The following is a 56698-nucleotide window of genomic DNA, read 5'->3' as shown; positions in this document are numbered from 1 at the left end:
TCACCGGAGACACCATTTACCAGGGCCAACTCCTTGACACAATCCACGGAGCTGAACAAGCCGATTACCGTCGCACCATGAACCTTTTAGCACGCCTCGAAGTAAGTGCGGTCTTCCCAGGACACGGACCCGGTCTGGGTCCCGGCTCGTTGAAAACCATCGCGGATAACTACCTCTCCCGCTCGTAGCAGTAAGGAAAACATGCTGCTGCTGACACTTCCCAATCCACACCCCCGGCCCTCACGTTTGACCTATGAAGTGTAGACGGACCTGAAGCCCGGAAACAGGGTCAGAGTACAACGGCCGCGAGAAGTGCCCCGCGAAGGCGCGATAGACCTCTGCACACAACGCGTCCTATTTCTGGGGCTGGCTGGACGAAGGCAGAGGCCGCGTGCTGATTTGGAACGCGGACAGCACGAACGTTTGATCACCCCCAGGCCGACCATCAGCCGACCCATACACACGCCTTCCGCATCTGAAGGTCAAACCTCTGTCTCCCGGTCAGGTGGAAAGGGGCGCAGGCGGGGCGAGGTGCTTGCGTACTTGACCTTCTTCACTGCCTCTATCCCAGGCCCATGCGCCTATCCGCATGTGGACTTCATTGATGTCTAGAAGCATAGTGACCACCCCGGCCACCTCCACTGCGCGCGCCGCAAAAGCTGAAGACGACCTGCGGATCCTCACTGGGGCAAGGGGAAGGCCAGACATAGGGTCTGAGTTACCCGTGAGATTCTAAGGAAAAATTCCGCAGGTGCCTCATGACTGGACCTCCAAATCGCCAACGATCATTTTTCTGCCGCTCGCATCTGGATGTACCAGCTCACACGTCGAGCGCACTGCCGCGCATTATCGGCCATAAGAGGAAAACCTGTATGCGAGGCTCTATGCGGAGACGTCGCTCGGCTTCCGCATGGGCCGGCCCTTGGCGAACCAGCGCGGGAAAGTGACATCGAACAGCTGCTCGCGCGCCAGCTCGGCACCCCCGCGGAGGGGTTCGCGTTCATCGTTTACGGACATGGTGATGATCAAATCCCGGGTAGCAAGCGGCAGCGACAGTTCGTAGACCCGCTGCCGCACTTCGGCCAGGAACACCTCGCCGGCGGACCCGATGGCGCCGCCGATGACGATGACTGCGGGATTGAACATGTTCACAAGGGCGGAAATTTTCTCACCCACAACGCGCGCTGACTTCTGGACCAGCATGATGGCCAGCGGGTCGCCGGACCGGACCCCGAGGGTGATCTCCTCGAGCGTCAGTTTCCCCTTCTCGGCAATCGGAGCCATGGAGGTGCTGGCGCCCTCCTTGACGGCCTGCTCAACATCCCGGACCAGCGCCCAGCCACTGGCCACGGCTTCCAGGCAGCCGATCTTTCCGCAGCGGCACACGGCCGTGGAATCCAGGACGCGGACATGGCCGATGTCACCGGCAGCACCATTGGCGCCGCGGTGGATCCGGCCCTGGGACAGCAGCCCCGCCCCGATTCCGGAACCGATCTTGCAGTAGATGAGGTCGGCAAGGGCATCGCGGCGGCGCGTGCGTTCGCCAAGGGCCAGCAGGTTGACGTCGTTATCCACCCAGACCGGCGCATTGAAGCGCTCCTCGAAGGGGGTTCGAACATCGAAGCCGTTCCAGCCGGGCATGATCGGCGGGGACACTGGCTGTCCGGAGTTGAAGTCCACCGGGCCGGGAAGGCCCACCACGACAGCCCAGACGGGAACTTTGGAGTCTTTTGCCAGTACTTCGTCCACCAGGGTCATCACGGCGGCGATGGTCTTCTCCGGCCCCTGTTCGATGTCCCAGGCCCGGTGCGTGTGTTCCAGGATGTCGCCGTCGAGGGCGGTGATGCCAACCCGGATGTGGGCGGCGCCAAGGGCACAGATAACGATTCGTCCCTGCTCTGCACGGAAGCGCAGGGTCCGCGGCGCCCGGCCGCCGGAGGAGGCGCCGAACTCGCCATCGCCGAGGAATCCGATCTGGATGGCCTGGTCCACGCGCTGGCTGACAACGCCCCGGCCCAGGCCGGTGACTTTGCCAATCTCCGGGCGGGTGGTGGCCTCACCCGTCCGCACCAGGTTGACGATCCGCAGGAGGCTCGTCACTTCATCGGTCTGGGCTCCGAAGCGGAGGGTGGACTCTGTCAACATGCTCACATTCTCACAGCTGTCGGACCGAAAGGGCCTGCGGTGTGGCTGTAGGAAAATCCTCCAACCTCGCAGGTGACAAAGATGTAAAGGCGTCCACGCGCTAAGCATCCGAAGCTGGAGGAAAACAAGTTCTTCTTATCTGAAGTATCGGGTACGCGGGACGCGGGGTTGATGTAAGCAAGCCGTCTGCGAGTCAAAACATCACCTTCACTGTGACTAGGAAACGGAGCAGGCGCAGGTTACCTCGTTTGCGGCTTGTTCCGGGCTGCCACCCGGGTCACGTCTTCGCGTCGGGCGCCAACAGTGTTCTCGATGGTTCCGATGCCTTCCACGGTCATCCGGACCACGTCGCCGGTCTTCAAGGGTGGGGGAGTCTGTGCGCCGTTGCGTCCCCAGAGCTCGGCGAGGCAGCCGCTCCCGCACGTGCCGGATCCCAGCACGTCGCCGGGCCGTACCATCGAATCCTGCGACGCGTAGGCCACCAGCTCCGCGAACGGCCAGCCCATGTTGGAGAGCAGGTCCTGGCCGATCGGCTCGTCGTTGACCTTCACCGCCATGGAGATGGGCAGGAAGCCCTCGGCGTCGTGCCGGTCCTCGAACTCGTCCGCCGTGACAATCCAGGGCCCCAGGGTGTTGGCGAAGTCCTTGCCCTTGCACGGGCCGAGGCTGACTTTCATCTCGCGGCGCTGCAGGTCCCGGGCGGACCAGTCGTTGAGGATGGTGTAGCCGAAGATGTGCCGGTGGGCCTCTTCCGCCGTCAGGTTGCTGCCGTCGCTGCCGGGGACGCGTCCGACGACGGCGGCCACCTCGGTCTCGAAGTCCAGGTCCGTGCAGCCTGCCGGAATGCCGATCACCTCGCCGGTCCCGGTCACCGTGTGCGGGTTGGTGAAGTAGAACGTGGGTGCCTCATACCATTCCGGCACCACGCCGGCTTCGCCGTCGATGCTCTTCCGGACGCCCTCCACGTGCTCCTCGAACGCCACGAAGTCCCGGATCGTGGCGGGCACCAGCGGGGCGAGCAGCTGCACGTCCGCGAGCCGGACCGCCGGACCGGACCCGATGACCCGCCGGGCGGTGGCCAGCGTCTCCTCAAGTCCGGCGTCCAGCAGTGTCTGCACGTCCTGGCCCTGGGGGAGGGCGAAACAAGCGCCGCCGTCCACAAAGCCGGACTGCGTCCCGCCGTCGTCATTCCAGCGTGCAATCTTGACCATTCGGAGCCTCCTTAAGCGGTAGGTCGGGTGGTGAGGGCGGCAGCTGCGGTGATTCCCAGCCTCCGGGCGTTGCCGCCCAGGACGCGGGCCTCGTCGCCGGCCGGAAGTCCGGCTGCCTGGACCTCGTCCACGGGAAGGTCGGAGCCCATGTCGAACGGGTAGTCCGAGCCGAGCAGCACCTGCTCCGGCCCGGCGGCCGCCACGAGCGCCCGCAGTTCTGCCGGGCTGTGCACCAGGGAGTCGAAGTACAGCTTTTGCAGGTAGGACGACGGCGGCTGGGCGCAGCCATGTGCCTCGGGCCGTACCTTCCAGGCGTGGTCCGAGCGGCCCAGCGTGGTGGGGAGGTAGCCACCGCCATGGGCAGCCACGACCTTCAGGGCCGGGTGGCGGTCCAGGACACCGCTGAAGATGAGGTGCGACAGGGCCACGGCGTTTTCGGCGGGCTGGGACACGGTGTTGGCCAGGTAGAAGCGGTCCAGCCGTTCATCCAGCGAGCAGCCGAAAGGATGCAGGAACACCACCGCCCCGAGCTCTTCGGCGCGGCCCCAGAACGGTTCCAGCCGGGGGTCCGAAAGCTCCACCGTGCTGCGGTCCGGGTCGCCGGGAGTGGCGGCGTAGGAACCGATTTCCACGCCCAGCAGTCCGCACTCCAGCACCGCGTGCTCCAAAGCCTGCACCATCAGGTGCGGGTGCTGGAGCGGAACCAGGCCCAGGCCGTTCAACCGTTCCGGCGCGCGGTCCACGAACTCCCGTACTGCCCGGTTCGCCTGCCGAGCCACTTCGAGGGCCAGTTCTTCGCCGGCAAAGTAGTAGAAATGCGACGGCGAAGGCGAGACCAGCTGCACATCCACGCCCTGCGCGTCCATATCCGCCAGCCGGCGGTGCAGGTCCGTCAGCTGCGGCCAGCGTTCCTTGATCATCTTCCCCGAGGCGGCCATGGACTCGGGCCCATTGCGGCGGGCTTCCAGGGCCTGCAGCGCGGCGAAGCCCTCGGGGTCCGCGTCGGCCACTAGCTGCTGCAGGGCCGGGAGCAGGATGTGGGCATGGACGTCCAGGACAGTATCCGCGGTGGTGTCAGACATGTGTGGTCCTCGTTCTTTACGGCAACAGGAATTCTGTGGCTACCTGACGGCGATGGGGTTGACCGGTGATCCGACGGCCCCGGTGATGGGGAGGGGCGCGGCCGTGAGCAGGAAGTCGTACCTGCCGTCCGAGGCGCATGCCTCCGCCAGTCCGTCCGGGTCCCACATTTCGCCCAGGAACAGGCCAAGGTTGGGGATGGCGATCTGGTGGAGGGGCTGGAAGGCGCCGTCGAACTCATTCGGCCGGACCTCGAAGCCCCAGGTGTCCGTGGCGATGCCGGCGATTTCGCTGCGGTGCAGCCACGGCGCCGCGCTGAACGACAGCCCCGGGGCCGCTCCGCCTGCGTAGTCGCCCCAGCCGTCGCGGAGGACCCGGCTGTACTGGCCGGTGCGGATCACCACGATGTCCCCGCGCCGCACTTCGGAACTGGGGCCCTGGAGTGCGATGGTCCGTTGCAGGTGTTCGGGGGTGATGGCGAATCCGTCGGGCAGTTCGCCGTCGTCCCGTCCCAGCTCCGGTCCGAGCGCACGTCCGACGTCGAGCAGGACGCCCCGGGTGACGATCTTGGCCGCAGCCGTTTCGATGCCGGTGACCAGATCACCCTCGGAGGTGACCACGTCCCCGGCAGCGCGGCCGTTCCAGGCCTTGCCCTGGTCGAAGATGTGTCCCAGCCCGTCCCACTGCGTGGAGCACTGCAGGGGCATGGCGATTACGTCGTCCGCCCCGCCGAAGCCATGCGGGAAGCCCTGGTTGCCGCGTTCGGCGTCCACGCCGGTGTCCGTCATGGTGTGGACCGGGTTGGTGCGCCGGCGCCACCCCTTTTGCGGACCGTTGGTGTCGAAGGGCTGGGACAGCGAGAACGCCTCGCCGGTTCTGACCAGGGCCGCCGCTTCGACGCGTTTCGTGTCGTCGATGAAGTTCAGCGTGCCCAGGACATCGTCCTGGCCCCAGCGTCCCCAGTTGTTGTGGGCCTGCGCCATGGCCCGGATGCTGCCGAGCGGGTCGTCGCGCCGGATCACCGGGGAACCAGTCGATTCCCCGGTTCCGGTGATGCGGGTTGTGTCCTGCGTGGTCACTGTTTGCTGCTTTCGGTTGCCACTTCGTCCTTGCAGTGGATCAGCTGGGTACCCAGGCCGGTGATGGTGCCTTCCATGACGTCGCCGTCCTGGAGCAGCCGTCCCCAGTGCTGGCCATTGCCGGCCGGGCTGCCGGTGAGCACCAGGTCGCCCGGGCGCAGCGGCATGATCTGCGAGGCTTCGCTGACCAGCTTGGCCACGCCGAAGATCATGTCCTGCGTGGACTCGTCCTGCATGGCCTTGCCGTTGAGCTTCAGGGTCACCTGCACGTCCTGTGGGTCGCCGAAAAACTTGGCGGGAACCAGGAGCGGGCCGGTGGGCAGGAAGCCGGGGGCGTTCTTGGCCCGGTACCAGTCGGAACCGATAGCGGGCATGTCCTTGAAAAACACGTATTCGCGGGTGGTGATGTCGTTAACCATCGTGTAGCCGAAGACGTGGTCCAGTGCCTCCTCGTGGGTGACCCGGAACGCGGTCTTGCCGATCACTGCCGCCAGTTCCAGTTCCCAGTCGTGGGATTTGGAGTAGGCCGGCAGGGTGAGGTCGTCCGTGGCGGACGCGATCGCCGTCGGGAGTCCGATGAAGAAGTACGGCGTGCCCTGGCCTGCGCGCTTGTCCATCATCGCGGCGGTTTTGGCGCGAACTTCCTCCTCGTCCTCGCCGGGTTCGCGGTGGGCGGCGGCCAGGTCGATGACGTGCTTGCGGTAGTTGGCCCCGGTCTGCAGGACCTGGGCAGGTTCCACGGGGGCGAGGATTTCGACGGCGGCCCGCGGCAGGCCGGTGTCCGCGCCTGCGGAGGCGGCGAGTGCGTCGAGCTGGCTTTCGGTGGTGTCCCAGTGCTCGATCAGGGAGTTAATGTCCCCGTCCAGCGGCAGGATCCGCTCGTTGACCAGCAGGCCTGCGCGGGCCTTGCTGTCGCCGGGCTCCTGGAACCGGACCAGTGCGTAGGTGGTTTCGGCCATGGTCTCTTAGCCCCGGCCCTGCTTGGCGTACGGGTTCAGGAGCGCTTCCTTCATTTCCGGGGACGCGCCTTCCTCTGTGGCGGTGAAGCCCTCGGCGGGCGGGAACGACTCGGTCATGGAGTGCGGCATGGCGCCGTTCTTGTAGAAGTTGTTGGAACCGAGCGAGGGCTTCCAGGTGTTGGCTTCCCAGTCCGGGACGTAGTTGCGGTAGCCGCCGGAGTTCAGCTCCACGCGCAGGCCGGACGGCTCGCGGAAGTACAGGAAGTTCTGTTCGCCCACGCCGTGGATGGACGGGCCGTATTCCATGGGGGTGCCGTTTTCCATCATCACGTCCGCCGTGCGGAGCAGGTCCTCGGTGGTGTCCACCCAGAAGGCGATGTGGTTGACGCGGCCGGGGCGGTTGGAGGTGTCCAGCACGACGCCGAGGTCATGGGACTTCTCGTTGGTGGTCAGGACGGAGAAGACCGTGATGGGGGCTTCGTCCAGGTCCACGAAGGCCATGACGCGGAAGCCCAGGGCTTCGCTGTACCACTTGGCGAAGCCGCGGACGTCCTGCGTGGCTACAGTGACGTGGTCCAGGAAGCGGGGTGCTGCCGCGTGGCTGCTGCGCCGCTCGGGCCGGTCCGGGTAGGTGGATTCGAAGCCGGGTTCGGCCACGAACTTGTCCACGTCGTAGAACAGGCGCATGTGGTGGCCGTAGGGGCCGGTGAACTCATAGGCCTTGCCGTAGCCGTGCCCGCCGGCGGTCCAGGTGCCCTGCACACCGGTCGCTTCGATACGCTGTGCGGCGGCTTCCAGGGCTGCCTGCGAGTTGGTGCGCCAGGCCATCCGGCCCAGGGACGCTTCCGGTCCTTCGGTGACCACCAGGCTGTAGCGGTAGTAGTCGCCCCAGCAGCGGAGGTAGACGTTGCCGTCCACGCGGTCGATGATGCGCATGCCGAACTTTTCCTCGTAGAACCTGGCCGAGGCTTCGACGTCCGGGCTGGTGATCTCGAGGTGGGCAAGATGGGAGAGGGGAGTTTCCACGGTGAAGTCCTTTTGGTTACTGGCTGCGGTCTGATTGGTGCAGGTCCTGTAACCACTTTCCAGCAGCCCAAATAGCTGCGGAAGATCACTTTGGCTATGCCGGGCATCGGCGTCACGAATACCCTGTCCCGACGTGCTAGTTCTGCCGCAACTTCAGGGAGAGGTCATTGCCGGCGGAGATAGTCGCCATCCGGGATAGCTATTTCCATGGATGCGGCGCCAATGGCTAGCGTCGCTGGCATGGACTTACGGGACGAGCTGAGGCGCCCAACGGGGATGCTGGAGATAACGGTCAGCCGGGAAACCGGGCTGGACGAGGCATTGGGCCAGGCTGTGGATGCTGTCTCGGAGTCCGCAGAGGAGCACCGCCTGGGCATCATGATTTCCCGTGTGGGCTTGGACCGCTATGTGGTGCGGGTTCACCCGGCTGTACCCTACGGGCTGGTCCGCCAGGCCTTTACCTGAGCGCGTGGCCATACGCCGCTGCACCCGGCGCGGTATCGCAGGGGCGCAGCGGCGCCGGGTGTTCAGATTGTCTCGACGTGTCCGCGCACGTGTGTTCCATCAGGGCTTAGCCAGCCTTTACCGGCGGCGTAGACCAGCATGTTGGCGAAGCGGTAATTCCAGCCCATCCCGATCCGTCCGGAGCATTCGCTCTTGATCCAGTCAACGGAGACCATGACGTCCTGGTCCTGCAGCATTCCCGCCGAGGCTGATTCGAGCAGGTCAGGAAGGGCGTCCCTGGCCTCCTCTGCCAGCAGGACTTTGAAGGTGCTGCAGTCATCAGGATCATCCAGTGCCACCGAACCGGGGCTGACTCGCACTTGCACAGGTACTCCATTTCAGTCAACAGTGGTAGTTGGTTTCCACTATGCCGAGGGGCCGGTGACTGCTGGAAGAGGAGCTTTTGGATAGGTGGTATGGCCCCCGGTTATGGCGGAAGTCAGGAGAGGGGCGGAGTGTCCACGCGTGCCAGGAGGTAAGAGGACACCATTCCCGCCAGTTTATCGATGGTTTCGTCCCAGTCGCCGCGGCCGCTGCCCTCGATGGTGCTTCCCAGTCCCAGCCGGCGGGCCACCACGCTGTAGACAACGTTGAAGCTCCAATCGATGTCTTCCTGCCGCAAAGAACCGCCCGGCCAGCCACTGAAAAGCTCCGAGAAATGCTGGGCCAGGGCCGCGTGGGATGCCGCTCCGCGGCGGGAAATGGCTTCGTCCTGGCTGGCACGAAGCATGAACGGGCGCAGGATCCCGGCATAGCGGCGCAGGATCCGGACAGCTGCGGCAACAGCAACCCGGGCGCGTTCCTCCAGCCCGGTGTCTTCCACAACGGGTAATTCTCCGAACAGGTGGGATGAGATGGCATCAATGTCGTCCATCTTGCGTCCGTGCGCCACCCGGATCAGGTCGTCCTTGCCTTCGAACCGTGCGTAGATCGAGCCGATGGAAACGCCGGAGCGGGCGCTGACTTCAGCTAGGGTGAAGTCGTCGCTGCCCCGCTCCTGCAGCAGGGACAGGGCCGCCTCAATCGTCTTTTCGAACGACTGGCGGCTCCTGGCCTGCTTGGGTTCCCGTGATTTCGTGTCCGGAATCGTCACAACGAGATCCTACAGAGGATTCCCGGGTCGGCAGCGTGGCGTCCAACCCGGAACTCCCAGTCGCCCGGTGGAACTGACCAGCAGGACGCCGCGCGGTCCCACCGCCGGAAGCCGGCCGGGTCGAGGGGGATGTCCACCTCTGCCGTTGATGCGGCTGCTACGTCCACCTGCGCATATCCCATGAGCCGGAGCGAGTCCTCACCGGGGGCCCTGCCGTAGATCTGGAGCACGTCCCTGCCGGCCAGTTCCCCGCAGTTGCGGATGCTGGCCCGGACGGATAAGCCGTGCACGCCGTCCCCAGATTCCCGGGCAGTGTCAGCCCGGGCGTGGGCTGTCGCTTCCAGCAGCTCGAAGCGGGTGTATCCAAGCCCGTAACCGAACGGGTACCGGGCCGGACGTCCTGAGGCTTCAAAATGCCGGTAGCCCGTGGGTTCGCTGGCAGAGTAGTCAAGGGTCAGCCCTGCATCGAGGCCGGTGCCGAAGCCCGGGATGTCCTCGTCCCGTGCCGGGAAGGACACGGGAAGGCGTCCGGAGGGAGCCTCCTGGCCGATGAGCACGGACGCGAGGGCGGGACCGAACTCCTGGCCGGGGAACCACGCCATCAGGACGGCCTTGACCTTGTCCGCCCACGGCAGCAGGACGGCGCGGGAGGCGTTGACCACCACAGCGGTATTGGGGTTCATCCCTGACACTGCATTCACCAGTTCGTCGCAGGCCGGATCGAGGGCAGCGGTGGCACGGTCGGCGCTCTCCCGTGATGAGCCCTGGTCATCTCCGAGGACCAGGACCACCGCATCGGTGCGTCCCGCGAGTTCCACGGCACGGGCCATCGGATTGCCTGTCCCTTCCGGGGCGGCGACTGCCGTTACGGACTGAACCCTGCCGGGTTCGAACACCATTTCCGCTACGATCTCCACGTTGCCGGCTGGCAGGTCGAGGGACACGCTGGTGGTTTCACCGCGTGCCACGACGCCCATCACGTCATCCGGTGCCGGAGGCGGCACGTCCAGGACAGGGTTGCCGTTGACTGTGAGGGCGGTAGTCCCGGTCCCGCCGGCTCCGAACGTCCAGCGTGCGGCATGGTCCAAGGTGAGGCGGGAACTGATGCGGACCCTGCCCGGAGCGCCGGCTCCCAGGCCGGGAACGGCACCGAACCAGACGAACGACGACGCTTTCCTGACTTCGGAGTACAGGACCCTGTCTTCACCGGTTCCGCCAGCTTCCAGCACTTCAAGCAGGATTCCCGGGGTGCCGTCCGGTGCTGTGCTGCCCAGCTCCGTGAGCTGCAGCGGCGAGGCCGGCGCAATACCGGGCTCGTGGGAAACCTCCACCCCTGGTCCCATTGCGCGGCGGATGGCGTCCAGTGGTGTTTCCAGCGCACCTTGCGGCCGCACTGTGGCGAACGTTCCTCCCTGGAAGCAGGGCTTCGTGGCGTTGGGCCCGATAACGGCAAGTGTTGTGATGCGTCGGGGGTCCAGGGGGAGCATGCGCTCCCGGTTCTCGAGCAGTACGAAGGAGCGGGCCGCTGCTGTGCGCAACACCTTCCTCTGCTCCGCATCGCTGCGGGACTGCGCCGTGACGGAGCCGGTGCCTCCGGCTCTCCGTCCTGTCCTGTCGGCAAGGCGGACCATGCGCTGCACAGCGTCCTGCAGCCGGGATTCGGGAAGGTCCCCTGCAGCCACTGACTCCGCGAACCGGTCCCCGAGGAACCTGGAAGGTCCCGGCATCTCCAGATCCAGGCCTGCTTCAGCGGTTTCGTTGGTGTTGTCCACCCCGAACCAGTCGGAGACAACAACGCCGTCGTAATGCCAGTCGCCTTTGAGAATGCTGATGAGTTCTCGGTGCTGGGAGCAGTGCACGCCGTTGACCCTGTTGTAGGCCATCATCAGCATCCACGGGTTGGCCCTGCGGACGGCCGTTTCAAATGGCCGAAGGTAGGTTTCTCGAAGCACTGCCGCGTCGATCTGGGAGTTCATCCGCCGGCGTTCTGTCTCGGTGTCGTTGGCCACAACGTGTTTCGCGCAGGAGCCAACGCCTTGGGACTGGACGCCTTGGACCCATGCGGCGCCCAGTTCGCCGGTCATGAAGGGGTCCTCGGAGAACATCTCGAAGGCCCGTCCCGAGAGGGGGGAGCGCGGCAGGTTGAGGTTCGGTCCAAGGATGACGTTGGCGCTGCGTTCGCGGGCCTGCTGGCCGAGGACCTGCCCCACCTGGGACACGAGTTCCGTGTCCCAGGTGGCCGCCAATGCCGTGCCGGAGGGCATCAGCAGGGCGCTGTCGCGTTCGTCCATGGTCCTGCTGACAACCCCCAGGGGGCCGTCCAGCAGCACCATCTCCTCGACCTCCAGCTCGGGGCAGGCGGTGGTGCTCCAGCCGTTAAGTCCGCCTGTCAGCGCGGCTCCGGTCAGGTCCATCCGGGCTTCCGCGCCGGAGGTGCTGCTGCGCAGGGGACTGGGGGTCACAGGGCCGTCACCTTTTCGGCTTCGACGGCACCCTTGGAGGCGCGAAGAAGCGGCAGTACCCGCTCGGAGAAGAGCCGCATCGACTGTTCGGTGAAACGTTTGCGCTCCTCGGTCAGCGGGCCTCCCATCAGGCCCAGGAGGACGTTGCCGATCCCCAGGTCTGCGTACTTCTGCAGCTCGGCGGCGACTGTCTCGGGGCTTCCGTACAGGCACCAGGTTCCCTTGTAGCCCTCCGTGCGGGCATCGGGGGCGGGGCGCAGGTCAACGCCGCTGATGGCTTCCGCCGCCTTGTTCGCCTCGTGCTCGCGTTCCACGGCTTCCTGGTACTGCTGGAGAATGACGTCCATTTCGGCTGCCGCCTGCTCGTCCGTTTCGGCAATGTGCACGTGCTGGTAGGAGTGGGTGGTCCACTCGAGTGCGGCACGTACCTTCTCTTCCGAATGGTCCGCTGCTTCGAGGGCAGTCCGGTAGGTGGCGAAGTTCTTGCGGACTTCTTCGTAGGCGTTGCCGCCGTCGATCACCGGGGGAGTGAAGGCGAGGATGAAGGCGGGCTGGGCGTTTTTTGCGGCGCGCTCGACGCTGGAGGGCCGGGCGGCGACGGACATGACGCGCGGTTCCGGCTTTGTGTAGGGGGCCGGAACGATCCGGGATACCACAGCGCCCCGGTAGTGGCCGTTATCGAAGGTGACAGGTTCGTCCTCAGGCTTTTTCGCCCACAGCTTTTCGGCGATCTCAAGGTTCTCGTTGGCCAGCCGCGAGCTGTCCTGGAAGTTGACGCCGAAACCGATCATTTCTTCCGGAGTGGTTCCGCTTCCCACCCCTACCAGCAGCTTGCCGTCCGTCAACTGGTCCAGCAGGGCCAGCCGTTCGGCGAAGCGCACCGGGTGGTGCAGTGCGAGGGTCTGCACGGAGAAGCCAAAATGCATCCTCTCGAGCTGCCCGGCCAGGTAGGCGGCAAAGACGAACGGATCGCTGGCGGGGGGAGCGTATCCGGTGAAGTGGTGGTCCGGCAGGAAGACGGCGTCAAAGCCGCGCTGTTCGGCATCCTTGGCGTGCTCCACCATGGCCTTCATGACCGGACGGTCCTCTTCGGGGCCGCGGGAACGGGAGGTAAGGAAAAGGGAAAAGTGCATGGGAACTCCTGGTAACGGGTTAGGGGGCTGGGGAAAGTGCTGTTTCAGGCAGCTTGGATCCGGAGGCTCCCACAGGCGTGGCGGGCTCCTGATCCGAGGGAACAGGGTCAAGCTGGGCGGCAGCCCTGGAGACCAGGCGCCGGAACCACTGATGGCCCGGGTCTGCCGATTTGGACGGGTGCCACCACGCGCATTCGACGAGGGTGGGCAAGCTGATGGGCAACTGCATGATCCGCACCCCGGCCACCGCTGACAGCATGCGGGCGAGGCGTTCCTGCACCAGCGCGAGGCGGTCCGTTCCGGCCACCGCGAAGGGCAGCATCATGAACGTGTCCACGATGACATCGGTCCGTTCACCCAGCTGGAGGTCGTAGACCCGCCGGTCGGCGAGGGTGGAGGCCACTTCCGTCCCGAAGAGGCGTGCCCAGCGGGCGTCGCGCATCTCTTCGATTGTCAGCGTGCGCTCGGGCGAATCCTGGCCGGTGACGCATACCCAGTTGTCGGTGAAGAGCTCGGTGTGCGGAAAGCCAGAAAAGTGTCCCTTGGGGATCAGCATCAGGTCTGCGTTCTGCAGGGTTTCCTTGATCCGGTCCACTGCCAGCGGGGTGACCGCGTCGAAATGGATCTGTACGCCGGGCGCTTCCTCCTGGAGCAGGGCCATCAGCTTTCCGGAAAGGGCTGTCAGGCAGTAGTCCGAGGATATGACACGGAAACTGCGGGTGGAGGTGGACGGATCGAACACCGCCTGGGCATCGAAAGTCCTTTCAACCAGCCGGAGAATCTCGGAGACATCCTCCTTGAGGACCTGTGCCAGGGGAGTGAGTTCATACGCGGAACCAACCCTGGTGAGCAGCTCGTCGTCGAACTGGCGGCGCAACCGCTGCAGGGAGGAGCTCATGGCAGGTTGGCTAATGCCGATCCTCGCTCCTGCACGCGTGACGTTGCGCTCAACGAGCAGAGCATCAAGGGCAACAAGCAGGTTCAGGTCGGCAGTCAGCAGATTTACCATTGTCTTCTCCACGCTAGGGGGACGGCTCCAACTCCAGAACCGTTCAAAAACCCGAATTAGAATACTGATACTAATTATGAGTCAGGTCACAGGAACGGTCAATTGCCGTGCCGTTGTACGGCGTCAGCGTGCAGGGGTCCCGCCGATTGCCTCGGTGACCGCCGCAGCCGCCGCGAGCAGCCGGTCCCGGCATCGGGCCAGGTGGGCGGCGGATTCCGTACCCGCGAAGCCGTTGAGTGTCAGCGTCACGGCAACCTGTCCGGACGAGTCGAAAACAGGCGCGTGGAGAGAAGTGACTCCAGCGGGATCATCAATGGACGCCGGGCCTGTGGTGGCCGTCCGCTCCAAGAGCCGGGGAAGCACTCCGCTGAGGTCGGGAGCAGCAGTGTCGCTGGGCACCACCACCATGCGTTCAAACTCTGCTGCGGTGGCCGCACCGGCTGATACTGCATAGCCCACGTCGCGCACCTGCTGCAGCTCAGCACGGGCCACCTCGGGTTCAACGTGTCCCACGACGTCCCTGGCGTTGGCGATCCAGCGGGATTCCGCTGCTTCGCCGGCCCAAGCCACGTGGAGGGGGGCGAGGGGCGCGGCAAGGCCGAACGAGACGCCAACCCTGGAGGGGGCACCGCTCGGGGAGCTTCCCACACCGGCGGCAGTCAGGACGACGACCGAATCGTCCACAACGCCGCTGACCAGGACTTCGAGTTCAAGGTCGTCTGCCAGGGCTTCGATCTCAGGCCGTGCAGCGTCGGCGACCTTGACGTGGCGCGTCAACGCAGTGGCCGGAGAAACGATGGACGGAATGCTGAAGGAACCATACCCGCCCCGGAGGAAAAGCAGGGGCAGGTCTTTCGACTCCCCGACGCCCAAGGCCTTGACGCGTCCGACGACGATGTCATGGTCACCTGCGCGGATGACGTTTTCGATGTCACAGTCGATCCAGGCCGCTGCGCCTTCCAGCCGCGGGCTGCCCGAGGGCGTGTCACCCCAGCTGTTGGCGCTGAAACGGTCCTCTGCTTTCCGGGAGAAGGCCCGGCACACATCCTGCTGTCCGGCGGTGAGGATATTGGCGCAGAAAGAGCCAGCCTCCTGGATCTTCGGCCAGCTGGTGGAGCGGACATCGGGCATGAAGGCGACCAGGGGCGGGTCAAGGGATACGGAACTGAATGTGCCCACCACCATGCCCGCGGTGTCGCCGCCGTGGGCTGAGGTGATCAGCGTGACACCGGTGGGATACTGGCCCAGGACGTAACGGAACCAGGCCGGATTCTCCGGGCTGGTTTCCTGGGAGTCTGTGGTGGAAGCGGGGATGGTCTGCGCCATCGTGCCCTCCTCTTCGTCGAGTTTTATCCCAGTAAACGTGGTGAACGGGGCCGGCGGAAATCGTTCCCCGGTATGCGCGGCATCGGCAATTCAGATGTCCCGGGCCTCTCCGGATGCCGGTCCGGGATGGTACTTTCGACGGGACGCCGGGGCCTCCAGAGGCCCGTCGGTCGGGGTGGACGTTCCCCCGGACGCGCAGCTGGCCGGCGTTGGCCGCGATTGGCGGCCCACTCAGAACGAGGTGACGGTGCGCCGTTCAAACTTTCCCACGCCATCAGGCCCGCGGACAGGACTCCCTGATGAAGCTCCCGCGGTCAACATCAACGGGCCGGCCAAGAGCCAGCCCCCGGCCGCAGGTGTCCGGATCGCCCGGGTCTATGGGGCCCTCCTGATCGTTGTGCTGCTCGGTGCCCTGGACCACACCATCGTGGCCACCGCCCTGCCCACCGTCGTTGGCGAGCTGGATGGTGCGCGCCACATGGCCTGGGTAGTGACGGCCTATGCCTTGGCTATGGCGGTGGCTATGCCGATCTTTGGCAGGTTGGGCGACAGGTTTGGCAGGCCTGTCCTGCTGACCATCTCGCTTGCGGTCTTCCTGGCGGCCTCGGTGCTCTGCGGCTTTGCCCAGGACATCTTCCAGCTCTCCCTGTACCGGGGAATCCAGGGCCTTGGTGGCGCAGGCATGGCGGTGCTGCCCTCGGCGATCATCGCGGACCTGGTGCCGCCTCGGCAGCGACCCAAGTACCTCGGCCCCTTGGGCTCGGTCTTTGGCATCGCTACGGTGGTCAGCCCGCTCCTGGGCGGCACCATCACGGACACGGTGGGATGGCGCTGGATCTTCTGGATCAACATTCCGGTGGGCCTGCTGGCGTTGGCCTTGGCGTTCTCCCTGCGCAAGCTCCGCGTTGCCAAGGGAACCGGCGGAGTGGACGCGCCGGGCATTGCCCTCATGATCCCCTTCACATGCACGCTGGTGTTCGCCGTGGCGCTCTCCACGGACCCGGACAGCCAGCCGGAGGTCGTGGCGGCCGCCGCAGCCGCCGCCATAGTGCTGGGCATCATCTTCGTCGCGATCGAGATCCGCTCGAAGGCGCCGCTGATACCCATGCGGATGTTCCGGAGCTGGCCGGTGGTCAACGCCGCCGGGCTGGGACTGGTGGTGGGCGCTGGGCTGTTCAGCGTGGTGGCTTATCTGCCCAGCTACATCCAGATGGCCTACTCCACGTCCGCCTCCGCCGCAGGCATGATTCTGCTGCCGTTGGTCCTGGGCATGATGGTTGCCAGCAACCTCAGCGGCTGGATCGTGACCCGGACCGGCCGTTACAAGGTCTTTCCGCTGGCTGGCTCCGCGCTGGCTGTTGCCGCGGCAGTAGCCCTCAGCTTCACCGGACCTGCAACCCCCATGCCCCTGGTGGGCGTCCTGGTGGGCTTGCTCGGCCTGGCCGTCGGGAGCTTCATGCAGCTTACGGTGGTGGCCGCGCAGAACGCCATGCCGCAGGCGATTGTTGGTGGGGTCACCGCCTCGCTGGGGTACCTGCGGGAACTGGGAGTGACGGTAGGGACTGCCGTCCTGGGCGGCCTCTTCGCCGCGTCCCTGGCCCAGGCATCCGCAGCCAACAACTTGGACCTGCCGGCGTCAGCGGTCACGGATCCGCACGCTGTCCAGCAGCTGCCCGTCGAGGTGCAGGCGGGTGTGGCCGACATGTACGCCACAGTGTTCCTGCCTATCTTTTGGGTGTTGGCTGGCATCTTCGCGGTCGGGGTGTTGCTTTCCATTGTCATGCCGGAGCAGAAGCTGTCCGAGTCTGAGCCCGCCACGTAGGGGGCTGCCTTGGTGTGGACTGTGGATGTTGCCGGTTCACATCAGGGCGGCCAGTCACGTGGCCGGACAGGTCAGCAGCTTCACCGGTCCGTGGAGCCCGGCGGGCAGTGGCGGGGCGTCGGCCTCGAAGACGACAGATCCGGGCAGGGTCCCGGGGCCTGCGGCCGCATCCCCCATCAGCCGATTGGCCCACGGTTTGGCCACTGCCATTTCCAGGGTGTTGCCACCGGGCCGGATGGCGTCCGTAACATCCACCCGGAATGGCCGTGTCCAGGCGACGCCGACATGTTGTCCGTTCAACCGGACCTCGGCCAGGTCACGGACGTCGCCCAGGTCCAGGACCACCTTCGACACCGCCGCCGGCTCCCAATGGAAATTGTGGCGATACGTTGCCCGGACGGAGAAGTACTCCACACCGGAAAGGCGGCTGTCAGCGTCCGGCCCGCTCCATAGGCCCACTGCTGGAAGGGCGGTCTTGGGCGGCAGCTGCCCGTCACCGTCGAACACCACGTCCCACGGCCCGTGAAGCGGGTGGTCCAGGGCCACCGCCGTTAGCGACGGCAGCGCTGCAGGCAAGCTCTGACCGCGCTCCAGTAGCACAAAGACGGAGCCGAACGCGGGCAGTTCGACGTTTTCGACGGACGTTCCATCACCCTCCGCGGTGCTAGCCGGCATTTCGGCGCGGCTGGCCGCCACCCCTTCCCCCAGTTGGCTTCCGCCAGCCATTCCAGGTTTTTGACGATGCCGGCTTCATCGACATTCCGTCCATCCAGTGCCACCACGCCCGGGGCCGGGCGGACATCGGCGGATCGGTGAACTCCTTAAAAAGCCGGTCAAAGGGGCGATCGTCGCGGGCGAGCGGGCAGGTTCTTGGGGCATGGGTAGCAATCCTTGGGTGGAGGGATCAGGCAGGGGACCGGATTATTCACCCTTCGGCGCGGGGTCCGGGAATTTCAGGGGCAAGATCATGCGGACACTGGATGGCGGGCATAGCGGAAATCTATTTCCACGGAGGTGGCCGCCGTCGTACGGTGCCAAGGAACCTTTTTGCCGTGCCGTGTATCGTCCTGGGGCGGCTCCCCATCCCACGAAGGAATAAGCATGGCCGCCCGTACAGACGTTGAAAACCTACAGAACCGGGAACCCCGGGACTTTATTGACAACCTCATCTCAGTGATGAGCTGGGAAGAGAAACTGGGTCAGTTGCAGATCGCTTTCCGCCCTCAGTTGGAGGGCGCGAAGGAACTGGTCCGGGGAGGAACCGGTGCGGTTTTCTGGCCGCGGAGCGCGGAAGCGACCAACGAACTTCAGCGCGTCGCACGCGAGGAGACGCCGCACGGCATTCCACTGCTGGTGGGGTTGGATGTCATCCACGGGCAACGGACCACTTTTCCGGTTCCCTTGGCGCAGGCCGCAAGTTTTGATCCCGCCGTGGCCGCCGCGGACGCCCGTACTTCTGCCCGGGAGGCAGCATCAGGCGGGGTGAACTGGACGTTTTCGCCCATGATGGATGTTTCCCGGGATCCGCGGTGGGGACGCGTCGTCGAGGGGTTTGGTGAGGATGCATACGTCAACAGCGTTTTTGGTGCGGCGAAGGTCCGCGCATACCAGGGCCAACGCCTCGATGATGACGGCTCGATCCTGGCGTGCGCAAAGCACTTTGTGGCCTACAGCCAGGCCGAGGGCGGACGTGACTACAACACTGTGGATGTGTCCACCCAAAGGCTTCGCAATACCTACATGGAACCGTTCCGTGCGGCTGTCGAGGCAGGGGTCGCCACCGTGATGGCCGCTTTCAACACGGTGTCCGGCCGGCCTGCCCACGCCAACACCCACCTCCTGACAGATGTCCTGAAGGGGGAATGGGGTTTCGACGGTGTTGTGGTGGGCGATGCCGACGGTGTGGTGAACCTCCTGGACCACGGAGTGGCGGGCACTCTCCGTGACGCTTTAGCGCAGTCCTACAGGGCCGGCCTTGATGTTGAAATGGGCGGGAACGCAGTCAGCTTCAATGGCGTTGCGGCCGTGACGCCGGAGGATGTTTCCTTGGAACGGGTCAATGACGCCGTCCGCCGGGTGCTGTCCCTCAAGTACGCCCTGGGACTCTTCGACAATCCGTACCGGAACGCTGCGCAGGAGATTACGGCGCCGACGCCGGACTCGCGCGACGCCGCCAGGGAGGCGGCCGAGAAGAGCCTGGTCCTGTTGAAGAACGACGGCGGGATCCTCCCCGTGCCGCCCGGCCCCCTACGGGTTCTCCTGACGGGCCCCTACGCTCAAAGCACTGACCACCTCGGAGCCTGGGTGCAGTCCTTCGCCGCACCGTCGGAGAGCCTGGCGGAGGCCATCCACCGGGAGTGCCCGGACTGGTCCGTCACCGTCATGGAAGGCACGGGCTTCTTCAAGGGCAACCCGGAGGACCATGCGGCCGTAGCAGCAGCCGCAGCGAAACATGATCTGGTGGTCATCGCGGCAGGTGAACCATCAGCATTGACCGGGGAAGCGAGCTCACGGAGCGACCTCAGGCTGCCCGGCGACCAGGAGGAACTGATCCAGGCCGTTGCCGGGACGGGCACGCCGTTTGCTGTGGTGATGTTCAACGGCCGTCCATTGGTAACCGATGCGTGGATCGATTCCGCACCCGCAGTCCTGGAAGCCTGGCACCTCGGCATTGAGGGGCCAGCGGCCGTGGCGCGTGCGCTCAGCGGCGCGGTGAACCCCGGCGGCAGGCTTCCCATGACCTTCCCCCGGTCCTCAAGCCAAGTGCCCATCTACTACGACCACGAAAACACCGGGCGCCCGGCGACGCACTCCGCCAGTCTCGACGAGGACCCGGGGGACGTTGCCCTGATGGGGCCCGCAAACACGGACGACAGGTACACCTCCAAGTACCGCGACCTGCCGCTGGGGCCCCGGTTCCCGTTTGGTCACGGGTTGAGCTACACATCGTTCCGCTACGAGGGACTCCGCCTGCTTCAGCAGGACCTGCCGCTCGAAGCGCTGCGGGCAGGGGAGCGCTTCCGGTTGGACGTCACCGTGGCAAATACCGGAAACCGGACGGGAGACGAGGTGACGCTGGTGTGCATCCGGGACAGGGTGGCGTCCCTTGCCCAGCCCACCAGGCGGCTGCGCGGATTTACCCGGACCACTTTGGACGCCGGAGAAACGGCAACGCTTACTTTCGAACTCGGGTGGCAGGACCTTGGCTTCTGGGACAACCACGGAAACTACCTGGTGGAGCCGGGAGAGATCGAGATCCACGTCGGCGGCAACGTCGAGGGTGACCTTCACGCCGTGCTGGAGCTTACCTAAACCGTGGCGGGCCAGTACTTCTGACAGAGACTACGAAAGAAGGCAGCGCCATGCCGTTCCACCCGTCCATTGCTTCACGCCTGAAGCTCCTGGAGGGCATTCCCTCAAAGGCCGCGGCCATCTCCGACCCCGGATTTCGGTCGGCGCTGGAGGCCTTCGACTCCTACCCTGATGCGACGCCGCCTCCCTCGGTGGTGACGGAGGAACGTACTGTCCCCGGGCCTCACGGCCCGGTTCCCGTCAGGATCTACCGGCCCCACGGTCAAGCGAAAGCGCTTCGGCCAGGATTTGTCTGGGTGCACGGAGGGGCTTTCAAATTCGGTGACCTAGACATGAGGGAAGCAGACTGGACGGCGCGGGACATGGCAGCCACGGCGGACGCCGTCGTGATCAGCGTGGACTACCGGCTCGCAGTGGACGGCGTGACATACCCCGTTCCCTTGGATGACGTTGTCTCATCAATCAGGTGGGTCCGCGCCCACTCCGCCGATCTAGGGATCAGCCGAGTATCAGTTGGCGGAGCGAGCGCAGGGGCCAACCTCGCCGCCGGGGCAGCGCTGCGCCTGCGGGACGAAGACGGGTGGGTGCCCAGGCAGCTGATCCTGGTGTACGCGATCCTGCATGGAACCCTTCCGCCGCCGTCCGAATCCTTGGCGAAGGCACAGCAAGAGATGCTGCCGGTCATGAGGCTGACAGCCGACGTGACAGCTGGGATGGTGAAGAACTACGTGGGTGAGGAGTGGTCCACACCCTCGGGCTACGCTATGCCAGGGTCCGCCAACCTCACCGGGCTCGGACCCACCCTGGTACTGAATGCAGAGTACGACGATCTCCGCGCGTCCGGGGAGGCCTTCAGCGCCTCGCTTGCCGCAGCCGGTGTTGACATACAACAGGTCCTGGTCAAAGGTCTCCTGCACGGCTTCCTGAACCTCTCACGCGATTTCACGCCAGTGGGGGACGCGTTGAACCTGATGGCGAAGCAACTGCGAGTGGCATCCCCTGGAGTTTGAGCCCTACAGCCACAGCCTCCGGAAAACCTTTTCCCGGGGCTTGTGGCTGCTGGCGTGTGTAAGCGCCATCACTGCCGTGAATGGAGGCCATAAGCAAAGTCGCGTGGACGGTGGGAAGGAACCACGGTCTACTGGATTTACAAGGAAAGCGGACGGTGAATCTCCCACGGCCGCACCCACGAGGGCCTGGCGTTTCCTATAGGTCGCCCCTCGACAAGGATGTTGAAAGGTAACCCGTGTCATTGAATCTCTCTAACCGCCGGCGGTGGCTGTCCGCCGCAGCTACAGCCGTTGCAGCTTCCGTTGTCCTCACCGGCTGTGGCGGCTCCGATGCCTCCGCTCCGGCTGGCAGCGAGCCGCAGACCATCAAGTTCTCCTACTCCACCGCCAACCCCAACGACACGTTCATCCAGGACACCGTCGCCGCGTTCGAAAAAGAAAACGCCGGAGTCAAGGTTGAACTGATCAAGCTGCCGGCCGAAACGCAGCCACAGACCACCACCACACAGCTTCAGGGCGGCAGCGCCGCCGATGTGATCAGCATCTTCTCCGGGCAGGGGCAGGTGGGATCCATGAACGGATTTGCCAAGGCCAACCTGCTGCTTGAGCTCAAGGAGCCGGAGTTCAGTCAGACGCTGCCCAAGAGCATTGAAAAGCTCTTCAAGTACGAAAACAAGGTCTACGCGGTTCCGCTGTCCTCAATGCCGGCTGGCCTGATCTTCAACGAGGCCAAGGCCCAGGAAATCGGTGTCAAGCTGGACAATTCCTCAAGCTTCGACGACCTCCTGCAGCAGTGCAAGGTGGCAAAGGACAAGGGCGTGTCGCTGGCAGCTTTGGCAGGCACCGTGCCTGCTAACCCCGGGATCCTGGCGTTGACCCTTGCATCATCGTCGGTATACGGTCCCAACCCGGAATGGAATGTCGACCGGGCCGCCGGTAAGACCACTTTCGCCGGTGATGAGGGGTGGAAGGAAGCTGTTGACGGCGTCAAGAAGATGTACGATGCCGGTTGCTTCCAGGACGGTGCAGCAGGGGCAGGGTTCGATGCCCTCATTGGTGCCGTGGGTCAAGGAAAATCCCTTGGCTTCTTTGCTCCCGGTGGAGCAGCCAAGAGTATCGCGGATGGTTCCAAGGGCGCGGTGAACCCGGTTGTCCTGCCCGTACCCGCTCCCGGCGCATCCGAGAAATTCCTGGGGACCACCGCCGAACTGGCGTTGGCTGGCAATGCGAAGACCAAGAGCCCCACTCTGGTGAAGAAGCTGCTCAAGTTCTTCACCGACAAGGAGGGCGCAGAAATGGTGGCCAAGGGCCAGGGCACCCTTCCCGTAAACCTCGGCGACTACAAGCTGCCCGCCAGCTACGAGCCCATCGCGGACCTGTACAAGAACGACAAGGTCCGGCCCCTGCCGCAAAGCGACTGGCCTTCCGCGAAGGTCTACGACAGCCTCGGTAAGGGAATCACCGCCATGATCACCGGGCAGAAAACGTCTGCCGATGTCCTTAAGGACATGGATACGGCCTGGGGCAACTAACCGGCTGGTGCCGGCCGGTTGGGGCGGCCGGTTGGGGCGGCCGGCACCGGACTTACCCCTCCGCAACAAAACAAGGAACTGCGACAGTGACTATTACCAACGGACGAATCATTCCCCCGGGGACTGACACAAGAGAACCAGACCCGGCACCGGTACGGCGTCCCTCCGGAATCGGCTTCGGCCGCTGGTGGTGGGCGCTTCCAGCCGTGACCCTCACCATCGTGGTGACATACCTGGCGACGGCGTTCGGTGCTTTCTTCGCTTTCACTGACTGGACAGGGCTGGGCTCGTTCAAGTTCGTTGGATTCGACAACTTCGTCCAGGTTTTCAAGGATCCGGCACTTGTCGGTTCGGTCCGGAATACGCTGTTCCTCGCCGCCGGATACGTTGTCTTCACCAACCTCTTCGGACTGCTCTTCGCGCTGGCGCTGAACCGGACACTGAAGACGCGGTTTGTCCTCCGGGCACTGATCTTCATGCCCGTGGTTCTGAGCTCCGTGGCGGTGTCCTTCATCTGGAAATTCGTCTTCGCGTACGACGGGCCGCTCAACCAGTTCCTCTCGGCGGTGGGCTTCGACTCCCTCAAGCAGGACTGGCTTGCGAACCCCTCCCTGGCGTTGTGGTGCATCCTGGCCGTCATGGTCTGGCAGAACATCGGCTTTGTCATGGTGATCTACCTGGCTGGACTGGCCACTGTTCCCGTGGAGCTGGAAGAGGCCGCCGGCCTGGACGGTGCGGGTGTGTGGCAGACGTTCACCGGCGTCGTCCTTCCCACCATCAGGCCGTCCGTTGCCATCGCCACCGTCCTGACCCTGATCCAGGGCCTCTCGGTCTTCGACCAGGTCCTCACACTGACCGGAGGCGGGCCGGGGGATGCAACCCAGACACTCGCCTCACAGATTTACCAGCAGACATTCGTCTACGGGGCCTTCGGCCTGGGGGCTGCCGCCGCGCTCGTCCTCACCGTTTTCATCCTGATCCTGGCCGTCGTCCAGCAGGTCGTCGTGCGCGACCGCAACAACGGAGAATAGCAATGCATCGTTACACCAAGTGGTCACTGGCCCGGGAAATTCTGGTTGTCATCGCCAGCATCATCATGCTCCTTCCGTTTTGGATCGTGATCAGCACGTCGTTGAAGACCAGCGACGAAGTGCTGACCACGTCGGCCTTCGCCCCGCCGAAAGCGGCAACCTTGGACAACTTCATCCAGCTGCTGTCGCCGGAAGGGAGCCAGTCCGGCAACGTGTACCAGGGCCTGTTCAGCAGCCTCCTCATCACCATCGGCACAGTGCTGGTCCTGATAGCGCTGTCGTCCGCGGCTGCGTACGTCTTCGCCCGGAGCACACGCAAACTGTCAAACACAGTGTTCAGGATCTTCCTGATCGCGATTGTCCTCCCCACCCAGCTTGGCGTCCTTCCCCTCTACATCGGCGCCCGCAACCTCGGCCTCGTAGGAAGCCCATGGGGGATGATTGTGATCTACACGGCCATGACCATGCCGTTTGCCGTGTTCCTCTACTCAGGCTTCTTCCGCCGCCTGCCCCGGGACTACGAAGAAGCAGCCACCCTTGACGGTGCCAGCAGATTCCAGATTTTCACTAAGGTGATCTTCCCCCAAATGGCCCCAGCCACCGGTACCGTGGCCATCCTGTCAGGCCTCCTGGTCTGGAACGACTTCTTCACGGCTGTCATCTTCCTAAACGGCTCGCCCTATATGACCTTGCCTGTCGTTGTCTACAACTTCGTGGGCAGCCTAGTCTCGCAATGGAACCTAAGTTTCGCCGTGGTCCTGATTGCCATGGCCCCGGTGCTGCTGTTCTATGTCTTTGCCCAAAAGAAGCTGATGCAGGGCTACGCTGGCGGCATCAAAAGCTAACGAAGCGCCTTGTATTCGGCACGTGTAATAGAACCGGTTCCTCCGCGCGGCCGGTTTATACACCTTTGAGCTGAACCTGAACGAGTCGAGAAATCAATCCCTCAAACCTACCCAATGTAGAGACGTACGGACTTGCCAGTGTTGCACCAAAAGATTTGGGGGCATCATTTGGGCGGTACTTTTCTACGTCTTACCAGGCTCTTTCACCGAGAGACAACGAACGGAAGCAACATCTTGCGCACATCTGAAAGTCCTAAATGGCTGAACGTGCCCGGCGCCGTTGAAGGCCAGCGACAAGCCGACCTTGGGGATGGGACATACATCAATCCCATCTTCGCCGGCGACCACCCGGACCCTTCCATCCTCCGGGACGGAGAGGACTACTACATCACGTTCTCTTCGTTTGAATCGACTCCCGGACTCATCATCTGGCACTCGCGGGACCTACTCAACTGGGCTCCCCTCGGCCCTGCGTTGTCCGATCCCCTGGGGAACGTCTTTGCCATGGATATGTGCAAAGTGGGCGACAGGTATTACATCTACATCCCGGTGATCCCGACGGACGTTTCACCGGATCCATCCGCTCCCGCGCAGATCTACGTCATCCATGCCCAGGATATGAAGGGGCCGTGGAGTAAACCCATAAATTTGGGAATCTCCGGCCACATCGACCCGGGGCATGTCGTGGGGGAGGACGGACACCGGTACCTGTTCCTGAACGGCGTCAGCCGTGTCCGCCTAACACCGGACGGCCTGGCAACGGACGGACCCATTGAGCACGTTTACGACGGCTGGAAATATCCCGAGGACTGGGTCACGGAGGCCTACGCGCTGGAAGGCCCCAAGCTAACCGAGCGCAACGGCTGGTTCTACCTGACGACGGCAGTGGGCGGCACGTCAGGGCCGCCCACCGGACACATGGTCACGGTCGCTAGGTCGCGCTCGGTCCACGGACCCTGGGAGGATTGCCCGTCGAACCCCATCATCCGCACCTGGGACGCAGAAGAACCTTGGTGGAGCAAAGGGCACGCCACCCTTTTCGAGGGCCCTCGCGGCCAGTGGTGGAGCATCTACCACGGCTACGAGAACGGGTTCTCCACCCTGGGACGCCAGACGCTGCTAGAACGCATCGAGTGGACCGCCGACGGCTGGCCCATGGTGGCCGGCAAGGACCTGTCGCAACCGCAGCCTTCGCCGCTTCCCGGCGGTTCGCAGGGACCGGGCGGGCACGGGCTGGCACTCTCCGACGACTTTTCGGAGCCCCGCTTCGGAGTGCAGTGGTCGTTCCACGCGCCGTCGAAGGACGAGTACCAGCGCGTGTCTACGGGCGACGGCCTCGTGCTGACAGCCAATGGAAGCAGCCCGGCCGACACCTCTCCCTTGACCTGCATCGTCGGAGACCACCGGTACGAAGTGATCGTTGAGGTTGAGGTCGAGGAGGGCGCCACCGGTGGCCTGCTGCTGTACTACAGCCGCCGTCTCTTCTGCGGAATGGGCCTGGACGGGGAGAAGATGACTACGTATCGGGCGGGGGAGCCGATTCCGTACTGGCGCGAACCTGCCGCGTCCTCACGCGTCATGCACCTCCGAATCGTCAACGATGCCCACATCGTAACCATGTACTACAGCGTCGACGGGGAGGAATGGACACGGCACGGCTTGCGGTTCGAAGTCTCCGGGTTCAACACGAACACCGTCGGGGAACTGCTCAGCCTCCGCCCTGCGCTCTTCTCATCCGGCGAGGGAAGCGTGAGGTTCCGGAAATTCCAGTACCGCGCCCTGGACGACTAAGGCAAACCAGCGTGCCGGTTTCCCCGCCCTCGAGCACACACCTGGCGTTCGAACTCGTGTGCTCCTCCGACGTGGTCCCGGTGAGTGTAATTAGTAATGAGGACCGTTGAGACTACTTCGCACAGACTGAGTTGTCTTTGCTGCTTCAGCGACCGAGGGGTGTTCTTGCGGAGGAGCTCCCATAAGCAGTTGGTGCCTAAGCGCTGACGCTTCGTCTGTCGATGTACGTCTGCGCAATCTCTCTCCTCCTAATACGAAAGTAAGGCTCGTCAGGCTGCGGTGGCCGGGGTGATGGTGACGTTGAAGCCGAGGTTGTTGAGCTTCTTGATGGCGTTGTTCTTGGCTTTGATCGGGTCCAGACGGGTGAAGTGGTCAGCACCGGGGTCGGCGTAGCATTCGCCGTCGGCGAGCATGTGCCAGACGGCTGTAAGGATGGAGTGTTCGAGGGCCACGGTGGCTTTCATGGGTCCGCGCCGGGCGGCGATGCGCCAGTATTTTGCGGCCAGGTAGGTGTTTTTGCTCCGGGAAGCGGACAGGGCTGCGATGCCCAGGGCGCCTTTGAGGTATTTATTGCCGGGCAGGATGTGTGCTGACTTGATACGTCCGGCGGATTCGTTGGCGCCGGGACAGACGCCTGTCCAGGAAGCGAGCCGGCCGGGTGTTTCGAAGCGGGACATGTCCGCCCCGGTTTCGGCGATGATCACATCGGCGACTTTGAGTGAGACTCCTGGGATGGTGGCCAGGAACTCCCTGGCGGCACGAAAGGGCTCCATCGCTTCCTCGATCCGTCCGGTGAGCGCGTCGATGATGCGTGACTGGGCATCGATCTGGTCCAGATGCAACCGGGCCATGAACGCGTGGTGGGCCTTGAAGCGGCCGGTCAGGGCCTCCACGAGCTCGGGGATTCTGGAGCGGAGGGTGCCTTTGGCGAGACCGGCGAGGACCTCCGGGTTACGTTCACCGCTGACAAGGGCCTCGAGCATCGCCCGGGATGAAACACCGGTGAGGTCCGAAACCACGGAGGAGAGCTTGATCCCGGAGCCTTCCAGGAACTTCTCCAAGCGCTGGATCTCCCTGGTCCGGTCACGGATGGCAATGACCCGGGCCCTGGTCAGGTCCCGTAGTTCCCGGATCGGTTCGGGCGGGACGAACGAGCCTCGAAGCAGCCCGTGCGCGCCCAGCTGAGCGAGCCAGGCTGCATCGGAAACATCAGTTTTGCGACCCGGGATGTTCCTTGCAGCCTTGGCGTTGACCAGCATCACCGGCAGCGTTTCTTCGAGGAGATAGAAGAAGGGTTTCCAGTAATCGCTTGTGGCTTCCATGACCACCGTGGTGACGTGCTCGCCTTCCAGGAAGTCCCGCAGGGCAAGGATCTGCCCTGTGGTTGCGCCCCACGTTGTGACCGTAGAGGTGTAGGTTCCGGCCCGCTGCCCGGGCAGCCGGAGACAGACCTTCGCGTCGCGTTTGGAAATATCCAAGCCCGCAGCCCGCTCGTGCACGATATCCATGACTATTCCTCCTGACCCTTGACCTCGTCATGATGGCGTCTGCCGCGGGGAGGACAGGGAAAACAGAGGAATCTAACACTCGTGCTCCAAGGCAACAATTCACGGTTCCCGTGGAAGCCCTCCGCGCCACGCTAGCCCACAGGCTCACCCACAGCACCATAGACGAACCGGCGTCCACCGCGGCCGACACCACCATGATCCGTCCGAAACCTCGTCCGCGGACAGAGTCCGAGGCGCGGCAACCGCATACTTTCTCCCACCACGGCGCGCCAACGACGCTAGACCGCTAGCCCCGGTGAAGGGAGCCCCGCGCCCGGGGGGCACGATGGCCACCGGCAGGAGCAAGAGACGTCTCATGCTCTCGATATAGTCGCCTATGTGGGACTCATGCAGCTCGTCGAGCAAGCCGTGCTCGTCGAGTACATCACAGCCGAGCAGAGCCCCACTTGCAGCGTGGACCCCACGATCCGCGCCGTCATCGTCAAACTCTCCACCTGGCCGGAGCCTGACTCCGCGGACCTGGGCCAGATGCAGAACCAGTTGCTCCTGGACGTCAACACAGCCCTCGACCACTTGCTTGCCATACCGAATGCGAAAGTATGAATCGCGTGACTCGATAGCACTACGCGAACACCCTAATCTTCACCGCCGACACACGTCCGTGTGCCTAAGCTCTGGTAGTCCAGAACAAGCGGATCCTGTATGTCTGCGACGTCGATGCCCGCCTCTTCTCTGACGCATCAAGAGTGGACCTTGGGGAACTCTGGTCCTGCCGGCTTCGTCACGACAACGCCCACGTCTTAACGATTCCCGGGCTGCGCTAACGGGGCTTGGGCCCTAATCGCAGGAGAACCTGCCCTGACTCATCCATGTGAACGTCCGGCAGGCCAGCTCCGAGCAATCCTTTTGGGCCAAGACAGCCAGACTGCGGAGAACCTGCGACTGGCGATGAGTTCCCGGACCAACATCGATACGGCGGTAGGAGTGATCATCGCCCAGAACCGGTGCAACCAGGACGAAGCGATTAGAGATTTAGGCAAGGCCTTTCGGCGGGTTGAGGTTCGAAACCCCGGATGCGGCCTGCCGACACGCCCTAAATGTCTTGAAGGATGCCAATGCCGTTTCCGACACTAACCCAGGATTCTCCCGGGGCTACCTCCGTATCCCGTGCGTACTCTGACTGTCACTAAGGGCTCGTGATTTCAGCCGGAAAGATTCCGCATTTCTCTGCTTATGGCTCCAAGACCAGTTTCAAGGGCTCGAAGCTCATCGAGACTAAGGCGAGCCAAGATGTTTTCGCCGAGTTCAGGCCTTGTGGCCATTAGTTCGCGTACGACTGCTCTTCCAAGCGCGGTTGCTTCCATGACGCGCACTCTTTGGTCGCTGACGTCCGACACCCGCGTGGCTAACCCAGCTGCCACAAGACGGTCCAAAAGTTTGGACATGGATGCCATCGACACTCCAAATTGACTAACCAGTCGCCCGATGGAAACTCCACGAGCTGACGTGACAATCACCGACAGGACTTTCAGCTGCTGAATGGTGAGATCTGTCGTCAGGAAAGCTTGTAGTACCAGCGGAAGTGAACGGATCGCTACAGCAACAGCGAGATTGTTCACGCTCTCCTGGAGCGCTTGGTGGTCCTGGGCAACGTGCGGCATGGAGCCACCGTACCTCCTGCCATCGCTTTGACCGATTACTTAGCTTAACGCTAAGTTTTTAGTTAGCTTCACACTAAGTTCTTTTAAGAGTAGTCCCCCTGTTGCTTGCGGACCGGCGGCGAACGTTCGGCCACCGGGACGACAACTCATTACTGGAGGAAAGACAAATGTTTTCCACGGCCCAATTCCACACTGCCACTGAGCCAGCAACCATCGACGAACTGCGCGCCAAGTACCGCGAGGAGCGTGACAGGCGCATCCGCCCAGAGGGGCTTGGTCAATATCGCAGTACTGGCGGAAGCTTTGGTTTTTACGCCGTTGACCCCTATTCCGAGAAGACCATGCGTCAGCCTGTTAGCGACCGCGTGGAGGTTCTGGTTATCGGCGCCGGCTTCGGCGGCCTGCTTACGGCGGCACGTCTACGGGAGGCTGGCGTCGAATCAATTCGGTTGATGGATGAGGCCGGGGACGTGGGGGGCACCTGGTATTGGAACCGCTACCCGGGCATACATTGCGACATTGAGTCCTACGTGTACATGCCCTTACTGGAGGAGGTGGGTTACGTCCCCTCTTGGCGTTACGCACCCGGGGAAGAGATCCGGCAGCACGCCATAGCCATCGCCAAGCGGTTTGATCTGTATCGCGACACGCTCTTTCATACCCGCGCTACAGGCCTCAAGTGGAATAACGAGGCGGAAGAATGGACGGTTGAGACCGACCGGGGCGACCGGTTCCGGGCGCGCTATGTCGTCACTTCTTCCGGAACCCTAACGCAGCCTAAGTTGCCCAACATTCCCGGAATTGAGACCTTCAGAGGCCATACATTCCACACCAGCCGCTGGGACTACGGATATACCGGAGGAACAGCTGATGGGGGCCTGGTCGGGCTCACCGACAAGCGGGTCGCAGTCGTCGGGACCGGGGCCACCGGCGTTCAGGTTATCCCTCATCTGGGCAGAGATGCGCAGCAGTTGTTGGTGTTCCAGCGAACCCCGTCGACTATCGACGTCCGCGACAACAGACTGACCGACCCACGCTGGGCTGCGTCCTTGGGCCCGGGGTGGCAGCGCGAAAGGATGGAGAACTTCCTTGAAGTTCTCTCCGGAGAACCGGTCACGGAAAGCCTTGTGAATGATGGTTGGACCCGCACCGTGCAATTGCAGCGCAAATTCCTGTCGGGCTCCGTTGACAAGAGCCTGAGCGATGACGAACGTGAAGCCCGAGATGAGATCGCTGACTGGGAGGTGATGTCTCGTATTCGCGCCCGAGTAGATGAGATCGTGGACAACCCTGAAACGGCGGAGTTGTTGAAGCCGTGGTACCGGTATATGTGCAAACGTCCGTGCTTTAGCGATACATACCTGCAAACGTTCAACAGGCCCAACGTGACACTCGTCGACACGGCCAGCACCGGTGGAATCACCCGGATGACGGAGACTTCCATCGTGGTGGGCGACGACGAGTACGAGGTGGATTGCGTCATTTTTGCCACAGGATTCGAAGTGGGAGTGTCGGGTATCCTTTCAGGCACTCTTCCGGTCACGGGTCGTCACGGCAAATCCCTTCTGGCCGCATGGGATGAGGGCCCCCGCACACTCCACGGCTTCTACACTCATGGCTTTCCCAATCTGTTCAATCTTGGGGTCATGCAGAACGCAAACTCCGTCAATTACGCGCACATCCTGCAGGAACAGGCAGAGCACATAGCCGCAGTCATCCAAGCGGCCAGGGCGACCGTAACAGGTGTCGTGGAACCCAGCCCCGAATCGGAAGAAGCATGGTGCGCCCACATCGCGGAGACGGCAACCAGCGACGGTGGGTTCCTGGCAGAATGCACCCCCGGCTACTACAACGGCGAAGGAACCCGCGTTGCGTCCCCGACAACCTACAGCCCCGGACCCGTCGCCTTCCACCACCTCCTGCGGCACTGGCGGCAGGAATCCATGCAAGATGTCCTTAGGTCGTCGCCGGCTGGCGGCAAGGCGCGCCGCGTGCACGCGGGACCAAAGGCGGCAGGCTAGTGCCGGGAAAATGGCAGCGGCTCGTTGCCACCGCAGCAGCGCTCACCGCTCTCACCACCCCACTTTCTGCCTGCACCGCTCCGGGTCAGCCCCCGCCGGAGCAGAACGTGGAGCAGGCCGGGGCGCAGTCGGTGGGGCAGCAAACGGCGAAGCGTCTGTTTCAGGTATCGGCTGTTCACGAGGCAACGGGAATGACTCTGCTCGAAGGGCCGGTCTTTGGCCCTGACGGGGGGCTTTACCTGGTAGACGTGATGGCTCCAGCAGGTGGACCAAAGGTTATGAAACTGGACGTTTCATCCGGATCTGTGGAGACCGTGTACACGGACGATGCCAGCGCTTTCACTTCGGCGCAGTTCAGCCCTTATGACGGACGCTTGTACCTTACGGACTTTGTTGGCGGTACCGTTCAAAGCGTCACCGATGCGGGGAAGGACCATCGGACGTTCTTCCAGGGAACACCGGACGGCGTTGCCATGAACCCCGACGACATCGCCTTTGACCGCGACGGAAACCTGTACGTCACGGATGCCGCCGGGTCGCAGGATCCTTACTGGAAACCTACCGGCCGCCTGGTCAGGATCGACAGGGACACCGCTGAAGGGAACGTTCTTGCCCGAGACTTGCCGGCGCCGAACGGTATTGCCTTCACCGCCGCTTATGACGGGCTATGGGTGAGCCACAATACCGGCAATCAAATTGACTACCTGAGCCTCAGCGCTGACGGCCGAAAGGTGCAGACAGCTCATCCTGCAGTACATGTAAGCGCAGGCGTCGGCCAAGTGGATTCCTTGGCCGTCGACGCAGCAGGGAACACGTACGTCGGGCTGCACAACCGGGCGGCTGTCCTCGTCTATCGACCCGATGGCGAACTGACTGCCACCATCGCCGCACCTGGGAAGGACGGCGTTTCATCAGCAACCAACATCGCCATCAGGCCAGGTACCACGGAAGGTTATATGACCGTAAGTGGCAAGGATGGAGGATTCATATACGGCTTCACGGCCCTCGCCGATGGAGTGCGGCAATCCAACGGTGGATAGAAGGCCCGATGGAGCGTAAGGGCACCAGGATCTCATCTTGTTCCGGCACCGGCTGCGGCAGGCAAGAGCAGCTGAGCCATGTCGTCGCACTCCGCGTCCGTTAAAGGCTTGGGATGCGTTTGCGTCCACATAACGGCCCCAAAGAAAGCGAGCTGGGCTATGAGGTCACGCTGCTCCGGTTCGATCTCGGCCCGCTCGACTGAGCGAGCGAGCACGGCGTGGAAGGGGGCGAGGGCTCTGTGCAGCGCTGCTGACATCAAATCCTGCAGCTCGGCGGACGTGGATCTTGCCGCCTCCGTGAAGGCCTGACCCTCGGGCAACTCTGCATTGTCGCGCACAGTTCGTAACAGCACGGACAAATCATGACAGCTCGAGCCGGTGTCAGGAACAACGTCATAGCGGGCCAGGAGTGGCTCCAGGACGGCAGCCAGCAAGGCCGCCCGCGTAGGCCAACGCCGGTATACCGTCGTGCGGTTTACACCTGCAACCTTGGCTACGGCCTCAATCGTGAGGCCGGCATAACCTCCCCGTGACAGTTCCGCGGTGGTGGCACTTAGAACGGCATCAACTACCTGCGAACTGCGCGCGCCCTGCTGGACTCCCCGTGTTCTGCGCATTGAATCGGCCATGGAACAGCATTCTATTGACCTTTAGAAAAGGCAACAGTATGTTGCCTTTAGGCAATGGAGCCCCGTCGTCCGGGAGCCCGGCGCCCTCCATAACCAACGAGGAGCACGATGAGCACACAAAACGTTGATTTCGCCGAGACGATGGGCTTCGACCGACTGCCGACGCACATTGTCGAAAAGCGGGTCACCGACCTGATGGATCTCACAGGAAAAAAGGCAGTAGTCACCGGAGCAGGGGGAGGCGGTCTGGGCCAGGCCATCGCCAACCGGCTTGCCGGCCTGGGGGCCGACGTCGCTGTCATTGATTTGAATAAGGACGGCGCCGTCGCTAACGCAGAGACCATCGAACGCCGATGGGGCACGCGAGCCATCCCGTTCCAGGCAGACCTGTCCGATTGGGATCAGGTGCATTCTGTTGTCTCGGAAAGCACGCAGGCTCTCGGGGGCCTGGACATCATGATCAATAACCCCGTTCAGGTGGTCTCCGACAGGTTCGAAAACCACACCAAGGCGGACATCGACTACACCGTCCACGGGAGCTTGACGATGCTGATTTACGGCGCACATGCCGCGGTCGAGCACTTCCTGCCCCAGGGCCACGGCCGCATTATCAACATCGCGTCTGTTGGTGGACGGATACAGCACCGCGGACTTACCGTCTACAACGCGGCAAAGTCGGGTGTTATTGGCTTCACCCGCAATCTTGCCCATGAGTTCGCCTCACGGGGGATCAATGTCCTGGGGGTAGCTCCCGGGCTCATGATCAACCCCCTCCTGAGGGACATCCTGGCCAATGCCTCCGACGAGCAGGCTCTGGCCGCGAAAGGTTCGATGCTGGAAGCGGTTGACCGCTATATCCAGCTCGGGCGCGTATCCATCCCGGAAGAGGTTGCGAACATGGTCGCCTACCTCAGCACAGAGGCCGCTGACTATATGTGCGGCCAGACAATCGATGTAGCGGGCGGGCAGTGGATGGGGTGACGCCCCCAGGCCCACTCCATAGGGGGTGTGAGGTCAGCAGGAGGTCACCATCCTCCTGCTGACCTCACGGTTCAGGGAGCAGGGCAGCCTTCGATGCTGGGACGCCTGCCCACCCCTAGATGCACAGCAGGGCAGGCGCCCGCTTCCTCTAGAAAGTACAACTCAATTCCCGGAACCTTCTCAATGATGCGCCTGTACTGAGCACCGTCCTGCATGAGCCACAGGATCTTTCCGTCGGCAGTTATCGCCTCGACCTGGCCACTGTCAACCTGCACGCCGTTTCGATATATTGCGACGTGCCGTCCTGCGGCCGCCGTCCAATCGTCGACTGCGGACGGCACCGTCCGATCAGAAAAGCCTGCGGCGTGAATGCTCATATGAAGGCCTTTACGAAACCGGGGGGTAGGTGGCAGGAGAGTGCGGCGGGTGGAGCATGCGTGCCCTGAGCTGCACGTTTCAACACAGGGCCGATAGCGCCGGGGCGAGGTTAGCGTCTTCGTGCCTGCGAGGGCCGCCTTCCGGGGCTGCCCGAAGGCGCAAGTCCTGTTCCAGCACGATCCCGCGCTGGACGTCACTGGAGAATTGGACGGTGAACGTCCTGTGGTCGTGGCGGGTCACCAGGATCCCGTCCCGGGCGTTCGAGTTTTGCCTGGACATGAGTTCGGCGACGGCGGAGTCCAACGCCTCCTCCAGCTGCCTGCGGCTGTCTATGGTCAGCCGCAGGCGGCCAATTCCATTGCTAGGTACTTCCATGTCAACTTTTCCTTTTAGCGGTTGGGCAAATGCAGGGGCACCGCGTTGATAGCAAGACGGCCACGGCGTCCTTGCGTGGGAACTTGTTATTCCAAGGGCAGGGAGCTCGGGGCTATGGGCTTCAGAGACTGGCGGCTTCCCGGCTTGGGCCAGCGGTGCGGAGGCCACGCTTGGGCATTCGCCGTGCCTCAACAATTGGTCTCACATTTCGAGATCTTGCAGGCTGGTAAGGCCTCAGGGACTCAGGTAGAGTCTGTGAGACCTCTCTTTTCGGGATTTTTTCCCGGCGTGGTAAAAAAGATATGCGGGGATACCCGTAAGGTCAAGTCACTGCTCCAGGCCGGCCCTTCGCGAGCAGAAGTGGACTAAGGCGAGTGCGGTCGGACGCGAAAAGGAGTGGCTATGACAAGCGTGGAGAGCGTGAAGCCACGCCGGGGCCGGCCGCGGCGGGTTGATCGCGAACGAATCATCGAGGCCGCCAAGGTACTTGACCCGGCAACTCTGACAATGCAGGCCCTCGCTGAGGAGATTGGCGTGGACCGGAAGACTCTGCATTACCACGTTGACAACCGCGACTCGCTGCTGCGGATGGTTGCTGCCGATGCATTCCGTGAGGCAGTTGCGGCCCACGATTTCACTCCCGAGAAGGACTGGAGGAAGGCCATACGCGCATTTGCCCATATCACCAGGGATGCCGTCATGGCTGCCGGTGCATGGGCAAGTTATGTCGGCTACGAAACCGAGGCCGATCTTGAGGCTATCCGACCGGCCGAGGCGGCTGCGGAGGCGCTCGTTGCCGCGGGTCTGGCTGAAGCTGAAGCCGGACGGGTGATAGCGATGCTGGCAGGCCTTGCCTTCACGTCCGCCACGGACCGCTCCATCCCAAAAACCGCTGGCCGGCACCCTCAGGAACCCGTCCTTGAACACCTGCTTGAGAAGGCCCCGCAAGAGGAGTTCACACTTCTCCGCAAGCTGGTTGGAGGCCGGTCAACGGAACTCGGCACCGAAGAGCAGTTTGCCTTCAATCTCGACATTGTGACTCTTGGCGTGGAGCGCCTGCTTGAACGGCCGTGAGGCGGAGCTTCGTCACGATTTGCACCATTAGGGTCAACGGCGCACCACTTAGGCACCTCCCTCGGGTGACAGGCCGGGAGGGACTGCCACAGCTGCATGACGGTTGACTGCTGGTTCCACGCGTGACTTTTGTCGACCTCCGCCTTCTCCTGACTGCGCCTGCACTGCGGGGTTCTCCAAGGTCAAGTCCGTTTCCTGCCCGCGCTCCCTCCGGTCACCCCATCGTGCATCACTGGACATGTCGGCCCTTGCGCCGACCCAAGCACTGCTTCTGGCTACCCGGCCCAACTGCCAGGACAAGCTCCCGCCATGCGATGCCGCAAGCTGACTTTGGCGTGCGACTTGACTCACACTGCTGGGCCATCTAGGGTTTTTCCCACCCCGGGAAAAAACGGGCGCCGCGGTGGGAACACCAGCGGCCTGCTTCAACGGTGAAGGACAACCGTGGCGAGGACAGCCTGCAGACCCACGGGTCTGCACCGCAGACCAGCTTTGTTCCGGCGTCGTCAGGCACACCAGTAAAGCGTTGAGGGACTGACCCCCCCTCTTGCCACGCCCGCGGTGTCGCGGGCTGGCGGAATAGGAGACCCAGTGAAAAACCAAGTACTGTCCACCCCTGATGTGGCGGTTCCCGTCGCAGACCAGGTCGAAGACCTCATCTCGCGCATGACCCTGGAGCAAAAGGTCGCCCAGCTCCAGTGCACCATCCCCATCACAGGCCACCTCGACACAGGCTTGGCCAAGTTCCCCCACGGTCTGGGCGCTTCCGGAAGCATCAGCACCGGGGTATCCATTGAGGCCGACGCCGACCACTACGACCAGGTCCGGGACGCCGTGATGGCCAAAACCGACCTGTCCGTGCCGCCGTTGCTCCATGGCGAGGCTGTCTCAGGCTGGACGGGACTTGGAGGGACAGTATTTCCCTCGGCGATCGGGCTGGGGGCCACGTGGCAACCGGACACGGTCGAAGGCATGACCGACATCGTCCGTGAGCAGATGCTCTCCGTTGGGGTGCGCCAGGCGCTGTCCCCCATCATGGACGTCGCCCGGGATCCCCGCTGGGGCCGCGTAGGCGAGACCTACGGCGAGGACCCCACGTTGTGCGCTGCCATGAGCGTTGCCTTCGTGAAGGGCCTGCAGGGGCAGAACCTTGCCGACGGCGTGGCCGCCACCGGAAAGCACTTCCTCGGCTTCGGCCTCGGGGAAGGCGGTCTGAACATGACATCCAACCCGATTTCCCCGCGCGAGCTCCGCGAGGTCTACGCCAAGCCGTTTCAGGCTGCCATCACCGAGGCCAACCTCGCTGGCATCATGAATTCCTACGGCACCATCGATGGCGAACTCATTATCGCCTCAAAGCACATCCTCGATGATCTGCTGCGCGAAGAAATGGGCTTCGAAGGCCTGGTCGTTTCCGACTACATGTCCATCAACCTCGCCGTCGACCTGAACATCGGAGCAGACCCCACCGACGGTGGCATTAAGGCACTCAAAGCCGGGCTCGATGTTGAATTGCCCACGCCCTACGGCTTCACTGACGGCTTGGTCGAGGCAGTCAGGCGCGGAGAGCTCGAAGAGCGTTTCATCGACCGCGCGGTACGCCGCATGCTGACCCTTAAAGCTAAGCTCGGCCTCCTTGAAGACAACGCAGCACGCAAAGAAATGATCGCAGCCGCCTACGAGCCGGAATCCACCAAGGCACACAGCCTGAAGGCGGCGCGCGAATCGATCGTTCTGCTGAAAAATGAAGGGCTTCTTCCGCTAAGCAAGGCTACGAAGAAGATCGCCGTCATCGGCCCCCACGCCAACTCTTTGCGGCTGTTCTTCGGCTGCTACACCTACCCGGCTTCAATCGATCTGGCAATGAGCGGGACCATGTCGGAAATGGCGGGAATGCTCGACCTTCCTGAATTGACCGCCTCATATGAACAGCCCCCGCTGGCGCCGCTCTTTGAGGGCAGCGACGTCCGCTCGGAGCCCGCAGCGGTCGAGCAGGCGCTTCAAGGTGCGCTGGGGCACAAAACCCCGACCATCGTTGCCTCCATCCAGGACAAGTGCCCCGAAGCCGAAGTTGTGTACGAAAAGGGCTGCGACATTGCCGGCACCAACCGCACGGGTTTCGATGCTGCTGTTGCCGCCGCCAAGGACGCGGACGTTGTCATTCTGACCCTCGGCGGTAAGTACGGCTGGGGCAGTTCCTGCACCTCCGGGGAAGGCATCGACACGGCCAACGTCGGCCTTCCCGGGATCCAGGAAGAACTTGCCCAGCGCATCTTCGAGACCGGCACACCCGCTGTCATGGTGCACATGGACGCCAAGCCGCTCTCCAGCGTCTACGTCGCCGAACACTTCCCGGCCATCCTCGAAAACTGGTTCCCGGGTGAAACCGGAGGCCAGGCACTGGCTGAAGTACTTTTCGGCGACTACAACCCTGCGGGACGTCTGCCGATGACGGCGGTCAGGGACGCCGGCCAGATCCCCCTTTACGCAGCCCACCGCCGCAGCAACAGCTTCAGCAGCGCCGGGACCATGATCATGAACCGGTACGTGGACGGTTCCAAGGTCCCCCTGTTCCACTTCGGGGAGGGAAAGAGCTACACCACCTTTGAGTACTCCAACCTCAACCTGACCCCGACGGTTACAGCCGACGGCGCGGTGCAGCTGTCCTGCGATATCACCAACACCGGGCAGCAGGACGGCGAAGAGGTCGTCCAGGTGTACGTCCGTGACGAGCTGTCCAGCATGGTCCGTCCGGTGCAGGAACTGGCAGGATTCAACCGGGTGTTCGTCAAAGCCGGGGAAACAAAAACCGTTCACTTTTCGATGCGGGCTGACCAGTTCGCCTTCCTTGACGTCGACATGCGCTGGGTTGTTGAAGCCGGCCAGATGACCGTCAACGTCGGGGCTTCCTCAGCTGATATCCGCTTGACGGGATCGTTCGACATCGAGAACTCCGCCGTCATTGATGGAAAAAACCGCGGCTTCTACGCCACAACCACCGTCTCCTGACTCCACACTGTGCGGGACACTCCGGGCAGGACGCCCGCGTGTCCCGCACTCGTCCGCCCGCCACCACAAGACCGGGGGCAGATAAGAAACCCAAGGACTAAACATGCCAACAACAGCAATCCAAACGGAAACATTCAATGAGGCCGTCGCACGCATCCGCAACGGCGGCCACCTGTCGGAAGAGGCTGACCAGCTTCTGGGACAACTGACGCAGGACGAGAAACTATGGCTCCTCGACGGCGACGCCGAGTTCTGGTCCGGCATGGCAGAGATGAGCGCGGGATATAACCGCAGGCCCATTGTCATGGGCGAAATCGCCCGGCTCGGAATCCCCGGGCTGCGGTTCAGCGATGGCCCCCGCGGCGTCGTGATGGGCGAGTCCACCGCTTTTCCCGTTTCCATGGCCCGCGGAGCGACCTGGGACCCGGAGCTGGAGGAGGAAATCGGCACCGCCATCGGCCGGGAAATGCGCGCACAGGGCGCCAACTTCTTCGGCGGGGTTTGCATCAACCTTCCCCGCCACCCAGCCTGGGGCCGGGCCCAGGAAACCTATGGTGAAGACCCTTACCTGTTGGGTGAATTCGGCGCCGCCCTCGTCCGGGGTATCCACCCGAACGCGATGGCCATTGCCAAGCACTATGCCCTGAACTCGATGGAGAACGCCCGCTTCAAGGTCGATGTCAAGGCCGATGACGCGACACTGCACGAGGTCTTCCTTCCGCACTTCCGCCGGGTCGTCGAAGAAGGCGTCGACGGCATCATGACCTCCTACAACTCCGTGAACGGCGAATGGGCCGGCCAAAACGAAACCCTCATGGAGGACATCCTCCGGCGCCAGTGGGGCTTCGAAGGCGTGACCCTGTCCGACTTCGTCTTCGGGCTCCGCGACGCCGCACTGTCGCTGCAGGCCGGCCTGGACGTCGAGGCGCCCATGCGTCAACAACGCGCCCACCGGCTGCCCGCAGACCTGGAATCCGGCCGCGTCACCTGGGACCAGGTGGACCGGGCAGCGCGACGTATCCTCCGTACCCAGCTCGCCCATTACGCGGCCAGGAACACCGAGGAACCTGGCCTCGACGTCATCCTCAGCGAGGAACACCGCGCCCTGGCCCGAAAAGTCGCCGCCACATCGATGGTGCTACTAAAGAACGAGCCCGTCGACGGAACACCCCTGCTGCCCCTGAAGGCAGACGAGATTGCGTCCGTGGCCCTGATCGGGCGGCTCACCAACCTGCCCAACACCGGGGACCAAGGATCCTCAAACGTCCGCTCGCCCGAGGTTGTGACTGCCCTGGACGGCATCAGAACTGCGCTCCCGGCAGCCAGCATCCTATCCGTTCTGGACGATGATGCCGACGCAGCCGCAGCAGCTGCAGCCCAAGCTGATATCGCCGTCGTTGTCGTCGGCTACACGGCTCAGGACGAAGGCGAGTTCATCGGTTCGGAAGGCATGTCTGACCCCGCCATCCTCGCCGTGTTCCCCCCCCTGCCCGAGGGTGTAGATCCGTCAGACCTGTCAGGAGCAGCCGGGGCCATGGGCACCGCCGAGGGCGGCGACCGCGCAAGCCTTCGGCTTCGCCCCATCGACGAGGCCATCATCAAGGCGACGGCACAGGCTAATCCGCGCACCATCGTCGTCGTCGTCACTGCCGGCGCTGTCATCACCGAGGCCTGGCGCTCACAGGTACCCACCCTGCTGATCGGCTGGTACAGCGGCGTGGAGGGAGGACACGCCCTTGCCGACGTACTGACCGGCACAGTGGATGCCAGCGGCCGCCTGCCTTACTCGATCCCCACCACAGAGGAGCACCTGCCGTACTTCGACCGTGATGCCAGCAGCATCACGTATGACCGCTGGTTCGGCCAGCGGCTGCTGGACCGCGACGGGCACCCCGCCGCTTTCCCCCTCGGCTACGGACTCTCCTACACAAGCTTCGAGACCACTGAACTGTCCGTGACTGGTGTATCCGGGGAGTCTTTGGCAGCCTCCGTCCGCGTTACCAACACCGGCAGCCGCGCCGGCCGTCATGTCGTCCAGCTCTACGCCACGACCAAGGCGGAAGATTTCCCCATAAGGGTTCTGATCGGTTTCACGCCCGTCCACCTGGAACCAGGCCAAACCGCCACCGTCACGCTGGAAGGTTCCCTGCGCCCCCTGCAGCGCTGGGCAGACGGGGGTTTCTCCTGGCCCGCTGCCGAAGCGACCCTGGAAGCCGGCGCCTTCTCCGGCGACCCGAACGCTTCGACTGCTGCACTTCACCTGCCCTGACCAACCCGTCAACGACCGACGGAACAACGACACGCAAGGAAAACAACGATGCAGAAAACATCCTTTAATCACGGCTGGGGTGTCCGCCGCCAAACCAGCCCTTTCCTCGAGATCATGGGCCAGGCACAGGCGCCGGTTCCTGTCACGCTGCCCCACGACTGGCTGATTTCCCAGCCCCGCTCCGCCGACAACCAGCCGGGGGGCCTCACCGGATACTACGGCGAAGACGTCATCGAATACGTCAAGACCTTCCACGCGCCGGAGGGCTACCGTGAAGGGCGGGTCGAGATCCAGTTCGACGGCGTCTACCGTGGGGCGATGATTTTCGTCAACGACGCCTTCGTCGGCCAGCGTCCGTACGGATACATCCCCTTCTCGGTCCGGATCGACCCCTACCTGCACGACGGCGACAACGAAATCCGGGTGGAGTGCCGCAACCACTTCGACGCCCGCTGGTACTCCGGCCTGGGAATTTACCGGGACACCCACCTGCTTGTCGGCCCGCCCCTCCACGTGGCACGGAACGGCGTCAAAATCCGCACCATCAGCGCCGACGCAGAAACAGCGGTCGTCGGGGTCATCACCGAGCTCCAAAACGACTCCAAAGAACTGCACACCGTCAAGGTCGTCACCGAACTCGTGGACAAGACCGGCACGATCGTTGCGGCCGAATCGGCTTCCCTTGCGGTACGCCCGCTGGAGTCCGCGCGGCTGCGCCAGCAGTTCACCGTACATGCCCCTCAGCGCTGGAGCGTCGACTCCCCGTCGCTGTACACCTGCCGGACCCGTTTGGAACCCAGCAACAGCGCTGGCGAAACCGTTGAAACCAGCTTCGGTATCAGAACGCTGGAGTGGGACGTGCGGCACGGCATGCGAATCAACGGTGAAACAGTGAAATTGCGCGGCGGCTGCATCCACCACGACAATGGCTTGATTGGCGCTGCCACCATCGCCCGCGCGGAAGAACGCCGCGTTGAACTCCTCAAAGAGGCGGGCTACAACGCCATCCGCTCCGCCCACAACCCCATCAGCGCTGCAATGCTCGATGCCTGCGACAGGCTTGGCATGCTGGTCCTCGACGAGTTCACCGACGGCTGGACCTCCTCCGGACTCGGTTTCGGCTACGGCGTAGACATGAATGAATGGTGGCGCCGCGACCTCACAGAAATGCTGGAGCGGGACTACAACCACCCAAGCGTCATCATGTATTCCATCGGCAACGAGGTCTCCGATACCGGCAACACCTGGGGCGCCATCCACGGTCGGGACATGGTCGACTTCATCAAGACCCTCGATGACACCCGCCCCGTCACCAACGCCATCAACCCCATGATGACCGTCCTCCACGACCTCAAAGCCCAGGTTGGCCAGCAGGCCGACGATGCCGGCGGAGTCAACTCCTTCATGCGCGACTTCGGAGAACTGACAAAAGACCTGGTCGCATCCGACCTCGCCACAGAGCGGCTTGAAGAAGCGATGTCCCAGGTGGACATCCCCGGCTACAACTACGCCTACGGCAGGTACGAGCTGGACATGAAACAGCACCCTCAGCGGCTGCTGGTCGGCACGGAAGGCCTGCCCAACAAACTCGATGAAGTATGGGACTACGTCAAACGCCACCCGCAGGTCATCGGAGAGTTCAGCTGGACTGCCTGGGAATACATCGGCGAAGCCGGCCTCGGGGCGGACAAGCCCGCCGAAGAAGCCTTCTTCGGGAACTACCCCTGGCGCCTGTCCATGACCGCCGACCACGGCGTCACCGGCCAGCGCCGTACGCTCTCCTACTGGCGTGAAGTGGTCTGGGGGTTGCGGACCACCCCGTACATCGCAGTCCACCGCCCCGACATCACCGACAAGGAAAGCCTCAAAGCCTCCCTCTACACCTGGAGTGACAGCGTCAGCAGCTGGACCTGGGGAGGCTACGAAGGCACCCCGATGACTGTCGAGGTGTACTCCGACGCCGAGGAAATCGAACTGCTCCTCAACGGTGAGACCGTTGGCCGCGCCCCGGCCGGGGAGACAAACCGGTTCATGGCAGTTTTCGAGGTGGACTATCAGCCCGGTGAGCTCGTCGCTGTCGCCTACCGCAACGGTCAGGAGACAGCCCGCGAAGTTCTGCGGTCCGCTGCGGCCACTACCGGGCTGACAGCAACCCCGGACCGGACCGAAATCCGCGCCGACGACAACGACCTCGCTTTCGTGACCATCAGTATTGCCGACAATGCCGGCATCATTGATGTTCTGAACAATACGGCAGTGACAGTGACAGTCAGCGGCAACGGCGTCCTCCAGGGTCTTGGCAGTGCCGATCCAAAATCAGAAGACGACTACGCGTCATCGGTCTGCACAACCTTCCTCGGTCAGGCGCTTGCCGTCATCCGCCCGACCGGTCCCGGAGAGATCAAGGTCAGCATCGAGTCTGAAAAATTCGCGACGGCGGAAACAGTCATCAAGGCCATCTAAGCTGCAGCGGGCGGCGTTGCCTGGGCCAGGGAAACAGGACTAGGCAGCGCCGCTAGCGTTGACGCACGGGAAGATCCGGGACCTTATGCCCTGGACTCCGACACCCACCTGCCAGGACCAGGGGTTCTGACCCAAAGCCTCAAACAAAAGGGCCTGGGATCCGGTACAGCCGGATCCCAGGCCCCTTGCACAATCATTATCTTCCTATTGGCTGCAGGGTTCTCCTCAGGCGCCGGCGGCTACAAGCTGGTCGTGCGTTTGGGGGTGGTGGCTCAAAAGCCCGCCATCGACAGAAATGATCTGGCCGGTGATGTAGGCAGCGGCGGGGGAGGCAAGGAATGTGACAACCTCGGCCAAGTGCTCCGGTGTGCCCAGATAAGGGGTCAGGGTATGCCGGCCCAGAATCTCGAGTGCGTTGTCGGTAATTCCACCCTTGGCTGATGCGCTCAGTGTAAAGCCCGGGCACACGGCATTGCATCGGATTCCCTGCCGGCCGTACTGGGTTGCGGTGTAAATGGTGAGTGCATTGATTGCCGCTTTGCAGGCGCCGTAGGCCACCCGGGTGATGTCACCGCCAAGGGCGGACACGGAGGAAGTGTTGACAATCGCCCCTCCTCCGTTCTGCAGCATGAGCTTCACGGCGTGCTGGGAGGCAAGGGCATAACCCCGGACATTGATATCGAACATTGCATCCCACACGTCGATCTCCAGATCGATAAGGGTGGTGTCTTTCGCCAGAACGGCGGCGGCATTGTTGTGCAGGATATCGACCGTACCGTAGGCAGAAACCGCACGCTCAAACAAAGCCTTGATACTGCCCGGATCACTAAGGTCCAGACGCTGTGCGATCGCTTCGCCTCCTGCGGCGCCAATCTCTTCCGCCAACGCCTGCGCAGCATCTTCTTCGAGGTCCGCGACAACCACCTTTGCCCCCCTCCCGGCCATCATGCGCGCGGTGGCTCCACCAATGCCTACCCCAAGCTGCCGCAACGTCGCACCCGTAACGACGGCGACCTTGCCAGCAAGGTCCAAACCGGTGGTTGCTGCTGTATTCATCCAAAGCTCCTATTTAAGTAGTTATGGACCCGGCCGACCCTTTCAGCGGACCCGCCACCGCCCGTTCGAGCCGTTATCAACCGATCAGTGCCTTGACCCGGTCAGCGACCATGTCAATGGTCCGGGTTGGGGAAAGACGTCCGAGGCGGTCAACACCGCGGGCGTCGGCACCTATGAGCACACGGAACGATTCGGACGCCACTGCGTCGACGATCTGCCGTCCGGCATCCTGGGGTGACGTAGTTTTCGGTGGTTTCCCATTCGGCAGGGTCAGTTTTGAGGTGTCGAGGGTGACTCCTGAGTTCCCCAGAATGTCCGTTCCGACACCGCCGGGAAAGACAACGGTGACGTTGATTTTGGTATCTCGCAGTTCCGCGTAGAGCGTCTCGGTGAACAACTTCACGGCAGCCTTACTTGCCCCATAGGCGCCTTGGCCCGGGGAGGGAACAAGTCCTCCCATGCTGGAGACGTCAACAAGACTCGCAGCCGGGCGTTCGAGCAACGCGGGGAGGAACGCCTTGACCATGTACACGGTGCCCCAGAAGTTGACGGACATGACCCGCTCAATCTCCTCGATCGAGAGTTCCAGGAGGGGAACAAACCGGTGGATGATCCCGGCGACGTTGATCAGGCCATCTATCTGGTTGTGCTCCTTGAGAATGTCTTCCGGGAGTGTCTGCACGGCTGCTCGGTCCGTGATGTTCAGGGTGTGCAACGACAGTGCGCCGGCGGGTGCGCCGGCACGCGAGGCAGTTTCCGTCAAAGCGGACTGATTGAGATCCACAGCCGCGACGCGCGCTCCTCGCCGCAGCAGCTCGAGAACGACTTCGCGCCCGATGCCGTTGCCGCCACCGGTAACCGCGAAAACCTTGTTCTTTAGTTCCATTGATCAAATCCCCTTTGAAGATTCCCGGGCATGTCTCTTCGACCGGGTGGTCGCTTCTGAGTCGCGTAGCGCCCGGTTTCGAGATCGCTGCCAGGACGATTGTGCTGAGCCTTCCGCAGCCTAGCCGCTGCCGGTTTGGCTTGGAGTTGCCGAGATCGCGCCTACCTTTTTTGAAGCAGTGGGTGCAGCGCCAGGAAGGAACGCGGATATTTCCCGGGCTGGGGAAAATTTAGCCGCGCTGATCGTGCAAGTCAACCCCCGACGCGGTGAACCGACGGGGCGCCGCGGAGCCCACGTCGCCCGCGGGGCTGCTGGGCCTTGACGAAATCAGGGGGGCGGGTCTACTGTTTTTCCCGCATGGGAAAAACTTGCCGGCGATTCCTAAGAGAGTGCTTACCAACTGGGCATGAGTAACTCAGAGCGACTGGGATGCGCCTGGAGCCAATGCGCCCTTTGATGGCTCCGCCTCCGTGACCGGGACCGGTGTGGGGAACTGGTTCCCAAGGCGGCGTGACATAGCCGCCGGGGTCGGTCGGACACTCTGCGGGTGAACCTCCATCAACGAAGGTCACTCATGTAGGGACCACACGGACGAGGTCGACCCGTGTTGCGGATTGTCCGGCATTACTGAAGCGCTAACACCTGCCTCTACTCAAACCCCCAAAGGAGCGGACATGACGACAGAGTCGCGGAATGCATCGCAGGACCCGATCCGCGTCGGTGTGCTGGGAGCGGCCACCATCGTGAAGGAGGCACTCCTCCGCCCAAGTTCACGGGTCGACGGGATCCAGGTAACTGCCATAGCGGCGCGGGTCCCGGAACGGGCGGCCCGTTACGCGGCCAAACACCACATAGCCAGGGTGCATTCGTCATATGCGCAACTGTTGGATGATCCGGACATCGATGCCGTATATATCCCTCTTCCCTCTGCTCTGCACGCTCAATGGATCGTAGAAGCCCTAAATGCGGGAAAACATGTGCTCTGCGAGAAGCCGTTTACAAGCAACGCAACGGCTGCGGAGGAAGTGGCATCAGTTGCTGCCACGTCTTCCTTCGTCCTGATGGAGGCTTACCACTCGCACTACCACCCGCTGCGGAAAAGACTGCACGAGATTCTTGAATCAGGCGAGTTGGGGGAAATTTGGGGTGCAAATGCCTACGCCTGTGCCCCCATTCCGCCTGGGAGCGACATACGGTGGAACTTCGCTTTAGGCGGTGGCGGTCTGCTCGACCTCGGCTACTACCCGTTGAGGCTGCTTCGCGACTTGTTCGGCGAGGCCGGCGAGGTACAGGCCACTGCAAGGACGCGGGGAGCCATCGACGCCCGGCTGGAAGCGCAGCTGACCCATGTCGGGGGAGTCACGTCAACGTTGATGTCCTCGCTCTGGTCCAAGACCCTGCTGGCCTCGCGACTCGAAGTTCAAGGCTCCAAGGGCCGTATGCGTGTCGGCACCCCCACCCACCCGCAATTGGGCGGAAAAATCCGTATAGAAGGTATTTCCGGCTCGCGTACGGAACGTCCGGACCGGCGTTCCACATACGACTACCAGTTGGAAGCCTTTAGAGATGCAATACGGGGCGGGGCGGTCCAGACAGGCGCCCGCGAAGCTGTTGCCCAGCTGCGGGCAATCGACGCCCTTTACGAGGCAGCAGGACTTCCAGTAAGACCGTCCAGCCCTGTCAGAGCACTCAAGTAGCCCCCATGGCTGCCCGAAGCACCCTTAGCCCACAGCAGGAGGCCACCGTGGACACGCCAGCTGACCGCGCAAAGCCATGCGGCAAGGGACAGTTTGCAGGCAAGACCATCATCGTCACTGGCGCTGCAGCGGGGACCGGTCAGGCAACGGCACTGCAGATAGCCAGCCAGGGGGGACGCGTCATAGCCGTGGATATCAACGAGGAACGCCTCGACTACCTGGTGGCACAGAATCCCGGCCTGGACCTGGTGCCCGTCCCGGGCGATGTTGCCAGCACTGAAACCGTCACTGCGGCCGTTGCTAGTGCCGGGCAGGTGGACGGGCTGGCGAACATCGCCGGCGCTGTCGATAACTTCGCCCCCATTCACGCCATCGACGATGAGCTGTGGGAACGCGTCTTTCATGTGAACGTCACAGCTCCGATGCATCTCACCCGTGCAGTTCTGCCGATGATGCTCGCTCGTGGCCGGGGCTCCGTCGTAAACCTCGCTTCCGAGGCAGGATCGATCGAATCCGCGGCTGGGGCTGCCTACACCGCCTCGAAATACGCTGTGCTCGGGTTGACTAAGAACTCGGCCTTGGCTTTTGGCGCCCGGGGCTTGAGATTCAACGCAGTAGTGCCCAGCCCTTCCCTTCCAAGGGATTCAAAGTGGCGGTCACCTGGCCTTCTGGAAGGACGTGGCGCATCAAAGACGGCGACTCCGTCGCTGGCTCCAACCGCCGTGCAGGTTGCCGAGTGCATCAGCTTCCTGCTCAGCGACGAAAGCTGTGAGGTGAATGGAGCCCTCGTCCACACCGATGGCGCCTGGAGAAAGATTTAAAGGAGGCGCTGGTGCGCGGAAACCACCGGCCCCGGACGGGGTAGGCCCGGGGCCGCTGGAATGCCTGGTCGGCACCTAAACGTGGCGTACCGCGCAGCCGGTGGCTGAGGAGCATTACTCGCTCAGTCATAGGGCAAAAATACTGCAGCTGAGCCGATGTTCCTCCCCAGCCAAGAGGCGGATGAGGTCCTTTCCGCTGTTGAAGGCATCCGGGGGGCAGCTCATTGGTTCCACAGCGAGACCCAACCTGGTGGGCAGGGGTGGCGTGCGGTCGGCCGTGTGCAATTGAAGCCAAGGGCAGCTGCGGTCCCAGGACGTTCCTACCCCAACACCGGTAGGGTCCCAGAGCGTCAGCCCGGCTCGGCCGGAATCGTCGAAGGCAAGTCCTGTAAACGCGTGGTCCATGGCCGTCGAACCGATGGGCCGGGGATCCCTATAATCAAAGGCATGGCCGTGCACGTCGCGTTCCCCGGTCGGAAGTAACCGGTCTGCGCTAACGGCGAGGAACCGCTCGGCACCGAACTGAAGGATCCACTGGTCCAAGGGAGACGGGCCGGCCACCAAGTATGGGTGGGGACATGCGCCGTAGGGAGCTGCCGATGTACCCGTGTTCCTGCCGGCCAGGGTGATGCTCAGGCCCTCCGGTGTCAGCCGGTACTCGGCAGTCAACTGCAGGCTGAACGGGTATCCCTTAGAGGCTGAGACGGTCGTCTCGAGGATCACCGTCGTGTCCTCGTGGAGCACCGGTTCCCAACCCTTGCCGAACACCAGGCCATGCAGTGCGTTGCCGCGGGCCTGCTCGTTGCGCGGAAGCTCCAGGGCGTTGCCCTCGAAGGTGTAGCGCCCGTCCGCGATGCGGTTTGGCCAGGGCGCTGCGATGATGCCCCTGTAGTCCGGAGTGGGATGTCCCGTGCGCGACGGAAGGACCAAATCCCTTTCACCGAACTGCAAGTTCAGCAGGGTAGCTCCTGTTGCACTGACGGTGGCAGTGTAGCTGCCGGACCTGATCGCGTACTCGCTCACCGGTGCGTCCAACGCATCCATCAGGCGTAAAGGCCTGCATAGCTGCGGTACCTGGAGAGCACCTGCGCAGTGTCTGCAGCCGCGGGACGTTCCACGGCGTTCAGTGGCCAGTCAGGAAAGCTCCCCGTCAGGGCGGCGGCTGCCTGGCGGGCGGCCCCGTCCGCGACGTATTCGCCGGGTTGGGGGACGGTGATGTCGATGCCCAGGAGTTGAACTGCCACGTCCTGAACAGCAGGTGACTGGGCGCCACCGCCTACGAGGATTATTCTTCGAGCCTTGACGCCCTGGGCCTGCAGGGCGGCCAATCCGTCCGCGAGTGAGCACACGACTCCTTCGACGGCGGCGCGGGCCAGGTTCTCGGGGGTGTAATTGGCTCGGGTGATGCCATGCAAGGCGCCTGTTGCGTCCGGCAGGTTTGGGGTGCGTTCGCCGTCGAAGTAGGGGACTAGGGTCAAACCGCCTGAACCGGAGGCCGCAGAGAGCGCCAGGGTATTAAATTCCTGCAGCGTGACTCCCAACAGCGCCGCGGTGGCGTCGAAAACACGGGTGGCATTCAAAGTGCATACGAGGGGGAGGTAATGGCCGGTTGCGTCGGCAAATCCGGCCACCAGGCCGGAGGGGTCGGCGGATGGTGTTTCAGAGACTGCGAAGACCGTGCCGGAGGTGCCCAGTGACATGACGACGTCCCCCAGCCGGGCGCCGGCTCCCAGGGCGGCGGCGGCGTTGTCTCCAGCTCCTGCAGCCAGGAGGACCCCGTCCGGGGTTTTTCCCGCCGTTTCAAGGGGACCAAGGACTTTCGGCAAGACGGGCAGGTGGCCGACCGAACCCGAGATGACTGCGGGAAGATACTGACCGGCAGCAGTCGAATAGTAGCCGGTGCCTGACGCGTCGGAACGGTCTGTTACGAGGGCTTGAAGACCTTCGGCACCGGAACCTGGACCGTAACCAGCCAGCCTCCACGTCAGCCAGTCGTGCGGCAAACACACAGCGGCAACTTTCGCAGCGCTCTCCGGTTCGTTCTGGGTCAGCCAGTGCAGTTTGGTGAGTGTGAGGGATGCGACGGGGACCGTCCCGGTGGCACCGGCCCAGTATCCCGCTCCGGCAATCGGGTCACCTCCACCGGCGGCCTTAATCAGTTCCGTGGCGGCGCCGGCGCTGCGGGTGTCATTCCACAGCAGCGCGGGCCGGACCACGGCACCGTCGGCGTCGAGACAGACCATGCCGTGCTGTTGTCCGGCGACGGAGACGGCGGCGACGTCGTCGAGGCCGCCCGCCTGCGCGATGGCCTCCTGGAGGGCATTCCACCAGTGGTCCGGGTGGACTTCGGTGCCTTCGGGGTGGGTGGCGCGGCCCTGGCGGACGAGTTCTCCGGTGTCCGCGTCGCGGATGACTACTTTGCAGGACTGGGTGGAGCTGTCGACTCCGGCTACGAGCGGCATGGCTGTTCTTTTCTTTGTGCAGGAATGGAAACGCTGCGGGGCCTGGATTATCTCCAAGGCCCCGCAGCGGGTACTAAGTGGCTAGTGGGCGCCCAGGAGGTGCTCGATGGCGAGCTGGTTGAGCCGGACGAACGCGAAGGAGCGTTCTGCGGCCTTGTCGGCGTCGAAGTCCTCAAACGCTGCGGCGTCTGCGAGCAGGTCCGCGGTGCTTTCACCGGCGGCGAGGGTGGACTCGCCGAGTTCGAAGACGCCTGAGGTCTTGAGTGCTTCCTGTACCTGCGGGTCTGCGCGGAAGGCCAGTGCGCGTTCCTTGAGCAGGAGGTACATCGCCATGTTGGCCTTGGCGGACTCCCACACGCCGTCGTAGCCGTCGGTGCGGGAGGGCTTGTAGTCGAAGTGGCGCGGGCCGTCGTATTTCGGGCCGCCGTTCGGGAAGCCGTTTTCGAGCAGGTCCACAGTGAAGAAGGCGCTGGTCAGATCGCCGTGGCCGAAGACAAGGTCCTGGTCGTACTTGATGCCGCGCTGGCCGTTGAGGTCGATGTGGAAGAGCTTGCCCGCCCAGAGGGCCTGGGCGATGCCGTGGGTGAAGTTCAGTCCTGCCATCTGCTCGTGCCCGGTTTCCGGGTTCAGGCCCACGATGTCGCCGTGCTCGAGCTGGGCGATGAAGGCCAGGCCATGGCCCACGGTGGGCAGGAAGATGTCGCCGCGGGGCTCGTTCGGCTTGGGCTCGAGGGCAATGCGCAGGTTGTAGCCCTTGTCCTTGATGTATCCGGCGGCGGTGTCCACGCCTTCCTTCATGCGGTCCAGGGCGGCGGCGAGGTCCTTGGAGCCGTCGTATTCGCTGCCTTCGCGGCCGCCCCACATGACGAACGTTTCGGCCCCGAGTTCGGCGGCGAGGTCGATGTTCCGCAGGACCTTGGACAGGGCGAAGCGGCGGATGGAGCGGTCGTTGGAGGTGAAGCCGCCGTCCTTGAAGACGGGGTGGCTGAACAGGTTGGTGGTGACCATGGGAACCTTCAGCCCGGTTTCCGCCAGGGCCGAGCGGAAGTTCTTCAGGATCAGCTCCCGCTCGGAGGCGGAGGCGTCGAACGGGACCAGGTCGTTGTCGTGGAAGGTGATGCCGTAGGCGCCCAGTTCGCTGAGCTTATGTACGGCCTCGACAGGGTCCAGGGCCTTGCGGGTGGCAACACCGAAGGGGTCGGCACCCGTCCAACCCACGGTCCAGAGGCCGAACGTGAACTTATCGGCGGGGGTGGGGGAGAGAGTCATGATGCGTCCTTGCAGTAAAGGGGCTGCTGCGGCAGCCAAATAGTTTATGCTCTGAACTATAAGGATGACCCGGGTGCGGGTCAACATCAGTCCGGGCAAAGCCCCCCGTGACGTGAAGGAGTAGATGTGGTGATGACGGCCGTGCCTCCCTACATCCAAGGTGTCACCGGGGCTGGACATATGGAGGCTGTACGGAGGGGGAACTTGGCGCTGGTGCTGGGCAGAATCGCTGAGACCTCACCTGCCGGTCGTCGCAGCCGGGCTCAGATTTCCGCACTGACCGGGCTGACAAAGGCGTCGGTATCAAGCCTTGTGCTCGAGCTCATCTCGAGCGGCCTGGTCACTGAGGTGGGGCTGAATCAACAGTCGAGGGGCCGACCGGGAGTGGAGCTGGAGTTGAACCCCAACAAAGCGGTCCTCGGCGCAGAAATCAACGTCGACTACCTCGCAGTTGGTGTGGTCAGTCTGGCTGGGACCCTGCTCATGCACGAGGTTCGGGAGCGCGACAACCGCTCCGATGGGGTGGAACGAGTGATGGCCGCCCTGAGTCAGCAGTGTGCTGTGACAGCCGTGGCGGCGGAGAAGAAGGGCATCGATGTTCTTGGGGGTGGCCTTGCGGTGCCGGGACTGATCGATGCTGCCGGCCAGGTTGTGGTGAGCGCCCCTAACCTGGGCTGGAAAAATGCCAGGCCGGATCTCCGCGTACTGCTTCCGGGCTCTCCGCTAGGTGTAGTTCTTTGCAACGAGGCCAACGCCGCAGCCTTGGCCGAAATGGACCATCAATCCGACACCGATTTCATGTTTGTTTCAGGTGAGGTGGGTGTCGGCGGCGGGCTCGTTGTCGGCCGTGAACTTTTCACTGGCGCTGATGGTCATGCGGGGGAGGTGGGCCACGTCGTGGTTGATCCTTACGGTTCTGACTGCTTGTGCGGTGGGAGGGGCTGCCTGGAAACGGTGGCCGGCCAGGACGCGATCGCCGACGCCGCCGGGCTCGCAGGACATCCAGCCCGAAGCAGCCGCTCACTAACGTTGTCCGTGCTGCTGGGGTTGTTGAAGGAAGGCGACGCACGGGCCCTGTCGGCGGTTGAGCGCGCAGGTTTCTGTCTTGGCTTGGCCCTGGCGTCCTCGGCGCGGATCGTACCTTTTACGTTGGTGGTCCTTGGCGGGCACCTTGCCGTTCTTGATCCGTGGCTGAGAATTTCGCTGATGGATAGCCTCCAGAGGTATTCCGCGGGAAGATTCCCTTCCGGAAACGTGCTGGTATCGGCTTTGGGGAGTACAGGGGCGTTGTTGGGTGCGGCGGGCCTCGCGCTTAGGTCAGTGCTGGAGGCACCGCATACACTGCGGCGGTGATCCCCAGGCCTTCATTCGTGTAAATGATCAAGACGGTGACGCCTGATTTTCTTGGCGCCACCGTCTTTGGAGTGATTCGGTCAGGAGCTGGCGCCGGGGTGCGTCAGCTGTTCCACCAGGGCTTTCGCTACTGCTGCATGGCCGGCTTCGTTCGGGTGCATCATGACAAAACCGCGGGAAAAGTCATACCCAGTGACCCACGGATCAGCTGAGCAGGCATCGTGGCCCTGGCTGTCCTTGGACGCGGCGACGAGCTCGGCTCCCGTTTGCTGGGCGGCGTGCTTGGTGGCAAGGCTCATCCCGCGGGCAACGTCAAGAAGAAACTTCTGACGCTGCTGCGGGATGGGAACCGCTGCACAGGGCTTGCCATTGTCCGGGAGGACTGACAGGTAATCAACCAGGACCACCCGCGCGTGTGGAGCCTTCTCCTGGACAGCGTCCACGGTCGCTGCTAAGGCATCCTGGACACCGGCGAGGCGGGCCTGCACGACCGAATCCGGCACGGGCGTGCACAACCCGTACAGCTTCAGCTGGTTGCTGATCACGCTCAGCGGATTTGCCGCAAGGTCTCCTTGACAGGCTTCGGCCATGAGGTTGCCCACATAGTTGACATCATTGCCGCCAATGGTGATGGTTACCAGATCCGTGTCCGCGGTGACGGCGCTAATCTGCAGCTCGCCGGTCTGGCTCGAGCCATCCCAGCTCCAAATCTGCTGCGGCGTCGTCGCGATATTGGGAATCGACGCGCCGCCGCACGTCGCATTCGTCAGGTTCAGGTGAAGCTGACTGGCCACAAGGTATGGATAGGCAATGGTGGTCCGCCCGCACCGCCCACCGGGGTCCGCCGGATCTGCCGGCCCCAGACCACCGCCAGCAGCGTAGGAGCTGCCAAGCGCAACGTACTGGGCACCCGGTTCGGGTGCAGGGAGGGGTGCAGCGCTGGCGGGCACGGCTGCGCAAAAGGCGGTCAGGGCGGTGACGGCGCAAGCTGCGGCCACCTTGCGGACAGCACCGAGGCATGCGGGCATAGATCAATCTCCTTGGGGGTTTGCCGGGCTCCAGTCGCCACTTCGCGATCCTGATTGTTCCCGGGTGGGAAAAATTTAGCTTTCACTTGCTACTTCGTCAAGAGCAAGCCGCCCGGCGAGCATAGGAGCCAAACCCAAGGGCCGCTGGCGTGGCAAAACTTTAGATACGGGACGCACTCAAACATTTCACGGTCGGGCTATTGTCTTTTTCCCCGTGCGGGAATATTGTTTTGCGAATGCTTCCGCGGGTGGATGCCCGCGGCGATCAACGAAGGAGTTGTACATGGGATCTGTTGATGCAGCCCAAGGAGCGGCCGGTGCTCCGCCGGTGGAGCCCCGTCCGGCGAAGGATGATTTGTCCCCCGTCTATGAACCGAAAACGCGGCCCTACCGCCGTTATGTCAGCACGTACGCGCTGGCAAGTGTGGCCTTTTCACTGCTGTGGGGTGCGGTGCTCACAGTCCTGCTCCCGCTGCAGGTTCAAAATCTGGAGTTTGCCCGGATCTTCGGGCCCGACAGTGGTGTTGACCTGACCGCACTGAATAATTTGAGCGGCCAGGTTGCTTCCGGCGCCGTGACGCCGACCTCAGAGCAGCAGCAGCAACTCGATCTTTTGGCGCAGTTCAACTCTTCACGAGCTGCCGGCCTGTCGCTGGTGACGTCGGTAGGCGTGGTCGTGGGCATGGTCTTGTCCCCGATCATCGGGACGCTTTCAGATCTGACCCGGACAAAGTGGGGCCGGCGCGCCCCTTATATCGCTGCCGGCGCTGTCGTCGGAGCAGCCGGCATCACGCTGATGCCGCTGGCGCCGAACCTGTTTTTCCTGGTTCTTGCCTGGTCTGTCATCCAGGTCGCCGGAAACGCGCAGGGCCCCCTCGTGGCCACGGTAGCGGACCGGGTGCCCAAAGAGCGCCTCGGGTCGGTATCGGCGGTCACCGGAGTTGTGGTGTACTTCGCGGCCATCCTCGGCGCAGTGGTGGCCGGAGCGCTCTTTGCTGCCATCGGCCTTGCCAGCTACTACCCGTTCGCCGTGACGCTTCTGCTCCTCACCGTACCGTTGCTTTTCCTTGCCCGGGACCGGTCATCCAAGCACCTGCCCCACGGAAAAATCCGGATTGGCACCATCTTTGCTTCGTTCATCGTCGCCCTGCGCGACCGGGACTACCGGTGGGCCTGGATCTCAAAGGTCTTGCTCTGGACCGGGTTCGGCATCGGCACCACCTACAGCATCTACATGCTCCAGAGCTACATCACCCCGGCACTCAGCGCGGCAGAAGCAGCCCAGATGAGCCCCCTCCTGCAGGTCGTCGCACTACCTGCCACAATGCTCGGAATGGCCGTCTCGGGAAAGCTTTCCGACAAACTGCACCGTCGGAAGCCTTTCGTGATCGCAGCTGCCGTCATCATCGCACTGGGCTTCATCGTTCCCTGGGTTTGGCCTTCTCTTCCTGCCATGTTCATCCAGGCAGCCATGGGCGGACTCGGCCTTGGCGTGTTCCTCGTCGTTGACCAGGCCCTGTTCATCGACCTGCTCCCCGACCCCGAAGCAGCAGGCCGCGACCTCGGAATGTCCTCAGTCGGACAAAACCTCGGCAACGCCATCGCCCCGGTCACCGCCGGCACCGCAGTCGCCATCGTCGGCGGCTCCTACGGCATCGTCTGGCCAATCGCCTTCATCATCGTCATCATCTCAGGCCTCCTGGTCCTGCCAATCCGCCGCGCCCGCTAAACACCGCCCACCGCTCCGGCCGTCACCCCCAACCCGACGGCCGGAGCACAAGCACGATCTCGCATCTGACCTAGTGGGAGGTCGTGCCTCGGCGTGGCTACCGCGCCAGGGTCTCTGGCTAGTTCCCGCCCAGTGCCCGGCAGCAGAGGCCCGAGCGCAACCATCACCGTTACATCCACTTTTTCCTGAACAAAGGAGTTTTGTGAACGCTACATTCCTACAATCCAGGCCGCGACGAGGGCAGAGAGTCGCCATCGCTGTGCTCTCGTTCATGCTCATGGCGGTGATTCTCATCTATTTCGCCCTTATGGCGGGTCTTGGTGACGGTACTAAGCAACTTGCATCGGGAACGCAGAAGTTAAGCGGAGGGGCAAAGGAATTTGATAACGGCCTCGCTCAATATGCGGACGGCGTGAAGAAATTTAGTGACGGTCAGGGGCAGGCTGCGGAGGGATCCGCTAAGTTGGCCCAAGGCATACACCAAACCGCGGACGGCACCGCGCAGTACGTCGACGGCGTACACCAAACCGCGGACGGCACCGCCCAGTACGTCGACGGCGTACACCAAACCGCGCACGGCGTTGGGCAATATGTTGACGGGGTGGCCCAAGTAGCAACC

General features: G+C 63.3%; 45 protein-coding genes and 1 pseudogene (1 of these 46 running past the window's edge). 23 read left to right on the top strand and 23 right to left on the bottom strand.

Annotated elements, in window-relative coordinates:
* The coding region (locus QRM96_RS17120; RefSeq protein WP_285320392.1) for a hypothetical protein at positions 1–188 on the top strand (188 nt) is incomplete at its 5' end.
* A gap of 694 nt (positions 189–882) precedes the next feature.
* Here the strand turns inward: QRM96_RS17120 and QRM96_RS17115 are convergent.
* From QRM96_RS17115 to QRM96_RS17090, 6 genes are all read right to left on the bottom strand, one after another.
* The gene (locus QRM96_RS17115) at positions 883–2145 is read right to left on the bottom strand and encodes an ROK family protein (RefSeq protein ID WP_285320391.1); all 1263 of its coding nucleotides are present in this window, start codon (positions 2143–2145) and stop codon (positions 883–885) included.
* A 239-nt stretch (positions 2146–2384) separates the two neighbouring features.
* The gene (locus QRM96_RS17110; RefSeq protein WP_285320390.1) at positions 2385–3356 is read right to left on the bottom strand and encodes a fumarylacetoacetate hydrolase family protein; all 972 of its coding nucleotides are present in this window, start codon (positions 3354–3356) and stop codon (positions 2385–2387) included.
* An 11-nt stretch (positions 3357–3367) separates the two neighbouring features.
* Positions 3368–4438, bottom strand: coding sequence for an amidohydrolase family protein (locus QRM96_RS17105; protein ID WP_285320389.1), 1071 nt, complete (start codon positions 4436–4438; stop codon positions 3368–3370).
* A 39-nt stretch (positions 4439–4477) separates the two neighbouring features.
* Positions 4478–5515, bottom strand: a complete 1038-nt coding sequence (locus tag QRM96_RS17100) for a cyclase family protein (protein ID WP_285320388.1) — start codon at positions 5513–5515, stop codon at positions 4478–4480.
* Positions 5512–6474, bottom strand: a complete 963-nt coding sequence (locus QRM96_RS17095; protein WP_285320387.1) for a fumarylacetoacetate hydrolase family protein — start codon at positions 6472–6474, stop codon at positions 5512–5514. Before QRM96_RS17095 ends, QRM96_RS17100 begins: the two co-directional genes overlap by 4 nt.
* Before the next feature lie 6 nt (positions 6475–6480).
* Complete coding sequence (locus QRM96_RS17090) at positions 6481–7500, bottom strand: VOC family protein (RefSeq protein WP_285320386.1); 1020 nt, start codon at positions 7498–7500, stop codon at positions 6481–6483.
* Between the two features lie 222 nt (positions 7501–7722).
* Between QRM96_RS17090 and QRM96_RS17085 the strand changes: the two genes are divergently transcribed.
* On the top strand, positions 7723–7965 hold the full coding sequence (locus QRM96_RS17085; RefSeq protein ID WP_285320385.1) for a hypothetical protein: 243 nt from the start codon (positions 7723–7725) through the stop codon (positions 7963–7965).
* A 62-nt stretch (positions 7966–8027) separates the two neighbouring features.
* Here the strand turns inward: QRM96_RS17085 and QRM96_RS17080 are convergent, their stop codons facing one another.
* The 6 genes from QRM96_RS17080 to QRM96_RS17055 form a co-directional block, all read right to left on the bottom strand.
* Complete coding sequence (locus QRM96_RS17080; protein ID WP_285320384.1) at positions 8028–8330, bottom strand: hypothetical protein; 303 nt, start codon at positions 8328–8330, stop codon at positions 8028–8030.
* 113 nt (positions 8331–8443) lie between these two features.
* On the bottom strand, positions 8444–9097 hold the full coding sequence (locus tag QRM96_RS17075) for a TetR/AcrR family transcriptional regulator (protein ID WP_285320383.1): 654 nt from the start codon (positions 9095–9097) through the stop codon (positions 8444–8446).
* Complete coding sequence (locus QRM96_RS17070) at positions 9094–11559, bottom strand: beta-glucosidase (protein WP_285320382.1); 2466 nt, start codon at positions 11557–11559, stop codon at positions 9094–9096. The genes QRM96_RS17075 and QRM96_RS17070 overlap by 4 nt, the downstream gene beginning before the upstream one ends.
* Positions 11556–12692: an LLM class flavin-dependent oxidoreductase gene (locus QRM96_RS17065; protein WP_285320381.1), complete on the bottom strand. Its 1137-nt coding sequence runs from the start codon at positions 12690–12692 to the stop codon at positions 11556–11558. Before QRM96_RS17065 ends, QRM96_RS17070 begins: the two co-directional genes overlap by 4 nt.
* Before the next feature lie 19 nt (positions 12693–12711).
* A complete protein-coding gene (locus tag QRM96_RS17060; protein WP_285320380.1) occupies positions 12712–13701 on the bottom strand; it encodes a LysR family transcriptional regulator in 990 nt (329 codons plus the stop codon).
* A gap of 123 nt (positions 13702–13824) precedes the next feature.
* On the bottom strand, positions 13825–15027 hold the full coding sequence (locus tag QRM96_RS17055; RefSeq protein ID WP_285320379.1) for a flavin reductase family protein: 1203 nt from the start codon (positions 15025–15027) through the stop codon (positions 13825–13827).
* A gap of 175 nt (positions 15028–15202) precedes the next feature.
* On the opposite strand from QRM96_RS17055, the gene QRM96_RS17050 reads away from it, so the two are divergent.
* Positions 15203–16849, top strand: coding sequence for an MFS transporter (locus QRM96_RS17050; protein WP_285320378.1), 1647 nt, complete (start codon positions 15203–15205; stop codon positions 16847–16849).
* A 54-nt stretch (positions 16850–16903) separates the two neighbouring features.
* Here QRM96_RS17050 and QRM96_RS17045 read toward each other — a convergent pair whose 3' ends face one another.
* Positions 16904–17575, bottom strand: a complete 672-nt coding sequence (locus QRM96_RS17045) for a glycosylhydrolase-like jelly roll fold domain-containing protein (RefSeq protein WP_285320377.1) — start codon at positions 17573–17575, stop codon at positions 16904–16906.
* 375 nt (positions 17576–17950) lie between these two features.
* On the opposite strand from QRM96_RS17045, the gene QRM96_RS17040 reads away from it, so the two are divergent.
* From QRM96_RS17040 to QRM96_RS21040, 7 genes are all read left to right on the top strand, one after another.
* Entirely contained in the window at positions 17951–20161 is a 2211-nt protein-coding gene (locus tag QRM96_RS17040; RefSeq protein ID WP_285320376.1) for a glycoside hydrolase family 3 N-terminal domain-containing protein, read from the top strand.
* 50 nt (positions 20162–20211) lie between these two features.
* A complete protein-coding gene (locus QRM96_RS17035; protein ID WP_285320375.1) occupies positions 20212–21171 on the top strand; it encodes an alpha/beta hydrolase in 960 nt (319 codons plus the stop codon).
* 236 nt (positions 21172–21407) lie between these two features.
* Positions 21408–22703: an ABC transporter substrate-binding protein gene (locus tag QRM96_RS17030; protein ID WP_285320374.1), complete on the top strand. Its 1296-nt coding sequence runs from the start codon at positions 21408–21410 to the stop codon at positions 22701–22703.
* An 86-nt stretch (positions 22704–22789) separates the two neighbouring features.
* On the top strand, positions 22790–23734 hold the full coding sequence (locus QRM96_RS17025; RefSeq protein WP_285320373.1) for a carbohydrate ABC transporter permease: 945 nt from the start codon (positions 22790–22792) through the stop codon (positions 23732–23734).
* A 2-nt stretch (positions 23735–23736) separates the two neighbouring features.
* Positions 23737–24579, top strand: coding sequence for a carbohydrate ABC transporter permease (locus QRM96_RS17020; protein ID WP_285320372.1), 843 nt, complete (start codon positions 23737–23739; stop codon positions 24577–24579).
* Positions 24580–24813: 234 nt separating this feature from the next.
* Positions 24814–26370: a family 43 glycosylhydrolase gene (locus tag QRM96_RS17015; protein WP_285320371.1), complete on the top strand. Its 1557-nt coding sequence runs from the start codon at positions 24814–24816 to the stop codon at positions 26368–26370.
* 291 nt (positions 26371–26661) lie between these two features.
* Positions 26662–26763, top strand: a complete 102-nt coding sequence (locus QRM96_RS21040) for a hypothetical protein (RefSeq protein ID WP_350224076.1) — start codon at positions 26662–26664, stop codon at positions 26761–26763.
* 14 nt (positions 26764–26777) lie between these two features.
* Here QRM96_RS21040 and QRM96_RS17010 read toward each other — a convergent pair.
* Positions 26778–27878: pseudogene (locus tag QRM96_RS17010) on the bottom strand (IS110 family RNA-guided transposase); the annotation flags it as partial.
* A gap of 378 nt (positions 27879–28256) precedes the next feature.
* Here QRM96_RS17010 and QRM96_RS17005 point away from each other — a divergent pair.
* Positions 28257–28481, top strand: a complete 225-nt coding sequence (locus QRM96_RS17005; RefSeq protein WP_285320369.1) for a hypothetical protein — start codon at positions 28257–28259, stop codon at positions 28479–28481.
* A 599-nt stretch (positions 28482–29080) separates the two neighbouring features.
* Here the strand turns inward: QRM96_RS17005 and QRM96_RS17000 are convergent.
* A complete protein-coding gene (locus tag QRM96_RS17000) occupies positions 29081–29497 on the bottom strand; it encodes a MarR family winged helix-turn-helix transcriptional regulator (protein ID WP_285320368.1) in 417 nt (138 codons plus the stop codon).
* 209 nt (positions 29498–29706) lie between these two features.
* Here QRM96_RS17000 and QRM96_RS16995 point away from each other — a divergent pair, with 209 nt between their 5' ends.
* Together QRM96_RS16995 and QRM96_RS16990 are read left to right on the top strand one after the other, a co-directional pair.
* Positions 29707–31560: a flavin-containing monooxygenase gene (locus tag QRM96_RS16995; protein WP_285320367.1), complete on the top strand. Its 1854-nt coding sequence runs from the start codon at positions 29707–29709 to the stop codon at positions 31558–31560.
* 191 nt (positions 31561–31751) lie between these two features.
* The gene (locus QRM96_RS16990) at positions 31752–32600 is read left to right on the top strand and encodes an SMP-30/gluconolactonase/LRE family protein (protein WP_285320366.1); all 849 of its coding nucleotides are present in this window, start codon (positions 31752–31754) and stop codon (positions 32598–32600) included.
* 32 nt (positions 32601–32632) lie between these two features.
* On the opposite strand, the gene QRM96_RS16985 is transcribed toward QRM96_RS16990, so the two are convergent.
* The gene (locus QRM96_RS16985; protein WP_285320365.1) at positions 32633–33229 is read right to left on the bottom strand and encodes a TetR/AcrR family transcriptional regulator; all 597 of its coding nucleotides are present in this window, start codon (positions 33227–33229) and stop codon (positions 32633–32635) included.
* A 108-nt stretch (positions 33230–33337) separates the two neighbouring features.
* Between QRM96_RS16985 and QRM96_RS16980 the strand changes: the two genes are divergently transcribed.
* The gene (locus QRM96_RS16980; RefSeq protein ID WP_285320364.1) at positions 33338–34210 is read left to right on the top strand and encodes an SDR family NAD(P)-dependent oxidoreductase; all 873 of its coding nucleotides are present in this window, start codon (positions 33338–33340) and stop codon (positions 34208–34210) included.
* Between the two features lie 456 nt (positions 34211–34666).
* Here the strand turns inward: QRM96_RS16980 and QRM96_RS16975 are convergent, their stop codons facing one another.
* Complete coding sequence (locus QRM96_RS16975; protein ID WP_285320363.1) at positions 34667–34963, bottom strand: hypothetical protein; 297 nt, start codon at positions 34961–34963, stop codon at positions 34667–34669.
* 402 nt (positions 34964–35365) lie between these two features.
* Between QRM96_RS16975 and QRM96_RS16970 the strand changes: the two genes are divergently transcribed.
* From QRM96_RS16970 to QRM96_RS16955, 4 genes are all read left to right on the top strand, one after another.
* Positions 35366–36037, top strand: coding sequence for a TetR/AcrR family transcriptional regulator (locus tag QRM96_RS16970; RefSeq protein WP_285320362.1), 672 nt, complete (start codon positions 35366–35368; stop codon positions 36035–36037).
* 591 nt (positions 36038–36628) lie between these two features.
* Entirely contained in the window at positions 36629–39046 is a 2418-nt protein-coding gene (locus QRM96_RS16965) for a glycoside hydrolase family 3 N-terminal domain-containing protein (RefSeq protein WP_285320361.1), read from the top strand.
* Between the two features lie 103 nt (positions 39047–39149).
* On the top strand, positions 39150–41315 hold the full coding sequence (locus QRM96_RS16960; RefSeq protein ID WP_285320360.1) for a beta-glucosidase family protein: 2166 nt from the start codon (positions 39150–39152) through the stop codon (positions 41313–41315).
* A gap of 48 nt (positions 41316–41363) precedes the next feature.
* Positions 41364–43778 carry a glycoside hydrolase family 2 TIM barrel-domain containing protein gene (locus tag QRM96_RS16955; RefSeq protein ID WP_285320359.1) on the top strand — a complete coding sequence of 805 codons (2415 nt, stop codon included), beginning with the start codon at positions 41364–41366 and terminating at the stop codon, positions 43776–43778.
* Positions 43779–44003: 225 nt separating this feature from the next.
* Here QRM96_RS16955 and QRM96_RS16950 read toward each other — a convergent pair whose 3' ends face one another.
* Together QRM96_RS16950 and QRM96_RS16945 are read right to left on the bottom strand one after the other, a co-directional pair.
* Complete coding sequence (locus QRM96_RS16950; protein WP_285320358.1) at positions 44004–44834, bottom strand: SDR family NAD(P)-dependent oxidoreductase; 831 nt, start codon at positions 44832–44834, stop codon at positions 44004–44006.
* A 76-nt stretch (positions 44835–44910) separates the two neighbouring features.
* Positions 44911–45720, bottom strand: coding sequence for an SDR family NAD(P)-dependent oxidoreductase (locus tag QRM96_RS16945; RefSeq protein WP_285320357.1), 810 nt, complete (start codon positions 45718–45720; stop codon positions 44911–44913).
* 674 nt (positions 45721–46394) lie between these two features.
* Here QRM96_RS16945 and QRM96_RS16940 point away from each other — a divergent pair.
* Together QRM96_RS16940 and QRM96_RS16935 are read left to right on the top strand one after the other, a co-directional pair.
* Positions 46395–47417, top strand: a complete 1023-nt coding sequence (locus QRM96_RS16940) for a Gfo/Idh/MocA family protein (RefSeq protein ID WP_285320356.1) — start codon at positions 46395–46397, stop codon at positions 47415–47417.
* A gap of 47 nt (positions 47418–47464) precedes the next feature.
* A complete protein-coding gene (locus tag QRM96_RS16935) occupies positions 47465–48238 on the top strand; it encodes an SDR family NAD(P)-dependent oxidoreductase (RefSeq protein ID WP_285320355.1) in 774 nt (257 codons plus the stop codon).
* Positions 48239–48364: 126 nt separating this feature from the next.
* Here QRM96_RS16935 and QRM96_RS16930 read toward each other — a convergent pair whose 3' ends face one another.
* From QRM96_RS16930 to xylA, 3 genes are all read right to left on the bottom strand, one after another.
* Positions 48365–49282: an aldose 1-epimerase family protein gene (locus QRM96_RS16930; protein WP_285320354.1), complete on the bottom strand. Its 918-nt coding sequence runs from the start codon at positions 49280–49282 to the stop codon at positions 48365–48367.
* Positions 49282–50700, bottom strand: a complete 1419-nt coding sequence (xylB, locus tag QRM96_RS16925) for a xylulokinase (RefSeq protein ID WP_285320353.1) — start codon at positions 50698–50700, stop codon at positions 49282–49284. Before xylB ends, QRM96_RS16930 begins: the two co-directional genes overlap by 1 nt.
* A gap of 81 nt (positions 50701–50781) precedes the next feature.
* On the bottom strand, positions 50782–51969 hold the full coding sequence (gene xylA, locus QRM96_RS16920; RefSeq protein ID WP_285320352.1) for a xylose isomerase: 1188 nt from the start codon (positions 51967–51969) through the stop codon (positions 50782–50784).
* A 132-nt stretch (positions 51970–52101) separates the two neighbouring features.
* On the opposite strand from xylA, the gene QRM96_RS16915 reads away from it, so the two are divergent.
* Positions 52102–53322 carry an ROK family protein gene (locus QRM96_RS16915; RefSeq protein WP_502934901.1) on the top strand — a complete coding sequence of 407 codons (1221 nt, stop codon included), beginning with the start codon at positions 52102–52104 and terminating at the stop codon, positions 53320–53322.
* Positions 53323–53402: 80 nt separating this feature from the next.
* On the opposite strand, the gene QRM96_RS16910 is transcribed toward QRM96_RS16915, so the two are convergent.
* Positions 53403–54350 carry an SGNH/GDSL hydrolase family protein gene (locus QRM96_RS16910; RefSeq protein ID WP_285320351.1) on the bottom strand — a complete coding sequence of 316 codons (948 nt, stop codon included), beginning with the start codon at positions 54348–54350 and terminating at the stop codon, positions 53403–53405.
* A gap of 283 nt (positions 54351–54633) precedes the next feature.
* Between QRM96_RS16910 and QRM96_RS16905 the strand changes: the two genes are divergently transcribed.
* Positions 54634–56079, top strand: coding sequence for an MFS transporter (locus QRM96_RS16905; RefSeq protein WP_285320350.1), 1446 nt, complete (start codon positions 54634–54636; stop codon positions 56077–56079).
* 259 nt (positions 56080–56338) lie between these two features.
* Positions 56339–56698, top strand: the start of a protein-coding gene (locus QRM96_RS16900; protein ID WP_285320349.1) for a YhgE/Pip domain-containing protein. 1329 nt of this gene lie beyond the right edge of the window; the window shows 360 of its 1689 coding nt (coding positions 1–360); the start codon lies at positions 56339–56341; its stop codon lies off the right edge, out of view.

Source organism: Pseudarthrobacter sp. lyk4-40-TYG-27 (genome assembly GCF_030209295.1).
GTDB lineage: Bacteria > Actinomycetota > Actinomycetes > Actinomycetales > Micrococcaceae > Arthrobacter.
This window is presented reverse-complemented; position numbering and strand designations above follow the sequence as displayed.

What these genes read in the sequence shown, in the direction of transcription:
- QRM96_RS16960 (WP_285320360.1), top strand. Translation starts at nt 39,150, where the DNA reads ATGCCAACAACAGCAATCCAAACGGAAACATTCAATGAGGCCGTCGCA.
- QRM96_RS17020 (WP_285320372.1), top strand. Translation starts at nt 23,737, where the DNA reads ATGCATCGTTACACCAAGTGGTCACTGGCCCGGGAAATTCTGGTTGTC.
- xylB (WP_285320353.1), bottom strand. Translation starts at nt 50,700, where the DNA reads ATGCCGCTCGTAGCCGGAGTCGACAGCTCCACCCAGTCCTGCAAAGTA.
- QRM96_RS16980 (WP_285320364.1), top strand. Translation starts at nt 33,338, where the DNA reads ATGAGCACACAAAACGTTGATTTCGCCGAGACGATGGGCTTCGACCGA.
- xylA (WP_285320352.1), bottom strand. Translation starts at nt 51,969, where the DNA reads ATGACTCTCTCCCCCACCCCCGCCGATAAGTTCACGTTCGGCCTCTGG.
- QRM96_RS17055 (WP_285320379.1), bottom strand. Translation starts at nt 15,027, where the DNA reads ATGGCGCAGACCATCCCCGCTTCCACCACAGACTCCCAGGAAACCAGC.
- QRM96_RS16950 (WP_285320358.1), bottom strand. Translation starts at nt 44,834, where the DNA reads ATGAATACAGCAGCAACCACCGGTTTGGACCTTGCTGGCAAGGTCGCC.
- QRM96_RS16995 (WP_285320367.1), top strand. Translation starts at nt 29,707, where the DNA reads ATGTTTTCCACGGCCCAATTCCACACTGCCACTGAGCCAGCAACCATC.
- QRM96_RS16990 (WP_285320366.1), top strand. Translation starts at nt 31,752, where the DNA reads ATGACTCTGCTCGAAGGGCCGGTCTTTGGCCCTGACGGGGGGCTTTAC.
- QRM96_RS16970 (WP_285320362.1), top strand. Translation starts at nt 35,366, where the DNA reads ATGACAAGCGTGGAGAGCGTGAAGCCACGCCGGGGCCGGCCGCGGCGG.
- QRM96_RS17040 (WP_285320376.1), top strand. Translation starts at nt 17,951, where the DNA reads ATGGCCGCCCGTACAGACGTTGAAAACCTACAGAACCGGGAACCCCGG.
- QRM96_RS16975 (WP_285320363.1), bottom strand. Translation starts at nt 34,963, where the DNA reads ATGGAAGTACCTAGCAATGGAATTGGCCGCCTGCGGCTGACCATAGAC.
- QRM96_RS16915 (WP_502934901.1), top strand. Translation starts at nt 52,102, where the DNA reads ATGACGGCCGTGCCTCCCTACATCCAAGGTGTCACCGGGGCTGGACAT.
- QRM96_RS17115 (WP_285320391.1), bottom strand. Translation starts at nt 2,145, where the DNA reads ATGTTGACAGAGTCCACCCTCCGCTTCGGAGCCCAGACCGATGAAGTG.
- QRM96_RS17095 (WP_285320387.1), bottom strand. Translation starts at nt 6,474, where the DNA reads ATGGCCGAAACCACCTACGCACTGGTCCGGTTCCAGGAGCCCGGCGAC.
- QRM96_RS17085 (WP_285320385.1), top strand. Translation starts at nt 7,723, where the DNA reads ATGGCTAGCGTCGCTGGCATGGACTTACGGGACGAGCTGAGGCGCCCA.
- QRM96_RS16910 (WP_285320351.1), bottom strand. Translation starts at nt 54,350, where the DNA reads ATGCCCGCATGCCTCGGTGCTGTCCGCAAGGTGGCCGCAGCTTGCGCC.
- QRM96_RS17065 (WP_285320381.1), bottom strand. Translation starts at nt 12,692, where the DNA reads ATGCACTTTTCCCTTTTCCTTACCTCCCGTTCCCGCGGCCCCGAAGAG.
- QRM96_RS16930 (WP_285320354.1), bottom strand. Translation starts at nt 49,282, where the DNA reads ATGGATGCGTTGGACGCACCGGTGAGCGAGTACGCGATCAGGTCCGGC.
- QRM96_RS17045 (WP_285320377.1), bottom strand. Translation starts at nt 17,575, where the DNA reads ATGGCTGGCGGAAGCCAACTGGGGGAAGGGGTGGCGGCCAGCCGCGCC.
- QRM96_RS17105 (WP_285320389.1), bottom strand. Translation starts at nt 4,438, where the DNA reads ATGTCTGACACCACCGCGGATACTGTCCTGGACGTCCATGCCCACATC.
- QRM96_RS17035 (WP_285320375.1), top strand. Translation starts at nt 20,212, where the DNA reads ATGCCGTTCCACCCGTCCATTGCTTCACGCCTGAAGCTCCTGGAGGGC.
- QRM96_RS16940 (WP_285320356.1), top strand. Translation starts at nt 46,395, where the DNA reads ATGACGACAGAGTCGCGGAATGCATCGCAGGACCCGATCCGCGTCGGT.
- QRM96_RS16905 (WP_285320350.1), top strand. Translation starts at nt 54,634, where the DNA reads ATGGGATCTGTTGATGCAGCCCAAGGAGCGGCCGGTGCTCCGCCGGTG.
- QRM96_RS17110 (WP_285320390.1), bottom strand. Translation starts at nt 3,356, where the DNA reads ATGGTCAAGATTGCACGCTGGAATGACGACGGCGGGACGCAGTCCGGC.
- QRM96_RS16985 (WP_285320365.1), bottom strand. Translation starts at nt 33,229, where the DNA reads ATGGCCGATTCAATGCGCAGAACACGGGGAGTCCAGCAGGGCGCGCGC.
- QRM96_RS16945 (WP_285320357.1), bottom strand. Translation starts at nt 45,720, where the DNA reads ATGGAACTAAAGAACAAGGTTTTCGCGGTTACCGGTGGCGGCAACGGC.
- QRM96_RS16955 (WP_285320359.1), top strand. Translation starts at nt 41,364, where the DNA reads ATGCAGAAAACATCCTTTAATCACGGCTGGGGTGTCCGCCGCCAAACC.
- QRM96_RS17060 (WP_285320380.1), bottom strand. Translation starts at nt 13,701, where the DNA reads ATGGTAAATCTGCTGACTGCCGACCTGAACCTGCTTGTTGCCCTTGAT.
- QRM96_RS21040 (WP_350224076.1), top strand. Translation starts at nt 26,662, where the DNA reads ATGGTGACGTTGAAGCCGAGGTTGTTGAGCTTCTTGATGGCGTTGTTC.